The 55,476-nt window shown below is 69.9% G+C and carries 54 protein-coding genes (2 of these 54 only partly in view); 30 read left to right on the forward strand and 24 right to left on the reverse strand.

Annotated features, from left to right (window positions below; genetic code table 11):
- The 4 genes from ACFY3V_RS32380 to ACFY3V_RS32395 form a co-directional block, all read left to right on the forward strand.
- A protein-coding gene (locus tag ACFY3V_RS32380; RefSeq protein ID WP_389778761.1) for a response regulator crosses the window boundary here: on the forward strand, positions 1-179 show its end. Its footprint begins 487 nt before the window's first position; only the last 179 of its 666 coding nucleotides appear in the window; the start codon falls outside the window, past its left edge; the stop codon is at positions 177-179.
- Positions 180-369: 190 nt separating this feature from the next.
- A complete protein-coding gene (locus ACFY3V_RS32385; protein WP_362904133.1) occupies positions 370-1,122 on the forward strand; it encodes a DUF429 domain-containing protein in 753 nt (250 codons plus the stop codon).
- Between the two features lie 224 nt (positions 1,123-1,346).
- On the forward strand, positions 1,347-2,075 hold the full coding sequence (locus tag ACFY3V_RS32390) for a class I SAM-dependent methyltransferase (protein WP_389778762.1): 729 nt from the start codon (positions 1,347-1,349) through the stop codon (positions 2,073-2,075).
- A 244-nt stretch (positions 2,076-2,319) separates the two neighbouring features.
- On the forward strand, positions 2,320-2,841 hold the full coding sequence (locus tag ACFY3V_RS32395; protein ID WP_389778764.1) for a hypothetical protein: 522 nt from the start codon (positions 2,320-2,322) through the stop codon (positions 2,839-2,841).
- Positions 2,842-3,092: 251 nt separating this feature from the next.
- Here ACFY3V_RS32395 and ACFY3V_RS32400 read toward each other — a convergent pair whose 3' ends face one another.
- From ACFY3V_RS32400 to cpt, 5 genes are all read right to left on the reverse strand, one after another.
- Positions 3,093-3,869: a DUF899 family protein gene (locus ACFY3V_RS32400; protein ID WP_389778766.1), complete on the reverse strand. Its 777-nt coding sequence runs from the start codon at positions 3,867-3,869 to the stop codon at positions 3,093-3,095.
- A 257-nt stretch (positions 3,870-4,126) separates the two neighbouring features.
- Positions 4,127-4,984, reverse strand: coding sequence for an ABC transporter permease (locus ACFY3V_RS32405; protein WP_350945636.1), 858 nt, complete (start codon positions 4,982-4,984; stop codon positions 4,127-4,129).
- A 10-nt stretch (positions 4,985-4,994) separates the two neighbouring features.
- Entirely contained in the window at positions 4,995-5,825 is an 831-nt protein-coding gene (locus tag ACFY3V_RS32410) for an ABC transporter ATP-binding protein (protein WP_389778768.1), read from the reverse strand.
- Positions 5,826-5,910: 85 nt separating this feature from the next.
- Positions 5,911-6,972, reverse strand: a complete 1,062-nt coding sequence (locus ACFY3V_RS32415) for an ABC transporter substrate-binding protein (RefSeq protein ID WP_362904124.1) — start codon at positions 6,970-6,972, stop codon at positions 5,911-5,913.
- A 265-nt stretch (positions 6,973-7,237) separates the two neighbouring features.
- Complete coding sequence (cpt, locus tag ACFY3V_RS32420) at positions 7,238-7,771, reverse strand: chloramphenicol phosphotransferase CPT (protein ID WP_389778770.1); 534 nt, start codon at positions 7,769-7,771, stop codon at positions 7,238-7,240.
- Positions 7,772-7,951: 180 nt separating this feature from the next.
- Here cpt and ACFY3V_RS32425 point away from each other — a divergent pair, with 180 nt between their 5' ends.
- A complete protein-coding gene (locus ACFY3V_RS32425) occupies positions 7,952-8,953 on the forward strand; it encodes an ADP-ribosylglycohydrolase family protein (protein WP_389778772.1) in 1,002 nt (333 codons plus the stop codon).
- A gap of 68 nt (positions 8,954-9,021) precedes the next feature.
- Here ACFY3V_RS32425 and ACFY3V_RS32430 read toward each other — a convergent pair whose 3' ends face one another.
- Positions 9,022-9,960 (reverse strand): helix-turn-helix transcriptional regulator, encoded by a 939-nt coding sequence (locus ACFY3V_RS32430; RefSeq protein WP_389778774.1) that lies wholly within the window; start codon positions 9,958-9,960, stop codon positions 9,022-9,024.
- A gap of 62 nt (positions 9,961-10,022) precedes the next feature.
- Here ACFY3V_RS32430 and ACFY3V_RS32435 point away from each other — a divergent pair, with 62 nt between their 5' ends.
- From ACFY3V_RS32435 to ACFY3V_RS32455, 5 genes are all read left to right on the forward strand, one after another.
- Positions 10,023-11,168 (forward strand): epoxide hydrolase family protein, encoded by a 1,146-nt coding sequence (locus ACFY3V_RS32435; protein WP_362904116.1) that lies wholly within the window; start codon positions 10,023-10,025, stop codon positions 11,166-11,168.
- Between the two features lie 105 nt (positions 11,169-11,273).
- Positions 11,274-11,912: a class I SAM-dependent methyltransferase gene (locus tag ACFY3V_RS32440; RefSeq protein WP_350945629.1), complete on the forward strand. Its 639-nt coding sequence runs from the start codon at positions 11,274-11,276 to the stop codon at positions 11,910-11,912.
- 131 nt (positions 11,913-12,043) lie between these two features.
- Positions 12,044-12,409 carry a YciI family protein gene (locus ACFY3V_RS32445; RefSeq protein WP_362904112.1) on the forward strand — a complete coding sequence of 122 codons (366 nt, stop codon included), beginning with the start codon at positions 12,044-12,046 and terminating at the stop codon, positions 12,407-12,409.
- Positions 12,396-13,823 (forward strand): RNA polymerase sigma factor, encoded by a 1,428-nt coding sequence (locus ACFY3V_RS32450; RefSeq protein WP_389778777.1) that lies wholly within the window; start codon positions 12,396-12,398, stop codon positions 13,821-13,823. Before ACFY3V_RS32445 ends, ACFY3V_RS32450 begins: the two co-directional genes overlap by 14 nt.
- A 280-nt stretch (positions 13,824-14,103) precedes the next feature.
- The gene (locus ACFY3V_RS32455; protein ID WP_362904108.1) at positions 14,104-14,889 is read left to right on the forward strand and encodes a dihydrofolate reductase family protein; all 786 of its coding nucleotides are present in this window, start codon (positions 14,104-14,106) and stop codon (positions 14,887-14,889) included.
- A 68-nt stretch (positions 14,890-14,957) separates the two neighbouring features.
- On the opposite strand, the gene ACFY3V_RS32460 is transcribed toward ACFY3V_RS32455, so the two are convergent.
- Positions 14,958-15,347, reverse strand: a complete 390-nt coding sequence (locus ACFY3V_RS32460; protein WP_362904106.1) for an SgcJ/EcaC family oxidoreductase — start codon at positions 15,345-15,347, stop codon at positions 14,958-14,960.
- Positions 15,348-15,481: 134 nt separating this feature from the next.
- Here ACFY3V_RS32460 and ACFY3V_RS32465 point away from each other — a divergent pair, with 134 nt between their 5' ends.
- The 4 genes from ACFY3V_RS32465 to ACFY3V_RS32480 all read left to right on the forward strand — a co-directional run bounded on the left by ACFY3V_RS32465 (position 15,482) and on the right by ACFY3V_RS32480 (position 18,366).
- Positions 15,482-15,775, forward strand: a complete 294-nt coding sequence (locus ACFY3V_RS32465; RefSeq protein WP_389778780.1) for a winged helix-turn-helix transcriptional regulator — start codon at positions 15,482-15,484, stop codon at positions 15,773-15,775.
- 140 nt (positions 15,776-15,915) lie between these two features.
- A complete protein-coding gene (locus tag ACFY3V_RS32470) occupies positions 15,916-16,386 on the forward strand; it encodes a hypothetical protein (RefSeq protein ID WP_389778782.1) in 471 nt (156 codons plus the stop codon).
- 303 nt (positions 16,387-16,689) lie between these two features.
- Positions 16,690-17,577 carry an endonuclease/exonuclease/phosphatase family protein gene (locus tag ACFY3V_RS32475; protein ID WP_362904100.1) on the forward strand — a complete coding sequence of 296 codons (888 nt, stop codon included), beginning with the start codon at positions 16,690-16,692 and terminating at the stop codon, positions 17,575-17,577.
- A 60-nt stretch (positions 17,578-17,637) separates the two neighbouring features.
- Positions 17,638-18,366 carry an HAD hydrolase-like protein gene (locus ACFY3V_RS32480; protein WP_350945616.1) on the forward strand — a complete coding sequence of 243 codons (729 nt, stop codon included), beginning with the start codon at positions 17,638-17,640 and terminating at the stop codon, positions 18,364-18,366.
- Here ACFY3V_RS32480 and ACFY3V_RS32485 read toward each other — a convergent pair.
- Positions 18,355-19,239 (reverse strand): NAD-dependent protein deacetylase, encoded by an 885-nt coding sequence (locus ACFY3V_RS32485; protein WP_389778784.1) that lies wholly within the window; start codon positions 19,237-19,239, stop codon positions 18,355-18,357. The two genes, ACFY3V_RS32480 and ACFY3V_RS32485, sit on opposite strands and share 12 nt — an antisense overlap.
- A 191-nt stretch (positions 19,240-19,430) precedes the next feature.
- Here ACFY3V_RS32485 and ACFY3V_RS32490 point away from each other — a divergent pair, with 191 nt between their 5' ends.
- Positions 19,431-20,018, forward strand: a complete 588-nt coding sequence (locus ACFY3V_RS32490; protein WP_389778786.1) for a TetR/AcrR family transcriptional regulator — start codon at positions 19,431-19,433, stop codon at positions 20,016-20,018.
- Here ACFY3V_RS32490 and ACFY3V_RS32495 read toward each other — a convergent pair.
- Positions 19,982-20,479: a helix-turn-helix domain-containing protein gene (locus ACFY3V_RS32495; RefSeq protein WP_362904092.1), complete on the reverse strand. Its 498-nt coding sequence runs from the start codon at positions 20,477-20,479 to the stop codon at positions 19,982-19,984. The two genes, ACFY3V_RS32490 and ACFY3V_RS32495, sit on opposite strands and share 37 nt — an antisense overlap.
- 74 nt (positions 20,480-20,553) lie before the next feature.
- Here ACFY3V_RS32495 and ACFY3V_RS32500 point away from each other — a divergent pair, with 74 nt between their 5' ends.
- Both ACFY3V_RS32500 and ACFY3V_RS32505 read left to right on the forward strand, forming a co-directional pair.
- A complete protein-coding gene (locus ACFY3V_RS32500; protein WP_350945612.1) occupies positions 20,554-21,150 on the forward strand; it encodes a dihydrofolate reductase family protein in 597 nt (198 codons plus the stop codon).
- The gene (locus tag ACFY3V_RS32505) at positions 21,144-21,980 is read left to right on the forward strand and encodes an MBL fold metallo-hydrolase (protein ID WP_350945611.1); all 837 of its coding nucleotides are present in this window, start codon (positions 21,144-21,146) and stop codon (positions 21,978-21,980) included. The genes ACFY3V_RS32500 and ACFY3V_RS32505 overlap by 7 nt, the downstream gene beginning before the upstream one ends.
- A gap of 278 nt (positions 21,981-22,258) precedes the next feature.
- On the opposite strand, the gene ACFY3V_RS32510 is transcribed toward ACFY3V_RS32505, so the two are convergent.
- The 5 genes from ACFY3V_RS32510 to ACFY3V_RS32530 form a co-directional block, all read right to left on the reverse strand.
- Positions 22,259-23,119, reverse strand: coding sequence for an NAD(P)H-binding protein (locus ACFY3V_RS32510; RefSeq protein ID WP_389778789.1), 861 nt, complete (start codon positions 23,117-23,119; stop codon positions 22,259-22,261).
- 246 nt (positions 23,120-23,365) lie between these two features.
- Positions 23,366-24,403 (reverse strand): FAD-dependent monooxygenase, encoded by a 1,038-nt coding sequence (locus ACFY3V_RS32515; protein ID WP_389778791.1) that lies wholly within the window; start codon positions 24,401-24,403, stop codon positions 23,366-23,368.
- Between the two features lie 225 nt (positions 24,404-24,628).
- Positions 24,629-26,539, reverse strand: coding sequence for an ABC transporter ATP-binding protein (locus ACFY3V_RS32520; protein ID WP_362904084.1), 1,911 nt, complete (start codon positions 26,537-26,539; stop codon positions 24,629-24,631).
- Between the two features lie 107 nt (positions 26,540-26,646).
- Positions 26,647-28,380: an ABC transporter ATP-binding protein gene (locus tag ACFY3V_RS32525; protein ID WP_362904082.1), complete on the reverse strand. Its 1,734-nt coding sequence runs from the start codon at positions 28,378-28,380 to the stop codon at positions 26,647-26,649.
- A 420-nt stretch (positions 28,381-28,800) separates the two neighbouring features.
- A complete protein-coding gene (locus ACFY3V_RS32530; protein WP_362904080.1) occupies positions 28,801-29,409 on the reverse strand; it encodes a helix-turn-helix domain-containing protein in 609 nt (202 codons plus the stop codon).
- Positions 29,410-29,927: 518 nt separating this feature from the next.
- On the opposite strand from ACFY3V_RS32530, the gene glyA reads away from it, so the two are divergent.
- From glyA to ACFY3V_RS32545, 3 genes are all read left to right on the forward strand, one after another.
- Positions 29,928-31,265 (forward strand): aminotransferase class I/II-fold pyridoxal phosphate-dependent enzyme, encoded by a 1,338-nt coding sequence (gene glyA / locus ACFY3V_RS32535; RefSeq protein WP_362904078.1) that lies wholly within the window; start codon positions 29,928-29,930, stop codon positions 31,263-31,265.
- A 256-nt stretch (positions 31,266-31,521) separates the two neighbouring features.
- A complete protein-coding gene (locus ACFY3V_RS32540) occupies positions 31,522-31,878 on the forward strand; it encodes a DUF3140 domain-containing protein (RefSeq protein ID WP_350945604.1) in 357 nt (118 codons plus the stop codon).
- A 101-nt stretch (positions 31,879-31,979) separates the two neighbouring features.
- Positions 31,980-32,918, forward strand: coding sequence for an anti-sigma factor RsbA family regulatory protein (locus ACFY3V_RS32545; RefSeq protein ID WP_389778795.1), 939 nt, complete (start codon positions 31,980-31,982; stop codon positions 32,916-32,918).
- A gap of 212 nt (positions 32,919-33,130) precedes the next feature.
- Here ACFY3V_RS32545 and ACFY3V_RS32550 read toward each other — a convergent pair whose 3' ends face one another.
- Together ACFY3V_RS32550 and ACFY3V_RS32555 are read right to left on the reverse strand one after the other, a co-directional pair.
- Positions 33,131-33,601 carry a MarR family winged helix-turn-helix transcriptional regulator gene (locus ACFY3V_RS32550; RefSeq protein ID WP_389778797.1) on the reverse strand — a complete coding sequence of 157 codons (471 nt, stop codon included), beginning with the start codon at positions 33,599-33,601 and terminating at the stop codon, positions 33,131-33,133.
- A 119-nt stretch (positions 33,602-33,720) separates the two neighbouring features.
- Positions 33,721-34,176, reverse strand: coding sequence for a hypothetical protein (locus tag ACFY3V_RS32555; RefSeq protein WP_350945601.1), 456 nt, complete (start codon positions 34,174-34,176; stop codon positions 33,721-33,723).
- 712 nt (positions 34,177-34,888) lie between these two features.
- Here ACFY3V_RS32555 and ACFY3V_RS32560 point away from each other — a divergent pair.
- Positions 34,889-35,782, forward strand: coding sequence for an iron-containing redox enzyme family protein (locus ACFY3V_RS32560; protein WP_389778799.1), 894 nt, complete (start codon positions 34,889-34,891; stop codon positions 35,780-35,782).
- Positions 35,783-35,918: 136 nt separating this feature from the next.
- Here the strand turns inward: ACFY3V_RS32560 and ACFY3V_RS32565 are convergent, their stop codons facing one another.
- The 4 genes from ACFY3V_RS32565 to ACFY3V_RS32580 form a co-directional block, all read right to left on the reverse strand.
- Positions 35,919-36,509 (reverse strand): hemerythrin domain-containing protein, encoded by a 591-nt coding sequence (locus ACFY3V_RS32565; RefSeq protein ID WP_362904070.1) that lies wholly within the window; start codon positions 36,507-36,509, stop codon positions 35,919-35,921.
- Positions 36,510-36,644: 135 nt separating this feature from the next.
- Positions 36,645-37,079: a hypothetical protein gene (locus ACFY3V_RS32570; RefSeq protein ID WP_389778802.1), complete on the reverse strand. Its 435-nt coding sequence runs from the start codon at positions 37,077-37,079 to the stop codon at positions 36,645-36,647.
- Between the two features lie 166 nt (positions 37,080-37,245).
- Complete coding sequence (locus tag ACFY3V_RS32575; protein ID WP_362904066.1) at positions 37,246-37,824, reverse strand: sigma-70 family RNA polymerase sigma factor; 579 nt, start codon at positions 37,822-37,824, stop codon at positions 37,246-37,248.
- Positions 37,825-37,890: 66 nt separating this feature from the next.
- Complete coding sequence (locus ACFY3V_RS32580; protein WP_389778804.1) at positions 37,891-39,333, reverse strand: S8 family serine peptidase; 1,443 nt, start codon at positions 39,331-39,333, stop codon at positions 37,891-37,893.
- A 232-nt stretch (positions 39,334-39,565) separates the two neighbouring features.
- On the opposite strand from ACFY3V_RS32580, the gene ACFY3V_RS32585 reads away from it, so the two are divergent.
- Positions 39,566-42,193, forward strand: coding sequence for a CHAT domain-containing tetratricopeptide repeat protein (locus ACFY3V_RS32585; protein ID WP_362904062.1), 2,628 nt, complete (start codon positions 39,566-39,568; stop codon positions 42,191-42,193).
- A gap of 136 nt (positions 42,194-42,329) precedes the next feature.
- Here ACFY3V_RS32585 and ACFY3V_RS32590 read toward each other — a convergent pair whose 3' ends face one another.
- A complete protein-coding gene (locus tag ACFY3V_RS32590) occupies positions 42,330-44,498 on the reverse strand; it encodes a LuxR C-terminal-related transcriptional regulator (protein WP_389778807.1) in 2,169 nt (722 codons plus the stop codon).
- A gap of 163 nt (positions 44,499-44,661) precedes the next feature.
- Between ACFY3V_RS32590 and ACFY3V_RS32595 the strand changes: the two genes are divergently transcribed.
- Positions 44,662-45,720, forward strand: coding sequence for a M12 family metallopeptidase (locus ACFY3V_RS32595; RefSeq protein WP_389778809.1), 1,059 nt, complete (start codon positions 44,662-44,664; stop codon positions 45,718-45,720).
- Positions 45,721-45,822: 102 nt separating this feature from the next.
- Here ACFY3V_RS32595 and ACFY3V_RS32600 read toward each other — a convergent pair whose 3' ends face one another.
- Positions 45,823-46,698: an SRPBCC domain-containing protein gene (locus ACFY3V_RS32600; protein ID WP_362904056.1), complete on the reverse strand. Its 876-nt coding sequence runs from the start codon at positions 46,696-46,698 to the stop codon at positions 45,823-45,825.
- Positions 46,691-47,248, reverse strand: a complete 558-nt coding sequence (locus tag ACFY3V_RS32605) for an ArsR/SmtB family transcription factor (protein ID WP_389778812.1) — start codon at positions 47,246-47,248, stop codon at positions 46,691-46,693. The genes ACFY3V_RS32600 and ACFY3V_RS32605 overlap by 8 nt, the downstream gene beginning before the upstream one ends.
- Before the next feature lie 837 nt (positions 47,249-48,085).
- Here ACFY3V_RS32605 and ACFY3V_RS32610 point away from each other — a divergent pair.
- From ACFY3V_RS32610 to ACFY3V_RS32630, 5 genes are all read left to right on the forward strand, one after another.
- Positions 48,086-49,285, forward strand: a complete 1,200-nt coding sequence (locus ACFY3V_RS32610; RefSeq protein ID WP_389778814.1) for an esterase-like activity of phytase family protein — start codon at positions 48,086-48,088, stop codon at positions 49,283-49,285.
- Between the two features lie 542 nt (positions 49,286-49,827).
- Positions 49,828-50,454, forward strand: a complete 627-nt coding sequence (locus ACFY3V_RS32615; protein ID WP_362924847.1) for a GPP34 family phosphoprotein — start codon at positions 49,828-49,830, stop codon at positions 50,452-50,454.
- Between the two features lie 33 nt (positions 50,455-50,487).
- Positions 50,488-51,960, forward strand: coding sequence for an APC family permease (locus ACFY3V_RS32620; protein WP_350945584.1), 1,473 nt, complete (start codon positions 50,488-50,490; stop codon positions 51,958-51,960).
- Positions 51,957-52,550, forward strand: a complete 594-nt coding sequence (locus ACFY3V_RS32625) for a GNAT family N-acetyltransferase (RefSeq protein WP_362904048.1) — start codon at positions 51,957-51,959, stop codon at positions 52,548-52,550. The genes ACFY3V_RS32620 and ACFY3V_RS32625 overlap by 4 nt, the downstream gene beginning before the upstream one ends.
- A 102-nt stretch (positions 52,551-52,652) precedes the next feature.
- Positions 52,653-53,024 carry an STAS domain-containing protein gene (locus ACFY3V_RS32630; protein WP_389778817.1) on the forward strand — a complete coding sequence of 124 codons (372 nt, stop codon included), beginning with the start codon at positions 52,653-52,655 and terminating at the stop codon, positions 53,022-53,024.
- Positions 53,025-53,176: 152 nt separating this feature from the next.
- Here the strand turns inward: ACFY3V_RS32630 and ACFY3V_RS32635 are convergent, their stop codons facing one another.
- The gene (locus tag ACFY3V_RS32635; RefSeq protein ID WP_389778819.1) at positions 53,177-54,214 is read right to left on the reverse strand and encodes a transglycosylase SLT domain-containing protein; all 1,038 of its coding nucleotides are present in this window, start codon (positions 54,212-54,214) and stop codon (positions 53,177-53,179) included.
- Positions 54,215-54,427: 213 nt separating this feature from the next.
- On the opposite strand from ACFY3V_RS32635, the gene ACFY3V_RS32640 reads away from it, so the two are divergent.
- On the forward strand, positions 54,428-54,649 hold the full coding sequence (locus ACFY3V_RS32640) for a hypothetical protein (protein ID WP_389778821.1): 222 nt from the start codon (positions 54,428-54,430) through the stop codon (positions 54,647-54,649).
- A 376-nt stretch (positions 54,650-55,025) separates the two neighbouring features.
- Positions 55,026-55,476, forward strand: partial view of a bile acid:sodium symporter family protein gene (locus tag ACFY3V_RS32645; protein ID WP_362904040.1) — the 5' portion only. The gene runs 428 nt beyond the window's last position; the window shows 451 of its 879 coding nt (coding positions 1-451); the start codon lies at positions 55,026-55,028; its stop codon lies off the right edge, out of view.

The following is a 55,476-nucleotide window of genomic DNA, read 5'->3' on the forward strand; positions in this document are numbered from 1 at the left end:
TGCTGACGCTCGTCGCCCGCGGTCTGACCAATCCCCAGATCGCCGCCCACCTGCGCCTCAGCATCTCCACCGTCAAGACCCACGTGCGCAGCCTGCTGTCGAAGCTGGATGTGCACGACCGTGCCCAGCTCGTCATCATCGCCTACGAGAGCGGCCTCGTCAGTGCCACCAAGGCGTGATGCCCTTGGCAGGAGGAGGAATTGCCGGCAGGTCCATGCCGTCCAGCGCGGTCCGCGCATCACCGTCCGGGTCGGCGGCCGTATCTCGCGTAACACGATCGCGGCGCTGTCCAGGTCCTTGAGCGTGCGCAGCCGCTTTCCGTAGAAGTACCGCCTGTCCGCTGAGCAGCCGGTGTTTTATCGTGAACCGATGCTCACGGTTGGTGTTGACCTGGCGACGGAAGCGAAAGAGACGGCGGTGGCCTGGCTTGATTGGTCTGCCGACGGGGCCCGTGTCCGCAGGCTTGAGACTGTGGCCGACGATGATCTGATCGTCGAAGCGATCAAAGGCGCGGACAAGGCCGGTATCGACTGTCCGCTCGGCTGGCCGGACAAGTTCGTTGATTTCATCACGGCTCACCGCACGGGACATGTCGCCGTGCCCGAGGGCAGCACGGACGTCGCCTGGCGCAGGCAGTTCACCATGCGGGTCACCGACTACGAGGTGAAGGAAGTCCTCGACTTCTATCCTCTGAGTGTTTCCGCGAATCTCATCGGCAGCACGGCCCTGCGTTGCGCGGCCCTGCTCGCCGAGCTTGCCCGGCAGGGGCAGCCGGTCGACCGTAGCGGCACCGGTGTCGTGGCGGAGGTCTACCCCGCGGCCTCGCTCAGATGCTGGGGCCTGCCCCACGGCCGCTATAAAAGCCCGGCGAACCGTGGCGGACTCGCGGGGTTGGTCGATGAACTCCAGGAAGCGGCGCCATGGCTGGACCTGGGGGAACACGAACAGATCTGCCGGACGTCCGACCACGCGACGGACGCCGTCATCGCCGCGCTCACCGCCCGCGCCGCGGCTCAGGGTCTCGCGACCGTTCCGGCACAGGACCAAGCTCACTCGGCGCGCTCCGAGGGATGGATCGCGCTCCCCACCGGACCTCTGAGTGAGCTGTGCCCGGCCGGCTGAGGAGAACGTGTAGCCGGGCACCCTGGTCGTCCTGAACGAGGCGCCCACCCCCGATGTCGTCTCACCTCCTCGGGATCGGGATCGGGATCGGGGACGGCAGGGCGAGCCGGGTGGATCCGCGTGTCCTGGACGATCCGGCCGGGTTGTTCGCGGGACAGCCGCGAGTCGCCGGGCGGTTCGTTAAATCCGTGGCCGGGACGCTTGAACGTGGATACGGTCGCCGGGTGCCTGATGCGATTTTCGCGCACCCTCGTCTCGCACCCGTCTATGACGCCTTCGACGGCGACCGCGACGACCTGGCCGCTTACCTCGACCTCGCCGACGAGTTGGGGGCGGACCGCGTACTCGACGTCGGCTGCGGGACGGGATCCCTCGCGGTCCTGCTCGCCGCAACCGGCCGTACCGTCGTGGGGGTCGATCCGGCGGAGGCGTCGCTTGAGGTCGCGAAGTCGAAGGACGCGACCGCAACGGTCACCTGGGTTCATGGAGATGTCAGGACGGTGCCGCCGTTCGGCGCCGATCTCGCGGTGATGACGGGAAACGTGGCGCAGGTCTTCCTCACCGACGACGACTGGGCGGAGACTCTGCGGGGCGTCCACGCCGTTCTTCGTCGAGGCGGATATCTCGTGTTCGAGACCAGGAGACCCGAGTATCGGGCCTGGGAGGAGTGGGCCGCCGACGATGATCACCTGATCCTCGACATCCCCGGGAAAGGACAGGTGGAGCGGCGCCGTGAGGTCACCGAAGTAAGCCTGCCGTTCGTCTCCTTCCGCTACACCTACAGGTTTCCGGTGGACGGTGCGACGGTCGTCTCCGACTCGACCCTGCGGTTTCGCAGCCGCGAGGAGGTCGAATCGAGCCTGGTCGCTCATGGCTACCGGGTGCTCGATGTGCGAGAGGCCCCTGACCGCCCGGGGCGCGAGTTCGTGTTCATCGCCCAGTCCACGACCTGAGAACACGGGACGGTCCAGGCTGAGGCTCGAAGGCGGCCCACTGCGGGAGTCGTTTCCCAACGCCAACGACGAACAGGGCATCAGCTCGCGGAACGCACTCTCAGGATGATGCGGCTGCCCGCACCATCAAGCCTCGACCGCGAGCAGGTACGTCGAAACGCGTACGCGCGTCGGGCTTTCAGGTCGACGACGGGGCGAGGGGCGGACTCGTAGCGTGACCGGGTCCGAGCTTCCCATCCGTTAGGTGAGCCTGCTGATGCGACATCAACTTTCTCTTGTCGTCCTTACCGCGTACGTCTGGATCGCCATGGTGGCGTTCGGGGGTATCGCGGTAGAGACGATCGTCATCTACCCCAACGTGTTCCACGACGTGCCGGCCTCCCTGGCCGAGTCGGTGGAGTTCTTCGTGGTGAGCGGTCCCGCCGACTTCTTCCCGCCGATGGGCGCGGTGACCGTGATCGCCTCCGTGGCGACCCTGATCCTGGTGTGGCCCATCCGGGACACGCGGTTGTGGGCCGGCGGCAGCCTGCTGTCACTGCTGCTGGGCGAGTTCCTGTTCTCGGTCCTGTACTTCTGGCCGCGCAACGACATCATGTTCGAGCAGGGCGCCGCCGTTCATTCCGTGGAGGTGCTGCGCCAGACCGCGTTCGAGTTCGAGACCGGTCACTGGGGGCGGCTCGGGATGAGCGCGGTGACGGCCACGCTGGCCTTCGCCGGCCTGTGGCGACTGCTCCGCGCCGGCGCCCTCGCGCGAGATGACGTGTGAGGCGGCTCCTCGGCCTGCCCGCGGCGGTGATCCGAGGGCCGGCGCCGCTGGGCGTGCCGCGCGTGGTCGCGCACGACAGCCTGCGCGACGACCCCGGGGTCCTCGAGTGATCGCCGGTCGCGGCCCGTGCCGCGTGCGGCAAGGAGGCAGTGGAAGGGTTGCTTGATCTGGGCGGCGGCGCTCGCGGTGGATCGGCTCAGGTCGCTCCTGGCGCGGCGAGCAGTGGATTCTCTCCCCTGACGGATGCCCGTTCAGTGGCAGTGCGGTTGGTGATGATCACCGGATGAGGCGCCGAGGTCGTCGTCGTATCCGGCCTTGATCCGTGACCACTGGGCGGTCGGGCGGCCGTCCAGCAGAAACTGGTCGCCTCGGGTGTCCCAACGCTGAGGCCAGCCCTCCGGCGAGTCCTCCCAGAACTCCTGCCGACCGTAGACGGTCAGATCCAGCAGTCCGTACGACGGTGCCATCAGTTCGTTGCCGCGGCCGGTGGTCCAGTAGGTCTCGTAGACCTTGTCGTCGTCGCGGAGATAGGTGACCAGGATGCCGAAGTGCCGGTCCGCGACCAACCGGTCCACGGCGTCCTGCGGCACCGAATACCAGGGAATCGTCCAGCCCATGAAGTCGCGGTAGCGCGAGCTCTCCTCGTACGGTCCCTGGCAGAAGGTCGCGTAGCCGACGTCCCGCGAGTGCAGGTAGGACAACTCGTTGATGTGGGACGTGGAGAAGGTGCAGCCCATGCACTGCTTCGCAGCGGGCTCACCGGTGTGCCACATCTGGAAGTAGGCGATCAATTGGGACCGGCCGCCGAAGATGTCGATCAACGGCACCGGGCCGTCGGCTCCGATCAGCGGAGTCCGCGGATCGACTTCGACCATCGGCAGCCGACGGCGTTCGGCGGCCAGTGCGTCTCCGGCCCTGGTGTGGGCCTTCTCCTTGGCCCGGAGTTCGTCGATCTGTTTCTGCCAGGTCCGCCGATCGGCGATCGGCGGCCGTGGAAGGGGGCGTCCGGCTGCTGGTGTCTCTGTCATGTGAACCTGTTTAGCCCGGTTGGAGAGGGCGGAACAACACCTTCGACCGATCGTCGTCAAATTCTGATCTTGGGAATGGCCGCCGGTTTCGCCCGTGACGTCGATGGTCTTCCGGTGGCGCCGACGACGCCGTCCGGGCGCGTGGGTGGTTCGTCGGTACGGTCCGCCACGGCTGCGGGACGCCGTCGTGGTCCGGCAGCGGCGACCGGTCGAACGCGGGTGACCGTGTCGCCGCTGTCGCCGCTGCCGCCGCGCTCTCAGCCGACGCCCTGGTCGAGGCCCCAGCGACGCCGCAGGGCGTTGTCCGCCGCGCCGAAGCACATGTCCACCACGATGCCGATGACCAGAATCACGATCATCGTGGCGAGGAGGCCGGGGGCGTCGGAGAGTTCCCTGGCGTTGTCGAGCTGCTCGCCGATCGACGCCTGATGGGCGATGATCACGAGCAGCTCGCCGGCCATCAGGGAGCGCCACGCGAACGCCCAGCCCTGCTTGAGTCCCGACAGGAACGACGGCAGTGACGCGGGCAGGATGACGTGCCGGTAGAGCGCGAGGCGCCGCAGGCCGAGGATGTGCCCGGCGCGGAGCAGGATCGGCGGGGTGTAGTCCACGCCGGCGATCAGCCCGTTCGCGATCGACGGTGCCGCCCCGAGGACGACCACGAACAGGATCGCGCTCTCGCTGAGCTTGAAGAACAGGATCGCGAGCGGGAACCACGCGATGGAGGGCATGGTCTGCAGGCCGGTGATGAGGGAGCCGAGCGCGGCCCGCAGCGGCTTGACCCGTGACACGGCCGCGCCGACCACGAGCCCGACCAGCACCGCGACCGCGAACCCGGTGACCGCGCGGCGCATCGTCACGGCCACGGCCTGGTAGAACTCGGCCTCACCGAGGCGGTTCCACAGATCCGCCAGGACGGTAAAGGGACCGGGCAGGACGTACTCCGGGCGCCAGCCGCTGAGCACGACCAGTTCCCAGACGGCGAGGACGAGGGCGATCGCCGAGAGCATCGGCCAGGTTCTGGCCCAGATCCTGGAGGCGAGGCTCTGTCGTTCCCGGTGGGACAGTTCCAGCGCGTCCAGGCCGGCGATGTGCTGGGAGAGATCAGCAGTCATTGGTCACCCGCTACTTCTCGGTCCCGGTGCCGGCGGGCCGCTGCGCCGCCGGCTGGGCGTGGCGCAACACCTCCTGGCGCAACCGGTCGGTGATGGTGGAGGCGAGTTCGGCCACTTCGGCGGAGTCGGTACGGCGGGGCCGCGGCAGCGTCACGGGGAAGTCCTCGATCACCGTGCCGGGCCTGCTGCTCAGCAGGACGACCCGGTCGCCGAGCCGTACGGCCTCGCGCACGTTGTGGGTGACGAACAGGACGGCCAGCTCGCGCTCCCGCCAGATCCGCTCCAGCTCGTCGTGGAGCAGGTCGCGGGTCATGGCGTCGAGGGCGCCGAAGGGCTCGTCCATGAGGAGTACGTCGGCCTCCTGGGCGAGGGCCCTGGCGAGCGCGACCCGCTGGCGCATGCCGCCGGAGAGCTCGTGCGGGCGCTTGTGGCCGAAGTCGGCGAGGTGGACGATCTCCAGGAGTTCCTTCGCCCGCGCCTGACGCTCCTTCTTCGTGGTCTTGCCCGAACTCGTCACCCGGAGCGCCAGCTCGATGTTCCCCGAGACCGTGAGCCAGGGGAACAGGGCGGGCTCCTGGAACATCATCGCGATTCGGGCCTCCCTGGTGTCGATCTCCCCGGCGGTGGGACGGTCGAGACCCGCGACGAGATTGAGCAGTGTGCTCTTGCCGCAGCCGGACGCTCCCAGCAGGCAGACGAACTCGCCCCTGTCCACCGAGAGCGTCACCTGGTCCAGGGCCAGGAGCTCTCTGCCGTACACCTTGGAAACCGCGTCCAGCCGGACCGCGGGCTCGTGCCCGTCGGTCCGGCCGGGGCGCAGCTCCTGGATCGGAGCTGTCACTTCGCCTCCCTGACCAGCGGCTCGCCGGATGGTGACCGGGGGTGCCGCCTCGACTCTTCTGTTCTGTGGTGCTCGCTCTGGCCGGTCACTTGTCGCTCACGGCAGGCTGGTTCTTGGTCTTCAGGACCTCGTTGAGGATCGTGAGGTCGTAGATGCCGTTCAGGTCCACCGGGTCGAGCAGGCCGACCTTCTGGGCGTGGTCGGCGCTGCCGACGAGGGAGGACGCGATCGGGTCGTTGGTGAAGGTGATGTTGCCGAAGGCGCTGTCCAGGACCTCCTGGGCGATCGGCTTGCCGCTCAGCTCCTTCAGCTCCGCGTTGATCGACTCCTTGGCGCCCGCCGGGTCGGACTTGATGAACTCGTTGGCCTCGACGTGCGCCTCGACGAGCTTCTTCACCAGGTCGGGGTGCTCCTTGAGGAACTGCTGCCGCACGATCAGGTGCGTGATCACGAACTGCTTGTTCGGCCAGAGTTCGGTCTCGTCGAGGAGGATCTTGCCCTTGCTCTCCTGGACCAGACGGCTCGCGAAGGGCTCGGGCACCCAGGCGCCGTCGATGTCGCCGGTGGCGAAGGTCTGCAGGGTCTGGGCGTTCTCCTGGGGGAGGATGGAGACCTCGCCGCCGCCCTTGGTGTCGGTCTTGATCCCCTTCTCCTGGAGCCAGTAGCGCAGCGCGACGTCCTGGGTGTTGCCGAGCTGAGGTGTGGCGATCTTCTTGCCCTTGAGGTCTTCGACGCCGTTGATCTCGGGCTTGACCACGAGGAACACGCCGCCGGACGCCGCGCCCGCGACGATCTTGATCGCCTCGCCCTTGGACTTCGACCAGGCGTTGATGGCCGGGTTCGGCCCGATGTAGGTGGCGTCGATGGCGTCGGAGAAGATCGCCTCGGTCGCGGCCGGGCCGGCGTTGAAGGTCGAGATCTTCAGCGTCGCGTCGTTGCCGAGCGCCTTGGCGAACAGCCCCTTCTGCACCCCGACCAGGGCCGTGGAGTGCGTGATGTTGGGGAAGAAGCCGAGGCGGACCTCTGTCTTCGCCGTGGCACTGTCACTGCCGGAGGACCCCCCGCCTCCTCCGCAGGCCGCCGCGAGGGCTGTCACCGTGACCGCAGCCAGTGCCACTGCCGTCCCCCGGAGCCTGCGAGCCTTCATGGATTACTCCTTAATTCCTACTTAATAAGTCGGTTAAGTGCATAACATTGCAAACGAGCCCTCCTGTCAAGCGTTGTGATCGCACGGGCACGAGCCGTTACCGGTTTGTGTTCCTGGACGCCTCGGCGTCGTTCCGTATGTCCGCTTATTGGGTTCTATGTCGCATTAGGGCGTCGATGTGTCTGGCGGGGAGGTCTCGACGGGACGATGATCCTGGTCAAATTCTGATCTTGGAGATGGTCGCCGTACGGGGCCGGTTCGTCGATCAGCCGACCCGGGCGGCGATGATCCGCGCGCACGCCAGGGACTCGGTATGCGTGGTGTCCACCTCCACGTCATAGATCACGCCGTCGTGAACCACCTCCGCCTGCGACGCGGCCATCCCCTGGACCCGATCACCGCGTGCGATCTCACGGCCCGCGGCGACCGCACCCTCACACCTCACACCGACCCACAGCACGTCCATCTCGCCCAGAAGCCTCTGCCACCGCTGCTGGGTGGCGGCTCCACCGAGGAAGACGTCATCGACGATGACCCTGGCGCCGGCGTGGGCCATGGCCACGACGCCCCGCATCCAGGCCGTCTGCAGCTCCATGAAGTCCGCCCCGACGCTCACCCCGCCGTCCGCGGTGATCTCGAGCCCTTCGGTCGACGCCCGCATCCTCGCGGGTATCGCGTCGATGAACGAATCAACGCCGAAGGCCGGCCACGGATCCGGAAGAACGGCCTGCAGGCACCGTACGATCCCGGACTTCCCCGAGCTGGAACCACCGTTGATGATGATCATCTGAGTCGCCACCCGGCCACAGTAGAGCCTCTCCCGCACGACACGAAGCGAATTTCGCGGCCCCTCGGAGGCTCGGAACGCGGTCGAAGATCGTGGTGAGTGCCGCAGCCTTCGACGGATGCGCCGCCGCTCCCGTCGAAGTCGGAGGATTCGAGGCTCGGTGCCGGAGATGTCTTTCTGTAGGCTGCCGCGATGAACCGTACACACCGTGCCATCGGTGCCGTCGTGGGCTCGGCGGTGGGCGACGCGCTGGGCGCTCCCTTCGAATTCGGTCCCGCCGGGGCGTTCTCCGCCCGGTTTCCCGTTCCAGACGGCGTTCCAGGCAGTGCTCCCGGCGACGTTCCAGACGGCGTTCCCGGCAACACTCCCGGCGACGTTCCCGGCAGGGAGAACGAGATGTGCGGGGGCGGCGGCTGGGACGTCGGGGAGGCGACCGACGACACGCAGATGGCCCTGCACCTGGCCGAGTCGCTGCTGGAGCGCGAAGGGCTGGACCTGCCGGATGTCTTCGCCAGGTTTCAGCGCTGGGAGGGCTCCAAGCCCAAGGACATCGGGCTGCAGACCGAGGATGTCCTGACCAACGGCATGCCCTGGGACCGCGCGGCCGCGACCCACTTCCAGATCAACCACCGCGCCGCGGGAAACGGCTCGCTGATGCGGGCCACCACCTCGGCGGTCTACTTCGCCCGGCACGGGCAGGCCGCCACCATGGACGCCGCCCGCCGCATCGCCGCGCTCACCCACGGCGACCCCGCGGCGTGGGAGGGAACGGCCATCTTCCACGATCTGCTGCGTGTGGCGCTGGAGGGCGGCGACCCCGTCGCCGCGCTGCCGGACAGCCTCGCCCTCGTCGATCCCGACCAGCGCGAGCGATACTCCGTCGTTCTCGCGTCACACTGGCACCCCGACGACGCCACCGAGCCCAACGGCGCCGTCTGGCCCTGCCTCGGCTCGGCGCTCTGGGCGCTGCGTACCACCTCCGGCTACGCGGACGCGGTACGCGCCGCGATCGACCTGGGCGGTGACACCGACACCGTCGCCGCGGTCACCGGCGGCCTCGCGGGTGCCGTCTACGGAGCCGACGCGATCCCCGTACGCTGGACCGAACCCCTGCACGTCCCGCTGCCCGGGGCCGGTGAGCGGGTGCTGCGCCTGCCCGAGCTGGTCGATCTCGCACAGCGTCTGGTGAGATGAGGTCACGGCTTCGGGGAGCAGGCGCGTCGCCGCTGTCCGGGACGTTCTCCTGACGGGCGGAATCCTCGTCACGGGAGGGCGGTCGCGTTGGCGAAGCGGTGGGACAGTTCGCGGAGATGCCGGGCGAGTTCCGGGGGAGATTCGACCTCGAAGTCGACGCCGAGCATGCCTACGGTGAACGCGACGAGATCGAACGAGTCCGTGGCGATTTCCAGCAGGCAGGTGTGGTCGTCGACGGGGGTCACGATTCCACTGACGCGCCCGGCGATGTCCGCCGCGGAGGCGTGCATTCGCAGCCGGGCGCGGAGTGGCCACATCTCGAAGCCCATCTTTCTGCACAGGTAGGTCGTGACGTCGCCGTCGGGTGGTTCTCGGTGGGTGAACCGAGGGCCGTTGGGCGTTCGCAGCGAGATCCGGTCGACCCGGAAGGTGCGCCAGTCGGCCCGTTCGACGTCCCAGCCGACCAGATACCACTTCCGTCCCCAGCAGACGAGGCGATGTGGCTCGACGCCGCGGCGGGACTCGACCCCGTGATGGCTGACGTAGTCGAAACGCAGCCCCTCGGAAGCGTGGATCGCGGCCGAGATCGCGGTGAGCACCGCCGCCTTCACCGGCGGGCCGCTCTCGGGAGACATCGCGACCACCGCGCTTCTCAGCGCGATGACCTGGTGTCGCAACCGGGACGGCAGCATCTGCTCGATCTTGGTCAGGGCACGCAGCGAAGCCTCTTCGACCTCTGCCACGCTGTGCAGGCCGACCGTGACCGCGACCGCCTCCTCGTCGTCCAGCAACAGCGGGGGTAGCGAGGAACCGGCTCCGAGCCGGTAACCGCCGACCGGGCCCATCGAGGCGCGAATCGAGTAGCCCAGCTCACGAAGCCTGTCGACATCGCGCCGTACCGTCCTGGTGGTGACTCCCAGCCGCTCGGCGAGTTCCGTACCGGACCAGTCGCGGTGCGTCTGCAGCAACGACAGTAGTCGCAGCAGTCGAGCGGGTGTTTCCAACATTCCTCCACTATCGCCCCTGTATAGGAACGGAGCTGTCCTACACGGGGCACAGGGTGGACGGCATGAGCACAGAAACGCCCTTCCGTATCGACATTCCGCAGACCGAACTCGACGACCTGCGAGACCGCCTCGCCCGTACCCGCTGGCCGGACGAACTTCCCGGCGTCGGCTGGTCCTACGGCGTGAACAAGGACTACCTCGTCGAACTGGTCGAGCACTGGCGTACCGGCTACGACTGGCGGGAGCACGAGGCCCGCCTCAACAAGGTCCCGCAGTTCACCACGACGATCGACGGGCAGAACATCCATTTCCTGCACGTACGCTCGCCCGAGCCCGACGCCACTCCGCTGATCATCACCCACGGGTGGCCGAGCACGGTGTACGACTTCCTGGACCTCATCGGGCCGTTGACCGACCCGCGGTCACACGGCGGGGACCCGGCGGACGCCTTCCACGTCGTCATCCCGTCGCTGCCGGGCTTCGCGTTCTCCGGGCCGACGCGGGAGACCGGCTGGGGGGTCACCCGCGTCGCGCGGGCCTGGGCCGAGCTGATGCGACGCCTGGGATACCGGCGCTACGGCGCCCAGGGCGGCGACTGGGGCAGCGTCGTCTCCCCGGAGATCGGCCGGGTGGACTCCGAGCGTGTCATCGGCATCCACGTGAACGCGCTGGCCAACGCCGCGACCCCGGCCGATCCCGGCATGCTGGACACGCTCTCGGAGGCGGAGAGGGAGCAGGCCGAGCAGAACGAGATGTGGTGGTACGGCCGCTCCGGCTACGCCACGCAGATGGGTACTCGGCCGCAGACCCTGGCGTACGCGCTCAACGACTCCCCGGCGGGTCAGCTCGCCTGGAACCTGGAGTGGTTCGTGGACTGGGACCCCGCCGGAACCGAGCAGACCTCCGTCGACCGTGACACCATCCTGACCAATGTCACGATCTTCTGGCTGACCGCGACCGCCGGATCAGCGGCCCGGCTCTACCTGGAAGCCGGGGAGACGTGGGGCCGGTCTCCCGAGCGTTCACCGGTCCCGACGGGTGTGGCGAACTTTCCCGGCGATCGGGCGATCCGCGGGCTGGCGGAGCGGTCGAACACGATCACCCACTGGTCCCATCACCCCCGAGGTGGCCACTTCGCCTCGCTGCAGGCCCCGGACCTGCTGATCTCCGACATTCGGCACTTCTTCCGGATCGTACGACCGCGGTAACCGAGCGCGACGGCGGAACGGCGCGGACCGGTCACTCCCCCACGGGGACACCGTCTGCTCCCGCTCTCACCCGGTGAGACGGTGACGAGCGGGAAGAAGAACAGCATGGCTGCCACGAGTGTCGACCATCCGCTCTTCGCCCGCTGTTATGCCCGCATCAGCCGGGTCGTGGAGAAGCGAGGGCTGGCCGGACATCGCCAGGCGCTGCTGGAGGGCCTGTCCGGTCAGGTGATCGAGGTGGGTGCGGGAAACGGGCTGAACTTCGCCCACTACCCGTCCACCGTCACGCGCGTGCTCGCGATCGAGCCGGAGCCGCGGCTGCGTCACCTGGCCCGTGCCGCGGCTGTACGGGCACCGGTCCCTGTCGAGGTCCGCGAGGGCCTGGCCGAGCACCTTCCGGCCGCCGATGGCACTTTCGACGCCGCGGTGGCCTCACTGGTGCTGTGCTCGCTGCCCGACCCGCACGCGGCGCTGAGCCAGATGCGCCGGGTGCTGGCTCCGGGTGGGCAGCTGCGGTTCCTGGAGCACGTACGCGCCGACTCGGCAGGGATGAGGTGGGTGCAGGACCTGCTGGACGCCACCGTCTGGCCGCGCCTGGCCGGTGGCTGTCACACCGGTCGCGACAGCGCGCTGGTGATCCAGCAGGCCGGGTTCACCATCACCGCTCTGGAGCGCTTCTTGCTGCCCGCGGTGCGTACACCGATGTCCTTCCTCATCCGGGGAACGGCCTACCCGACCGCATGAGTGCCTGGTAATCCGACGACGGGCGGCACATCGAGTCGGAGGCCGGGCATTTTCCCGGACCACGGAGTGGCTTCCCCAAGGATCGTCGTGCTGTCACGATACGGTCCGCTATCAACAAGGAGGACGGCACGATGAAGTATCTGATGCTGATCTACGGCAACGAGGAGATCTGGAACGCTCTCGCGCCGGAGGACATGGCGAGTCTGATCGCCAAGGTCGACGGGTTCAACGAGACGCTGCGTGAGTCGGGGGAGCTCCTTGAGTCCGAAGGGCTGATGCCCAGGCCGCGGTCGGTTCGGTGGGTGGGTGGTGACGCGGTCGTCACCGACGGCCCGTACGTCGAGGCGAAGGAGTTCGTCGGCTCCTACTTCGTGGTCGAGGTGGACGACGAGGAGCGGGCGATGGAGATCGCGCGGGCCTATCCGGGGACGTTGTACGGCGGTGGCCTGGAAGTGTGGCCGCTGATGGGACGTGACTGGGCGAGTGGCGAGGTCTGACGAGCCTTTCGAGCCGGTCAAGCCGGATGAGCCGGTTCAGCCGATCGAAGCGGACGAGGCGGTCGAAGCGGTCAAGCCGGCTGGGCTGATCGAGCCGGTTGAAGCGGACGAGGCGGCTGAGTCGGTTGGGGCGGCTGAGCTGGACGACTCGGTCGAGCCGGTCGACTCGGTTGAGTCGGTCGACTCGGTTGAGTCGGTCGAGGAGCTGCTGAGGTCGTCGGCGTCCCGGGTGCTCGGTTCGCTGGTGCGTCGGTACGGGGACTTCGACCGTTGCGAGGACGCCGTGCAGGAGGCGCTGATCACCGCGGCGGACGCCTGGTCGCGTGACGGTGTCCCGGCCCGCCCGCTGGGCTGGCTCAACAAGGTCGCGGCGAATCGGTACATCGACCGGGTCCGGGCCGACAGCGCCCGGGAGCGCCGGGAGAAAGCCGCTCTCGACGCCACGCCGCGCGACGCGCTGGTCGCGCCGCCGCCGGACGCCGAGGTGGTCCGTGACGACCTGCTGGAGCTGCTGTTCCTGTGCTGTCACCCGGCGCTGACCGTCTCGTCGCAGCTGGCGCTCACGCTGCGGGCGGTCGCCGGGCTGACCACCGGCGAGATAGCGGCGGCCTTCCTGGTGCCGGAGAAGACGATGGGGCAGCGCGTCTCGCGGGCCAAGCAGCGCCTGCGGGAGGCCGGGGCGCGGTTCGAGCTGCCCCCGGATCCCGAGCACGGGCCTCGGCTGCGGGTCGTGCTGCACGTGCTGTACCTGATGTTCAACGAGGGCTACAGCGCCAGCTCCGGCTCGGACCTGCGCCGGCCCGACCTCACCGGACAGGCCGTCCACCTGGTACGGCGGCTGTACGCGCGGCTGCCCGACTCCGGCGAGGTCGCGGGCCTGCTGGCGTTGATGCTGCTCACCGAGGCGCGCGGCGCGGCGCGTACGGGCCCAGACGGGGTGCTCGTGCCGCTGGAGGAGCAGGACCGGTCCCGCTGGGACGCCGAGGCGATCGCGGAGGGGACCGAGATCCTCACCCGTACGCTCGCGACCCGCCGGCTCGGCCCGTACCAGGTCCAGGCCGCGATCGCGGCGATACACGACGAGGCGCCGTCGGCCGAGGCGACGGACTGGAAGCAGATCCTGGAGCTGTACGAGATCCTGGAGCGCCTGCAGCCCAACCCCGTCACCACCCTCAACCGGGCGGTCGCGCTGGGGATGGCACGCGGACCGCGTGCCGGGCTGGCGCTGCTGGACGAGCTGGAATCCGGGATGCTCGCCGGTCATCACCGGCTGCTCGCCGTCCGCGCCTACCTGCTCGACCGGGCGGGGGAGACCGCCGCCGCGTCCTCGGCGTATCGGGAGGCCGCGCGTCTGGCCGGTAGTCGTCCTGAACAGCGGTTCCTCCTGCTGCGTGCCGCCCGCTGCGCGCGCTGAGCCGACCGGACGCGAGGTCGTGTCGTCCGTTGTGAGAGTCGGACCGGACGCGAGATCGCGTCGTCCGGTGGCGTGAACCGGTGACCGGCCTGAGTAGCGATCGCGCCGCCCGCCGCGCGAGCCGGGCCGACCGGCCGCGAGATCGCGTCGTCCGCTGTGAGAGCCGAGCCGAGGCCGCGCAAAAAATATTCGCGCGGGCAGGTAGAAATCCGGTTCGCGGCTCCGATCCTCCACCGAGCGGGCCCCGGAAGGGGGGCCGCCGGAACAGGAGCGAAGCGATATGACAAAGGTGACGGCACAGATGTCGGTGTCCCTCGACGGCTACTACGCCGGTCCGCGACACACCGGCGAGCGGTCGGGCTGGTTGCAGTCTGAGGAAGCCGCGGGCTTCTTCCGGGTCACCCGGTGGGTGATCGACGCCATGGCCTGGCGTGAGCGGCAGGGCTTCGCGGGCGGTGAGAAGGACGTCAACTCCGACATCATCGCCGAGTCGTTCGAGGCCGCGGGGGCCTACGTCATGGGACGGAACATGGCGGACGGAGGCGAGGTGCCCTGGGGCGACGAGCCGCCGTTCCGCGCGCCGGTGTTCGTCGTGACCCACCGCCCCCGCGAGACCCTGGTGCGTCAGGGCGGGACGAGCTTCACGTACGTGACCGACGGCGTCGCCAGTGCCGTGGAGCAGGCACGCGCCGTCGCGGGGGGTAAGAACGTGGCGATCGCCGGAGGCGGCACCCTGCTGCGCCAGGTGTTCCAGGCCGGTCTGCTGGACGAACTGGAGCTGCACATCGTCCCGGTGGTGCTCGGCAGGGGGATGAGCCTGTTCGGCGCCGACATCGGCGCGGGCCTGGGCGCGGGTCCGGGGGCCGACCTGGACGCGGGGCTGGGCGCGGGCGCGAGGCCGGGTGCCGACCTCGGCCTCGGCCTCGCGGATAAGGAGGCGATCGAGCTCATTCCCACCAGGGTGATCCACACCCCCGAGACCACGCACATCCGCTACACGGTCAACGGGCGGTCCGCCCTCGTTCTCGACGACCGAGGCAGCGGGAGTTCAGATCTCCTGAGCTGAGACGGACTCTTCGCCGGCTTCCCTTGGCGCGGTGGATCCCTCGGTCGCTCCGGCGACCGAGGAGACCCTCACCCCTTCTCCGCCGCGCCGAAGGGGTTGTCGATGGCGTACCTCCAGTACCCGTCCTGTCCCCGTCGGGCGACGTCGGTGGCGGTGCCCTGGAGGTGCACGGGCCGGCCCCCGCGGTCCGTGCCGTCGATCACCCAGTCGACGATCAGCAGGGCGAGGTCGCCCGTGGTGTGGACGTGTCGCGGACGGACGGTGATCGGCAGTCCCAGATCCATGAAACGGCCGTTGGCGGCGTTGATCTGCTCTCCGGTCAGCGGCGCGCCGGATTCCGAGACGAACACGGCGTCGCTCTCGTAGATCTCCGCCACCGCCTCGGCGTCACCGGCGTTGAACCGCTCGGCGAAGACGGTGGGCACATCCTCCGGACGTTCGGCAAGCTGTCGCATCATCGCTCCGTTTCGGTAGAAACAACTCGGACGCGGCAACGCTAGGAGGCGCCTTCGTGGCTCACCAAACGGTTGGTTGTTCGGGCCTGCCCGACCATCCCCATGCGAACGTCACAGAACCCACCCCGTCATGTCCGGTGGAGATCACCCTGGCGGCCCTGCACGGACGCTGGACGACCCTGATCATCCGTGAACTGCTGCGGGGCGACCGTACGTTCAGCGAGCTTCGCCAGGCACTGCCCGCGCTGTCGGACAAGGTGCTGTCCGACCGGCTCGCGCACCTGGCCGAGGCCGGTGTGCTGGATCGCCACCGCCGCCCCAACTGGCCGCCCCGGGTGCGCTACAGCCTCACCTCCCGCGGGCGCGATCTCGGCCCCGTCCTCCAGGCACTGTGGGACTGGGGTTCGCCGCACCGGCCGTCGGACACATGAATCACTCGGCGGGCACCCGTCTCCGGTGGCGGGTGCGTGTCACCGTGAACCGCCGCCACGGTGCCGGACGTTCGCAGCGGTTTGTGTCGGTCGCCGTCGCTACAGTCGCCGCACCGTTGACCTTCCGCCGAGGAGACCGCATGACCGAGCCCGATGTGACACCCGATGTGATGATGGCCAGGATCGGCCATGCCGCCGATCTGGGCAGGAGGGGTGAGCGGAAGGCCGCTCGGAGGCTGTTCTCCGAGTTGTGGGAGGAGATCGGGGTGACGGGCGATCCTCTGCACCGGTGCGCTCTCGCTCACTGGATGGCCGATGTGCAGGACGAGGTGAAGGAGGAGTTGCTCTGGGACCTGCGCGCCCTGGAGGCGGCCGACCTGGTCACCGACGAGCGGGCCCGGCAGGTGGGCGTCGCCGGTTCCGTGAGCGGCTTCTACCCATCCCTGCACCTCAACCTGGGTGACGCCTACCGCAGGCTCGGCGACCTCGATCGGGCACGCGACCACCTCGAACGCGGACGCGCCGCCGTCGGCGCACTTGATGACGACGGGTACGGACAGATGATCAGGCAGGGCCTGGACCGGCTCGCCGGACGCCTCACAGCCGACTAGATGTCCGTTTTGCGATAGGAGGCCCGGCCGGGTCGCGATGATCGTACGGTCGGACGTATGAGCATCGAAGATCGAAAGATCGGCGGCGGGGAGGACGGGGAGAAGCACACCCGCCGGGCCGGGCTCCGGGCGTGGGGACGGAGACGAACGCGGGGGCGGGACGCGCCGGACGGAGCATCCGGGGAGCCCTCGGGTTCCTGGGGTTCCTCGGGGTCTTCAAGGTCCTCAGAGTCTTCGGGGTCCTCGGGGCTTTCAGGGTCCTCGGGAACGCGGTCGCGGGGACGGGTTCTCGCGTCGGTCGCCGTGCTGGTGGCGGTGCTGCTCGCGTTCCCCGCCGTCGTGCCCAACGGCGTGGGCAATCTCGGCAGCCTGCTGGAGACCTTCCTGCCGTGGGCGGGCCTGGCCGTTCCCGCGCTGCTCTGTCTGGCGCTGCTGCGCCGCTCGGTCCTCGCGACGGTGTCCCTGGTGCTGCCCGCGGCGGTGTGGGGCGTGGTCTTCGGCGGGCGGGTGCTGCCCGCCGACCGGGAGGCGGCGGGTGACCTGACCGTGCTCCAGCACAACGTGGGCGAGGAGAATCCCGACCACGAGGGGACGGCGCTCGCCCTGGCGGGGGCCGGGGCCGACCTCATCGCTCTGGAGGAGTTGACGCCTGTCGTCCGGCCCTTCTACGAGGACGTTCTCGCCTCCGGCCACCCTCACCGTGCGGTCGTGGGCACCGTCGGCCTGTGGTCCAGGTTCCCGCTGGCGGACGCGCGGCCGGTGGACATCAGGCCCGCGGACGTCGGACCCGACTGGAACCGCGGGATGCGGGTCACCGCGCGGACGCCACAGGGGGACGTGGCCGTGTACGTCGCGCATCTTCCCTCGATCCGTATCCGGCCGTCGGACGGTTTCGGGTCCGGCCGCAGGGACGAGAGCGCCGCCGCGCTGGGTGCGGCCGTCGCCTCGGAGACGCTGGACAGGGTCGTTCTGCTGGGCGACCTCAACGGCACCCTCGACGACCGTGGCCTGGCCCCGCTCACCTCGCGGCTGGTCTCGGCGCGGAGGGGGTTCGGTTTCAGCTGGCCCGCGGCCCTCCCCCTCGCCGGGATCGACCACGTCATGACCCGTACGGCGGTCCCCGTCGCCGCCTGGACCCTGCCCGCCACCGGCAGCGACCACCTGCCGCTCCTGGCCCGCGTCGACCTCTGACACCCGGCCGCGGAGCCCTTCCGAAAGGCCGGGGGATCCGGGCTTCGTTATGCTCGGGCGGTGAGCTCCCCGAGAACGCTCGTACTGTGGGACATCGACCACACGCTGATCGACGCCGGCGGTGTCACCGCCGACACCTACGACCACGCGCTGCACGCCACCACCGGCCGCAGGATGGAACACCCGGTGAGCGTGGCGGGGCGGACCGAGCGGGCGATCATCTCCGAGATCCTCCAGGCGCACGGCGTCGAGGTGTCGGACGAGCTCCTCGACTCCTTCTACGTCGCCCTCGCCGAGGCGTTCGTCGTGCGCGAGGCCGTCATGCGGGAGCGTGGCCGGGCCCTGTCGGGGGCACGCGAGGTGCTCGCGGCGCTGGCGGAACGCGAGGACGTGGTGCAGTCGGTGCTCACCGGCAACACCGAGGCGGTCTCGATCGGCAAGCTCACCGTCTTCGGACTGGACGGTTTCGTGGACTTCGAGGTGGGCGCGTACGGCACCGACCACGAGGACCGCGCCGCGCTGGTGGCCGGCGCGCAGCGACGCGCCGCCGACAAGTACGGTGACTCCTTCACCGTGCGCAACACCGTGCTGATCGGTGACACGCCGAACGACGTCCGCGCGGGTCATGAGGGTGGAGCGAGGGTGATCGCGGTCGCCACCGGCTTCAACGACGTGAACGTCCTGAGCGAGGCGGGGCCTGAGCTGGTGCTGGAGGACCTCGCCGACACCGACGCCGTCGTACGGGCCGTGCTGGGCGTGTCGGACCGGACGGGCGGATCAGCGGGGTGAGCCGGTGGGCACCGTCTGGGTGTCGATCTCGGCCTCGACGAGGCGGACCAGCTCGGGAAGGACCGTGCCCAAAGGGCCGTCGACGGTGAGTGCCGCGTAGCCGTCGCCCCTGGTCGGGCCCTGATTGACGATCGCGACGGAGATGCCGAGCTTTGCGGCGTGCAGCACGAACCGGCGGCCCGACATCACCGTGAGGGACGACCCGAGGACCAGGAGCAGCCGTGCCTCCTCCACGAGGGCGAAGCACGCGCGAACTCGCTCCGCCGGAACGGTCTCCCCGAAGAAGACGACGTCGGGCTTGAGCATCCCTCCGTCGCACGCCCGGCATCCGACCACCTGGAAACCGTCGATCTCCTCGTCGGGCAGTTCGACGTCGCCGTCCGGGTTGATCGCGGTGGGCAGGGCGCCGAAGCGCGGGTTCGCCTCGGTCAGGCGGTGGTCCAGCTCCTCGCGGGGGCTGGAGTGGCCGCATTCCAGGCAGACCACCTCCCGCAGGTTGCCGTGCAGTTCGATGACGGACCGGGCGCCGCCCGCCTGGTGCAGGCCGTCGACGTTCTGCGTCACGATGCCGGAGACCAGGCCCCGCCGCTGGAGGGACGCGACCGCGCGGTGGCCGTTGTTCGGAGCGGCCCGGGTCATCGCCCGCCACCCGAGGTAGCTGCGGGCCCAGTAGCGCCGCCTGGCCACCGGGTCGCCGGTGAACGTCTGGTAGGTCATGGGGGTGTGCCGGTTCAGGGTCCCGCCAGGTCCCCGGTAGTCGGGGATCCCCGACTCCGTCGAGATGCCGGCCCCGCTCAGCACCAGGACGCCGCCCCCGGTCAGCAGTCTCGCCAGTGTGCTCGTACCCTCGCTCACCCCTCCATGCTGCCCCATCCGTACGGGTGGAGCGGCCTCGGGGCCCGCCCGCGGGCCTGGCCGGAAGTTCCGCCGTGTCCGGTCATGCCCGCCGCGTCTTCCCGGGTGATCTCGTCCAGGCGGCCGGCGAGGGCGGGACCGCCTCAAGCTCGCTGCGTCTCAAGGTCGCCGGCAGAAGTCACCACGGGTGTGGTGGTAATGTCGGCGAGATGAATCGGGAGCGGCGAGACCGTCTGCGGGACGCGGCCATCGAGGTGCTCGCGGAGAGCGGGGGGCGCGGCCTCACCCACCGGGCCGTCGACGCCGCCGCGGCCACCCCGCCGGGCACCGCGAAAAACTACTTCCCGACCAGAGACTCCATGCTGCGGGCGATCGCCGAGCGCTGCGTCGAGCTGTACCACCAGGTGCCGGGAGGGGAGCCTGTCGATCGGGACGGGCTGGTGGCCATGTTCCGCGGGCTTCTGGAGAACGTCGCGGGTCCCGGCCGTTCTCGCCTGCTCGCCTACCTGGAACTCCAGGCGGAGGCGGCGCGCAGGCCGTGGCTGGCGACCATACTCGACGCGATCGCGGCCACCGACTTCACCGACTTCGAGCGGGCCCAGCGCGCCGCCGGGTTGCCCGTCACCCCGCGTCGCGCCGCCGCCGTCACGCTGGCCCTGCACGCCGCCGTCCCGCACCTGCTGGCGGACGGTCACGACACCCTGGCCGCCGCCGGGTTGAACGATCTCGATCGGTTCGTCCGCGATCTCCTGGACACGGTCTACGGACGGGAGTCGGAGCCGCCGGAGGCGACGTAGGCGGCGTTGAGTCGCTCGAACGCGCCCGGGCCTTCGTGCGGCTTCGGCGGGGCGTCGAGGTGGCGGACGCGGAGCTCGTCCATGAGTTCCTCGACGAACGCCGGCCCCTCGTCGCGCATGAGCTGCTGGCGGCTGCGTAGCTCGGCGCTGCCGGAGGTCCAGTCGAGGCCCCAGTTGCCGAGGGCGTAGATGATCGGCAGGGTCTGGATGCCGGATTCGGTGAGGCTGAAGCGCGCGCGCTGCCCGCGGCCCGCGGCGCCGCGGGTGAGGATCCCCGCGTCGATGAGCCGCTTGAGACGGTCGGCGAGGATGTTCGAGGCGATGCCCTCGATCGACCCGGTGAGCAGCGCGCGGAAGTATCGGCGGTCGCCGAAGATGATGTCGCGCAGCACGAGCAACGACCAGCGATCTCCGAGCAACTCGACGCCTGCGTTGATCGGACAGCCGGACCGTGGTTCCACGACTCCTCCTTGACGGTTGTTTCGTTGCCAATATAGTAGTTGCAAAATGCAAGCACTATGGGAAGGAGGAGCTGATGGGTCGCTTCCTCTATTGGATGAACGTGTCCCTCGACCTGCGGATCGAGCAGGTTCCCGGGGACAACGGCGCCGGCGAGTGGCTGCGCATCGGCGAGGAGCTGCACCGCGAGTTCAACGCGCGGGCGCGGGAGCTCGCGGTGATGGTCCAGGGCCGGGTCATGTACGAGACGATGGAGGAGTTCTGGCCGCGGGCGCGCGAGGACGCGTCGCTGCCGGACTTCCTGCGTGAATACGGCGAGATCTGGACGGCGGCCCCCAAGGTGCTCGTCTCCCGTACCCGCCACAGCGCCGATCACGACACCCGGATCATCGGTGGGGACGACGCGATCGAGCAGCTCGCCGCCCTCCGTGACCAGACCGACGGCACCATCGGTGTGGGCGGCGCGGCGCTCGCCACGCAGCTGCTCCGGGCGGGGCTGCTCGACGAGTTGCTGCTCTTCACCCATCCGGCGATCCTCGGCTTCGGCAGGCCGCTGTTCGACGACTACGACCTGCCGATCGATCTCGACCTGCTGGAGCAGCGATCGTTCGACCAGGGCGTCACGATGCATCACTACGCCATCCGGGACGCGAAGGAGACGGGCTCGTGCTGAAGCAGGTCGCGGAGGGGGTGTGGGTCCACGAGAGCGAGTTCGTGCAGACCAACACCGTTGTGGTGCGGGGCAGGGCCGGTGTGCTGCTCGTCGACCCCGGCGTGACCGGCTCCGAGCTCGACTGCCTCGCGAACGACCTTCGCGAGGCGGGCCGGCCCGTGGTGGCGGGGTTTTCCACGCATCCGGACTGGGACCACCTGCTCTGGCACGCCGGGCTCGGCGAGGCGCCCCGTTACGGCACGGCGCGCTGCGCGGCCACGATCCGGGAGCAGCTGTCGGAGGCGGGTGCGAAGGACCGCATCGCCGACCACCTGCTCGAGACGGAGATCGCCGGGCAGGTGCCGATGGACCTGCTCGGCCTCATCACCGGACTGCCCGCGGAAACCACGCGGATCCCCTGGGACGGCCCCGAGATCCGGATCATCGAGCACCGGGCGCACGCCCCGGGCCACGCGGCGCTGCTGATCGAGGAACGCGGGGTTCTCGTCGCCGGCGACATGCTGTCCGACGTCCTGGTCCCGATGCTCGACATGGAGGGCACCGCCGACCCGATCGAGGAATACCTCACCGCGCTGGACCTGATCGAGGGCGTGGCGGACGGCGTAGACGTCGTCGTCCCCGGCCACGGGTCCGTCGGCGGATCCGACCAGGTGCGGGCGCGGATCGACCTGGATCGGGCGTACGTACTCGCGCTGCGGGACGGCCACGTCTCCACCGACCCACGGGTCGGCCCGTCGGCGAAGCCCGGCTGGGAGTGGGTGAGCGACGTGCACGAAGGACAACTCCAACGCCTCGCCCGACGAGGCGAGCGCGAAGGAACGCCCCGCTAGCGACCGGTGTGCGGCACGACGCCAAGGTGGCGAACTTCGCGTCAGTCGCGCACGTCGCGACCGCAAACACGATCGGGGCGAGCTCCAACTGCTGCTGTATCCGTATTCGCACCGGACGCGAGCGGACGGCACCCCGGACGCGTGAACAGCGCCGGATGCCGTCTGCAGGTCACCGCCACCGGGGATCTCGACATTCGCGGAACACGTCGTTCTCTTCGTCGGCTCACCTCTTTCTCGGTGTTGCCGGGAATCGACGACGAATAGCCGGCCGAGGCGCGTCAGCGGAAGTCGTCGGCGTGGTCGGCGGCCCACTGCCGGAACGGGGTGCCCGGCCTCCCGGTGAGTTCCTCCACGGTGGAGGTGACCGACTCGGGGAACATCGCCATCTGCGCGTGCCCGTCGATCAGTCCCTTCGCCGCCGCGGGCGGCCAGCCCCGGCCGACCAGCTCGCGCAGCGCCTCCTCGGGCGGGAGTTCCTCCCAGCGGACCGCCCGGCCGACGGCCTCGCCGATGGCGGTCACCTGCTCGATCTGGGTGAGGGTCTCGGGGCCGCTCAGCACGTACCTCGCTCCGGCGTGGCCCGTGCCGGTGAGAACGCTCACCCCGGCGGCGGCGATGTCCCGCTCGTGGATGAGTGCCCTGGTGGCCCCTCCGTGCACCCAGCGGACGGTGCCGGTGTCGCGGATCTGCGAGGCCCACATCAGGGTGTTGGCGGCGAACCCGCCGGGCCGCAGGAACGTCCACTCGGGCCCGGACCGCTCGATCAGCCGCTCGATGCGGGCATGGGAGCCGAGGATCGAGTTCGGGTCCGGCTCGGGCGTGCCCGGTGCGGGGTCGGGGACACCGCGTGCGGAGAGGTAGACGACGTGGCGGGCGTGCTTGGCGATCTTCTCGATGGTCGAGGGTGCCGCGTGGTCGGCCGAGAGGGTGGGCCAGACGAGGAACACCGACTCGACCCCGTCCAGGGCGTCGTCCAGCGTGGCGGGGTCGGCCAGATCACCGCGTACGACCTCGGCGCCCTTCGGGAGGGCGGCGGAGGTGGGGTCACGGGTGAGCGCGCGTACGGGGAGGCCCGCGTCGAGGAGCTGGGAGACGGTCTGCCCGCCGACCTTGCCGGTCGCTCCGGTGACCAGAATCATGCGGATCTCCTTCGTGGGTGAGGATGTCCCGACCAGCTTGCGACCTCATCTTTGGTTGAGGTCAAGCGGTAGGGGGTGCATGAGCGCGTTGCCGCTCTGGCCGAGGTCGGGCGGGGGAAGGCGTGTGAGGGTGTCGCGTCTTCGGCTGCGGTCAGCGGAAAGTCCTGGCCGTGGTCGGGCGGAAAGTTCTGGTCGTGGTCGGGTGGAAAGACGTGGCCGTGGCCGGGCGGGAGGTCTTGGCCGTGGTCAGGCGGGGAGGAGGCGCAGGAGGGCGTTGCGCGGTCCCGTCAGGGGGTGGTTCGAGAAGCGGGCCATATGCCGCGACATCGTCACGAGACGCTGAGCGGGCTTTCTGCGCCTGGCGTCGTACGCGCGCAACGCGGTCTCGACGTCGTCCGCGGTGCGGAGGCAGTCGGTGAGAGCCACGGCGTCCAGCAGGGCCTGGCACGCGCCCTGCCCGAGGGCCGGTGACATGGCGTGCGCCGCGTCGCCGACCAGGGCGACGTTGCCCGTCACGAAGGATCTCAGGTGCGAGGACAGCTCGTGGATCTCGTGCCGCAGAACGGTCTTCTCGTCGGCTTCGGCGAGGATCCTCGGGATCGGGTCGTGCCAGCCGGTGAAGCGGGCACGCAACTCGTCAAGGGTCTCCCGGTGGCCCTCTGGTGTCGCCACGGCGGCGTACCAGTTGGTGGACCCGGGTTCCTGGGGAGTGATGCCGAACACCTGGCCGGGCCCCCAGGTCTCACCGCGTAGGTCCGGCTCGAACCCCACGACGCCCCGCCAGGCCACGATCCCGGTGTAGCGCGGCCGGACGGCGGTGCCGAAATACGCCGTGCGGACCGTGCTGCGCAACCCGTCGGCCCCCACCACCAGGTCGTACTCTCCGCGTAGCGCCTCCGGATCGGTGATCTCCGTGCCGGTCGTGATCGAGGCGTCTCCCACGGCGTCGAGCAGCATGTCCATCAGGGAGATCCTGGACAGCATCAGGACCGGCGCGCCGCCCTTGCGCTCGATGCGCTCCAGCGGGAGGTCGGCGATCCTGCGGCCGCCCGGCGTGCGGATCTGGGCCCGCCGGTAGGGGACCGTACGGCGACGGAGCTCCTCGTCCAGTCCCAGCCGCGCGAGCGCGGCCTGCGCGTCGGGCCGCACCCCGAGGGCCGTGCCCTGGGAGTTGATCTTCGGCCAGCGTTCGAGCACGTGCACCTCCCACCCGATGCCGCGCAGCCCGATGGCGGTCGTCAGGCCGCTGATCCCGGCCCCCACGATGGCGGCTCTTCCCCTCATGCCCCGCTCCCCTCTAACCACCACAGCAGTGGTGCCACGTCTGTGGTACCACCGCTGTGGTGAATCAGGCAAGTGGGGGCGAGCGGAGTGAGGCGTCGGGATCGACCGCGGCCGGTTCCCGGTTCACCGGCCGCGGTCGGTCTCTCGTCGTGATCACCGCTTTCCCGCTGTGATCATCCGCTCCTCGTGGTCATCGCTCCGGTCGCGGTCGACCTCTCGTCGCGATCATCCTCTTGTCGTGGCCACCGCCTCCCCGGCGGGCTCGTCGCCTTCGAGGACCACGGCACCGCTGAACTGCGCCGAGTACAGGCGGTGGTAGGCGCCCCGCGCGGCGAGCAGCTCGTCGTGGGTGCCCTGCTCGACGATGCGGCCCGCGTCCATCACCAGGATGAGGTCCGCGTCGCGGATGGTGGACAGCCGGTGGGCGATGACGAAGCTGGTGCGGTCCGAACGGAGCGCGGCCATCGCGTGCTGCACCAGGACCTCGGTGCGGGTGTCGACCGAGCTGGTGGCCTCGTCCAGGATGAGCAGCGACGGGTCGGCGAGGAAGGCGCGGGCGATGGTGATCAGCTGCTTCTCCCCGGCGCTGACGTTGCCCCCCTCGTCGTCGATCACGGTGTCGTAGCCGTCGGGCAGGGAACGGACGAACCGGTCGACGAACGTGGCCCGTGCGGCGGCCTGGATCTGCTCCTCGGTGGCGAGCGGATTGCCGTAGGCGATGTTCTCGCGGATGGTCCCGCCGAACAGCCAGGCGTCCTGGAGCACCATGCCGACGTGCGAGCGCAGGTCGTCGCGGCGCATCGCGGTGACGTCCACGCCGTCGAGGGTGATCCGTCCGGAGTTCAACTCGTAGAAGCGCATGACGAGGTTGACCAGGGTGGTCTTGCCCGCGCCGGTCGGACCGACGATCGCGACCGTGTGCCCGGGGTCGGCCACCAGGGACAGATCCTCGATGAGCGGCTGCTCGGGGTCGTAGCTGAAGGACACGTGCTCGAACTCGACGCGGCCCCGCCTGACGGTGGGAGGCACCGGGGCTGCGGGATCCGGTGCCTGCTCCTCGGCGTCGAGCAGCTCGAAGACCCGCTCGGCCGAGGCGACCCCCGACTGCATCAGGTTCGCCATCGAGGCCACCTGGGTCAGCGGCTGGGTGAACTGCCGCGAGTACTGGATGAACGCCTGCACGTCACCCAGGCTCATCGACCCGGTGGCGACCCGCAGGCCGCCGACGACGGCGATGGCGACGTAGTTGAGGTTCCCGATGAACATCGTCATCGGCATGATGATCCCCGACACGAACTGGGCGCCGAAGCCGGCCTTGAACAGCTCCTCGTTCCGCTGCCTGAACACCTCCTCGACCTCGGGACGGCGTCCGAACACCTTCACCAGCTCGTGACCGGTGAACGCCTCCTCGATGTGGGCGTTCAGACTGCCGGTGTGGGCCCACTGCGCGACGAAGTGCTTCTGCGAGCGCTTCGCGATCAGCGCGGTGACGAACATCGTCAGCGGGATGGTGATCAGGGCGATCAGCGCGAGCAGCGGCGAGATCACGAACATCATCGTCAGCACGCCGATCACGGTCAGCAGTGAGACCAGTAGCTGGCTCATCGTCTGCTGCAGGCTCTGGGAGACGTTGTCGATGTCGTTGGTGACCCGGCTGAGCAGCTCGCCGCGCGGCTGGCCGTCGAAGAACCGCAGCGGGAGCCGGTTCAGCTTCTCCTCGACCTCCTCGCGCAGCCGGAACACGGTGCGCTGCACCACGTCGTTGAGCAGGTAACCCTGGAGCCAGCCGAAGGCCGACGCGGCGAGATAGACCCCCAGGACCCACAGCAGGACCGTGCCCAGCGCGCCGAAGTCGATGCCCCGGCCGGGTACGAAGTCCATTCCCGAGAGCAGGCCGGCGAAGTTGTCGTTGCCCGCGGCGCGGGCGGCGGCGATCGCCTGTTCAGGGGTCGTCCCGGCGGGCAGCTGCCTGCCGATCACCCCGGTGAAGATCAGGTCGGTCGCGTGGCCGAGGATCTTCGGTCCGAGGACGTTCAGCACCACGCTGGTCACGGCGAGGGCGATCACGACCAGCAGCTTCGGGCGGTCGGGGGCCAGGCGCCGTAAGAGCCGGCGCGCCGACGGCCCGAAGGTCATCGATTTCTCCGCGGGCATCCCGGCGGCCCCCCCGAAGGGGCCGCGCCCGAAGCCTCCGACGGGCATCGGGGGACGCGGTCGCGTGGTCGTCATGGGCCGGTCGCTGCTCATGCTGCGGCCTCCGAGGCCAGTTGGGATTCGACGATCTCCAGGTACGTGGGGCAGGACTCGATCAGCTCGTCATGAGTCCCCAGGCCGACGACGACACCGTCGTCCAGCACGATGATCTGGTCGGCGTCGGCGATGGTGGAGATCCGCTGGCCGACGATGACGACGGTGGCATCGGCGGTGTGCGGGCGCAGGGCCGCGCGCAGCCGCGCGTCGGTGGCGAGGTCGAGAGCCGAGAACGAGTCGTCGAACAGATAGATCTCGGGCTTGCTGACCAGCGCCCTCGCGATGGCGAGCCGCTGCCGCTGCCCGCCCGACACGTTCGTGCCGCCCTGCGCGATGGGTGCCTCCAGGCCCTCCGGCATCGCCTCGACGAAGTCACGGGCCTGGGCGACCTCCAGCGCCTCCCACAGCTCCGCGTCGCTCGCGTCCGGGTCGCCGTAGCGCAGGTTGCTCGCGACGGTGCCGCTGAACAGGTACGGCTTCTGCGGCACCAGGCCGATGCGCGTCCAGAGCATCTGGGGGTCCAGGTCGCGGATGTCGACGCCGTCGACCGACACCGTGCCGGAGGTGGCGTCGAACAGCCGGGGGATCAGCGAGATCAGCGTCGTCTTGCCGGAGCCCGTACTGCCGATGACGGCGGTGGTCTGTCCCGCGCTCGCGCGGAAGGAGACGCCGGACAGCACCGGTGCCGCCGCGCCCGGATATCGGAACTCGACGTCACGCATCTCCAGCTCGGCGCGCCCGCTCACCTGCCGTACGGGGTCGTCGGGCGGTGTCACCGACGAGTCGGTGTCGAGCACCTCGACGATGCGCTCGGCGCAGACCGCGGCGCGCGGGATCATCATCGAGATGAAGGTGGCCATCATCATCGACATGAGAATCTGCATCAGGTACATGAGGAACGCGGTGAGGGCGCCGACCTGCATCTCCCCGCTGTCCACCCGCGCGGCGCCGAACCAGAGGACCGCGATGCTGGAGATGTTGAGGATCAGCATGATGGTGGGGAAGATGAGCGCGGTCAGCCGCCCGACGCGCAGCGACGTCTCGGTCAGCGCGGTGTTGGCGTCGGCGAACCTGCGGGTCTCCTCGCGCTCACGAACGAAGGCGCGCACCACGCGGATGCCGGTGAGCTGCTCGCGCAGCACCCGGTTGACCTGGTCGATGCGATCCTGCATCGCGCGGAACTGGGGGACCATGCGGACGCTGATCAGGCCGATCGACACCAGCATCGCGGGGACGCAGACCAGCATGAGCCAGGACAGGCCGAGGTCCTGACGCAGGGCCATGACGATGCCGCCGACGCCCATGATCGGCGCGGCGATCAGCATCGTGCAGGTCATCACGACGAGCATCTGGACCTGCTGCACGTCGTTGGTACCGCGGGTGATCAGCGAGGGGGCTCCGAACTTGGAGACCTCCCTCGCCGAGAACCCCCCCACCCGGTGGAAGACGGCCGCGCGCACGTCACGCCCGAATCCCGTGGCCGTGAGGGAGCCGTAGTAGACCGCCGCGATCGAGCAGGCGATCTGCACGAGGGAGACGAGCAGCATCCAGCCCCCGGCGGACAGGATGTAGCCGGTGTCGCCGGTGGCGACGCCCCGGTCGATGATGTCGGCGTTCAGGCTGGGCAGGTACAGCAAGGCGATGGTGCCGACGAGTTGCAGCACCACCACGGCTGTCAGCGCCCACGAGTAGGGGCGCAGGTATGTGCGGAGCAGCCGGGTCAGCATGAGGGCTCCTCGCGTGGGGTGGCCGGGCGAGGAGCGTCGTGCCGGGGATCCGGCCGTCGTCGGCCGGTCGCGCTCGTCGCCCCGGTAACCGGGATCATGAGGGATCTCCTTCAGGGGAATGGTGGGAATCAGCCTGCGAGGTGAAGCTCGGTTGAGGTCAAGCCGAGGAGGATGTCGAGGCAGGAGGAAAGGGTCGAGGTAGGACGGAAGGACGGGAGGTCGCGTTCCCGGCTCGTCGGGGCCGCCAGGGCCGGTACCGCCGAGGTCGGGGCGGTTGGGGGCGGGTGCCGGGAGCGTCGGAGTGCCGGGGGCGCCGTGGGCAGGGTCGGGGAAGCGGCTCCGGTGGGTGGGCGGGAGGTCGGGAAGAGGTTCGGGAGGGGGCGGGAGGTCAGGGAAGCGGTTCCGGGGGAAGGCGGGAGGTCAGGGAAGCGGTTCTGGGGGAGCGGCTGTGAGGCGTACTCCGTCGAGCAGCATGGAGACGACCTCCGAGGCGGCCAGCGGATCGCTCTCGACGAGCCGGGGATGGGTGCACGCGATGACCAGCAACTGCAGTCGGCGGGCGGCCTCGCCCGGTTCGCAGCGCAGCCGTTCCCTGGCGGGTTCGATCAGGCCGGTGAGCGCCTCCCTGATCAGGGCGCTCTCCTCGGAGAGATCTCGGTGTTCGTGACCGGCCTCGATGGCCTTCATCCCTATCGCGTCCACCAGGCGGAAGATTCGCGCGGTGCGCCGCTGCAGGATCTCGACCGCCTCGACGAGCCGAACGTCCAGGGGGGCCGTACGGTCGATCGTCTTCAGCTCGCCCAGTAGCGAGGAGGAGTCGAAGGCGCTCGCGATCGCCACGCTCACGAGCTCGTCCTTGGTGGCGAAGACCCGGAAGATCGTTCCCTCCGCCACCCCCGCCGCCTGCGCGATCCGCCGGGTGCTCACGTCCGGCCCCTCGGCGAGCACGAGCGACAGGGTGGAGGCGATGAGAGCCGCGCGCCGCTCGTCGGGGGGGAGGGGGGTGGCACGCTGGGAGGTCGATGTCACGTCGGCATCCTAGCGAATGAATGAGTGAGTCGCTCACTCATTTAAAGCGGTCCGGCTGTGAGGCCCCGGCACGACTCGCTCCAGGTGGTCCGGCCGTGAGGTGTCGGCTTGTGCGTTCGGGGTGGCGGGGCTTCGGTGTGGCTCGTTCGAGGTGGTCCGGCTGTGAGGTGTCGGCGTGTGCTCGTTCGGGGTGGTGGGGTTTCGGCGTGGCTCGTTCGGGGTGGCGGGGTGTCGGTGCGACGTGCGGAAGGTGCGGTGGGGGCTTCGGTGCGGTGCGGACGCCGGGGCCTGTGGGGGTGCCGGTTCGGGGATGCGGAAGGTGTGAAGTGGGGCCCGTGTGAAAGAAGTGATCTTTTCTGCAGAAGTTGGCCGTATTTTTCCGGCAAATGTAGGAAAAAGCAGCTAGAAAGCCCGTCTTTCACCCGATGCGCTGGTCGTCGCCTGCGTTCTAACGTCGTCTGGCAGACATCCTGACATCCCCGCGACAGCCGTCTGCCTGTCGGCCAGGAGAACACCCGATGCCCCGTGCCCTCGCCCACCGCCCGTGGGTGCCCGCCACCACCGAGGATCGCGTCCAGTCCGTCCTGAAGGCCGTGACGGACCAGACGGCGTCCTCGGTCCAGAGTGAGATCGAGCGGCTGGTGGCCGAGAACCACCGCATCCACGACGTGGAGTCGATCAACCTCAACCCGGCGACGAACATCATGAACCCGAGGGCCGAGGCCCTGCTCTCGGCCAACCTCGGGTCGCGGGCGTCGCTGGGGTACCCGGGCGACAAGTACGAGATGGGCCTGGAGGCGATCGAACAGATCGAGATCGTCGCCGCCGAGCTGGCCGCGGAGGTCTTCGGCGCGGGCTACGCCGAGGTGCGCGTCGGCTCCGGAGCACTCGCGAACCTCTACACGTTCATGGCCGTCTGCGAACCCGGCGACACGATCATCGCCCCGCCGGCGAGCATCGGCGGTCACGTCACCCACCACCAGCCCGGCGCGGCCGGCCTGTACGGGCTGAAGACCGTTCCCGCCCCCGTCACGTCCGACGGCTACACGGTGGACGTCGACGCCCTGCGCGAGCTCGCCGTACGGGTACGGCCGAAGCTGATCACCATCGGCGGCAGCCTCAACCTGTTCCACCACCCCGTGGCGCGCATCCGCGAGATCGCCGACTCGGTCGGTGCCCGCGTGCTCTTCGACGCCGCCCACCTGTGCGGGATGATCGCGGGAAAGACCTGGCCGCAGCCGCTCGAAGAGGGCGCCCACCTGATCACCATGAGCACGTACAAGAGCCTGGGCGGTCCCGCGGGCGGGCTCATCGTGACCGACGACGCCGAGCTGGCCCAGCGGCTCGACGCGATCGCCTACCCCGGGCTCACCGCGAACTTCGACGCGGGAAAGACCGCGGCGCTCGCCATGACGATGCTCGACTGGAAGGCCGCGGGCCCCGCCTACGCGCAGGCGATGGTCGCGACCGCGCGAAGGCTCGCCGACGAACTGATCGCCCTCGGGGTCCCGGTCTTCGCCGCCGAGCGCGGGTGCACCCGTTCCCACCAGTTCGCCGTCCTCGCCCACCGCTACGGCGGTGGTCAGCGGGCCGCCCGGCGGCTGCGCGAGGCGAACCTCCTCGCCTGCGGCATCGGCCTGCCGTTGGAAGCGGTCGAGGGGGACGTGAACGGCCTGCGCATCGGTACGCCGGAGATCGTCAGGCTCGGGATGACCGAGGCGGACATGCCGGAGCTGGCGTCGTTCATCGCCCGGGGCCTGGACGAGAACGTCGACCCGGGAACCGTGGCGCCGGAGGTCACCCAGTGGCGGAGCCGCTTCTCGGGAGTGCGCTTCACGGTGGACGACCCCGCCTGAGGAGGGCTTGACCGGCCGTCCGGGGCCTTTCCGTAACGGCCGGGAACACCGCCGTCCGGGAGGCTCGGCTCACTTGATCATCAAGGCTCTTTTCCCGCCCGTACCCCGGCCCGCGTGTTAACGGGACGGAAGCCGGGGTAGGGCGGGCCGTGCGCCCGTCACCGCGCGCCTCCCCCCGTGGGAGGTCCGATCCGCGCCGGTGGCCGGTTCGTGTCCGGGGCGTGGCCTTACCGGCCCGGCATGAGAGGAGAGCACGGTGGCCGAAGAGTCGGATCTGATCCTCGACCTGGTGTGGCAGGAGTTCCACGAGGTCGTGAACATGACATCGGAGGAGCTGAGGGCCTTCCTGCTCGCGTCGGCCTCGGCCTCACAGGACGCGGCCGCCGTGAGCCCCGAGGCGGCCATGCCGCCGCTCGGGCGCCAGGTGCTCCAGGTTCTCGGCAAGCGGAAGGCTGACCTGACCACCGACGACATCGAGACGATGCGCAAGGCCGTCGACCGCGTCGAGGACACGCTGGCCGAGGGTACGGTCGACGAGGACGACGACGACCGGCGACGGGCGCTGCTGGAGGTGGGCCACAACCCGCTCAGACCGTCACGACTGGGAGGCTGACGCATCGGCAGGAAGCCGGAGGCTGGCAGGGCGGGAGGAAGCCGGAGGCTGACAAAGCAACAGGAAGCCTCCGAACCCTCCTTGATCGAAATGGAGACGCCGTGAACGCGCCGACGACCGCAAGGGTGGAGCTGTTCGCCCATCCGGCACTCTTCTACCGGGGCTTCCGGCAGTATCTGGACGGTACGGTGCCCTTCGTCCGCGAGGGCGTCGAGGCCGGAGAGCCGGTCGCGGTCGCCGTGCCGGGACAGAACCTGAAACTCATCCGGGCGGAGCTGGGCGAGGCGGCCGACGAGGTGCACTTCCTCGACATGGAGGAGGTCGGCCGTAACCCCGGGCGCATCATCCCCGCCGTCCTCTGGGCCTTCGCCGACCTCCACCCGGGCCGCCGGGTCCGCATCGTCGGCGAACCGGTCTGGCCGGACCGGCCGCGGACGGAGCACGACGCGTGCCTGTTGCACGAGGCGCTGATCAACCTCGCCTTCTCGGGGCGGGACGCCGTCATCCTGTGCCCGTACGACCTGGACGGGCTGGACGCCGAGATCATCGAGCTCGCCGAGGCGGCCCATCCCGTTCTCGTGGACGGCTCGGGACCGCGTACCAGCACCGGTTACGCGCCGGAACGCGTCATCCGCAAGTGCGGCGGGCCGTTGCCGGAACCGGAGGACGCCGACGTTCTCCCCTTCGGCGGCGAGGACCTGTGGCGGGTGCGCGCCTTCGCCGTCCGGTACGCCGAGCGGGCGGGCCTGTCGGGGGTGCGCCTGGAGGATCTGCGGCTGATCGCCAGTGAGCTGGCCGCCAACAGCATCGAACACGGGGGCGGCTCCGGGATCCTGCGGATCTGGACGGAAGACCGCCGGATCGTCCTCGACGTCAGCGACGCGGGCCACATCGTCGACCCCCTCGCGGGACGCCGCCCGGCCGACTCCCGGCAGCGGGGCTCGCGGGGACTGCTCGTGACCAACCTCCTCGGAGACCTGGTCCGCGTGCACACAGGGGAGGGCGGGACCACCGTCCGCGTCTGTTTCGACACCCCCTGAGCCGTCTGTTTCGACAACCCGTGAGCCGGTGTCCGCGCCTGTTCCGACGTCCCCTGAATCGGCATCCGCGCCCGTTATGGCATGCCTTGAACCGATGTCCGCGCGTATCCGGCATCTCGAAACCGCCGTCCGCGAGCAGTCGCCTCCCTGGAACCGGCCGGAACCGGCCTCGCGCGGTCCCGCTGCCCGTCGCCCGTCGCTCCCGTGAACGTTCAGTGGCCGCCGAACCAGCCGGGGACGTCGAGGCGGAAGACCTCCTCCGGGGTCACGGCGCGCAGGTCGGACTCCAGGGCACGCAGCCGATCCTCGCCGAGAGTCCTCGCCCAGCTCGCGCGCAGGTCCTCGAAGATGCGCGCCGACCGGACGAGGCTGTCGACGCCCCGCTCTGTGAGCCGTACGATCTTGCGGCGGGCGTCGCCGGGGTCGGAGCCGCGCTCGACGTAACCCAGTTGCTCCAGGGTGTCGACCGTCTTGCCCGCCGCCTGCTTGGAGACGCCGAGCCGTCGGCCGAGTTCCACCGCGGTGGTGCCCTCGGGGCCGATCGCCTGCAGAACGAAGCCGTGCATCGGCCGCATGTCGGGATGCCCCTGGCGGGCGAGCTCCGCGTGGAGTTCGTCGATGAGCACCCGGAAGCCGAGAAAGAGCCGGAGCGGGAGCTCGAAGCCCGGAGGGTCGGCCGCCACGTTCGCCTCCTGGCCTCGACGTTTCGACAATGGTGTTGTCGAGCTTAGGGACTGCCGCCGTACCTTGTCATCCTCGGCTCATCCGCAGCGCGCTCACCTGCGGTGCGGCGGGAGGGCTTTCACGGTGCGCGTCCGTCGGGGCGGCGCCGGTCCTGGAGCCACTTGTCGGTCTGGCGGGTCGCGTTGGGCGCGCTGGGAGTGCCGGGAGAGCGTCGGGTGGCACGGGTCTCGGTCACGGTGAAGTCGGACACCACGTGCCGGTTGTGCATCAGGAAGCCGACGACGCCCGCGATCGCCTGCACGCTGTCGCTCGCGCGGGCACGTCCCGTCAGGAGGTAGACCAGCGGGGTGGACGGCTGGTCGAGGGCGAAATGACGATCGTGATGATGCGCGTCCTGGAGCGTTTTGATCGGGAGCGGCCGTGAGGTGGTGAACCACGCGGCGACCTCCCAGAAGGGGTGCGAGGTGTCGGGATCGATGGACTCCTCGTAGCAGGTCGTGCAACCCCGGCGAGCGTCCTGCCCGTGGGGGCACGCCCAGGCGGCGAGGTCATGCGGCATGCTGCGCTCGGACATGAGCCGACCGTACCTTCCCGTACCGAGAGACCGACGCTTCCACCGTTCCCACGCGCCGGAACACCATGTTCTCACCGGCGTTTTCACCGGTTCTCGGTGAGGATCATCACTTCTTCTCCGCCGCCGGAAACGGCCGAAGACGCCGCACCGTCCTCAGGGCAGGGCTTCGCACCCGGAGACGCGCGAGGAGGCCCTCGCCGTGGGGCACCGCCCTCACGGGCAGGGCTTCGCACGCAACATCGTGGAACATCCCGGCCGCCTCCGCCGACCGGTACGGAACCGGTGGCTCCACCGGTCGCCGCCCGCTCGATCCGCTGCTCGTCCTCGGTGGACCTCCTGGCGGCAGGAGTACCTCAGGGCTACGGAATAGCTGAGTATTTCGCTGTTTCCGCAGCTCATCGAGGGGAAAGAATGATCTTGGCGGCGTTTCGCCGGTTCCGGGTCGGGCAGCGGATCGCTCTGGGTATCGAACGGGGGACGCATGGCGCGTGAGTTCGACGCGTCCGCTCACTACGGGCGGCGCATCGCCGACGTCCACGACGACGGCATCGCGGTGAAGGATCAACTCCCCGGCAGGGCTCCGGCGCTGCCCGCCGTGCGGGGCCCGATCACCTCCATGCTCTTCGAGAGGCTGGTACGACCACCACACCGCTTCGGCCTCCTCTCGCTCCCACTCCTGTCGTTCCCCGCCCGGTTCGCGGGCCCCGTCCTCATGGACGAGGACGTGCAACTGGCGCTCTTCGTCTGTTACGAGCTGCACTACCGGGGCTTCGCGGGGGTGGACGACCGGTGGGAGTGGAGCCCTTCCCTCCTGGAGGTGCGGGAGATCCTGGAGGCGCGGTTAGAGGAAGGACTGGCGCGGGCGATACCGTACCCACCCGCCTCGCGGCCCGAGCAGACCCGCCAGGCCCTCGCCGAACTCGTGGGCACGGCCGTCGACGGGCCCGACCTCGCGGGGTTCCTCCAGGGGCAGGCCGACCTGGAGCAGTTCCGCGAGTTCGTCGCGCACCGGTCGATCCACCACCTCAGGGAGGCCGACCCGCACACTTGGGCGATCCCCGGGCTGGACGGCCGCCCCAAGGCGGCGCTGCCGGCGATCCAGGCGGACGAGTACGGCGGGGGGAGCGCGAGGCGGACGCGCTCGGAGCTGTTTCGGGTCACCATGCGCGGCCTGGGCCTGGACGACTCCTACGGCGCCTACCTCGACCGGGTCCCGGCGATCACGCTGGCGATCTCCAACACCACGTCACTGTTCGGTCTGCACCGACGTCATCTCGGGGCGCTGCTCGGTCACCTGGCGGCGTTCGAGACGATCTCCTCGATCTCCAACCGTCGTTACTCCACGGGACTGGGCAGGCTGGGCGGCGACGAGGCCGCGAGGCGTTTCTACGACGAGCACGCACGCGCCGACGCCGTCCACGAGCAGGCCGCCGCGCACGACATGTGCGGCGAGTTCGTGACGCGGCACCCCACCCGGGTCGGTGACGTCCTGTACGGAGCGGCCTGCGCCCTCACCCTGGACCGGCTCTTCGCCGAGCACGTCATGAGCCGCTGGCGTCGCGGCGCCTCGTCGCTGCGAGAGGCCGGCGCGGCGGCGAAGTTGTGAGCGCTCCTGTCGCGAGAGGTGGGTGTGGCGCCGAGGTCGTGACCACTCCCGCCGTGAGAGGCGGGTGCCGCGCCGAGGACGTGAGCGCTCCTGTCGCGAAAGGCGGGCGCGGCACCGAGGTCGTGACCGCCCCTGCTCAGCCGCCCGAGCCGCGCATGGCCTGGCGGATCACGTCGCGGGTCCGGTCCACGATCGCGAGAGGCGGCCCGAACAGCAGGTTCATCATCATCGACTCCGTACCGGGGTGCGGATGGGTCGGTGCCAGAGCCTCGGCCGCCTTCACCCCGGCCGCCATGGCCCGGCGCTCGGCCACGCTCGTGCGGGCGCGCAGCTGGGCGAACTCGTGGCTCTCCTCGGCGTGGGCGTGGGCGAGCACCGCCGCACGCAACACCTGGAGACGCGCGGAGAACTCGGGGTGCCCGGGACCCAGCTCCTCCAGGTCGACGAGTAACTGCTTCGCCTCCCTCTCCTCCGCGAGACGCTCGTCGACCACCTCGCCCCCGTCCTTGATCTTGAGACGCGCGTAGGGGTGCACGATCTCCTCTTCGGCGGTCTCGTGCACGGCGAGCATCCGTACGAGACGCCGGAAGGCATCGGCCCGCCGCGCCCCGGTGGGGGCCTCCTCGACCTCGTCGAACAGATTTCTGATCATCGCGTGCTGGCGCACCAGCAGGTCCACGACATCGTTCTCGCTCATCAGCTCGGGCATGGTCCGGCGGTCGTTCATGGGTCCCCCTTCGACTACCAGGTCGATTACCCGCACCCGGGCACCGAAACCCGGGGGACCGGCACCGCGAAGGCGGCGGCACGCGCAGGCGTACGCGGGGAACCTCGCCTCGCCACCCGGCGGGGTGAGCCGCCGTCAGACGGTGATCCACTCGGTGACGACCGTCGCGTCGCCGAGACGGCAGCGGAGGCTGAACGGCCCGGCGGGAACGTCGTTGTAGATGAACCTGCCCAGGTCGTCGGCCGTCAGCGTGACCGGACGACCTCCGAGGACCTCGACCTCAAGGGGACGCGGCGGCATCAGCTGGCCCACCACCCGGCCGCCGGCGGCGGTCACGGTGATCTCCAGGTCGACGGTGAGCCCCACGCCCTGGAAGGTGAGCATGCGCGGCTGCCGCTCCCCCCGCACCCGCGAGGATCCGCTCAGGGAGTCGAAGACCAGCTCGGCTAGCTCGGCGTCGAGCGTGCGCAGCGTGTACGCCTCGACCGCGATCTGCAGGAGCTGTGAGGGAACGGGGTCGAACAGCTCGATGGCTCGGCGCAGCTCCGCCTCCAGCTCGTCGTCACTCATCGGAAACCCCGTCCGCCCGGGAGGTCCACCCGGAAACCTCGCCTGCCGAGGAGGTCCACTCGGAAGGCACACCTGACAAGGTCCGCTCGGAAGGCACGCCCGAAGAGATTCCCCCGGAAAGCACACCTGAGGAGGTCCACGCGGACATCCCGTCCGCTCGGGAGGTTCACTGGAAACCCCTCCTGCCCAGAAGGACGCGCAGCCGTCGCAGGCAGCGCTGCCTGATCGGCCCGACGCTCCCGACGGCGATGCCGAGCGTCGCCGACACCTCCTGGTAGCTGAACGGCGGAGAGGCCGTGAGCAGCCGCAGCAACCGCTGGCAGCTCTCACCGAGCTCCTGGAAGGCCTGCCAGGCCGCCCGTGCCCGCTCCCGCTCCCGGGCGGCGTCCTCGGAGTCGATCAGCGCCTGCTCCGGCGTACGGTCGTCGGCGACGCGATCGAACATCTCCCGGTCGTCGCTCGGGGAGACCCGCCGGGCGGCCCTGATCACCTTGACGCACTCGTTGCGCGCCGTGCTGGCCAGCCACGCGCCGACCTTGTCCGGTTCGCGGATCCGGGTGAGATTCTGGGCGAGCCGGAACCAGGTCGTCTGGTAGACCTCCTGCGCGTCCGCGTCCCTCAGCCCGTGAGCGCGCACGACGGACCACACGAGCGGGCTGAGGCCCTCCACCAGGGATTTCCACGCGGCGGCGTCGTCTGAGTCCACCGCGGCGCGGAAGAGGATGCCGATCGAGTCTCGATCCACGGTGACGTCCCCTTGCTTTCTGGACTGTCATCGTACGTCGCAGGACCGATCCGCCCGCACTGGTTTTCAGGGCGTGGCCGGGACACTTTGTACGCTCCGTGGCGTCCAGGTGGCGGGGATGAGGGCCGGGGTGGTGATGCCGGACAGCCTGCCGACGGGGATTTCCTGCAGAAGCCTTCCCGCGGCCTCCCGGGAGCCGACCCCCGGGTTCCGCGCCATGTAATTGGCGATCATTGCGACCACGAGGGGAGCGGAGAAGGAGGTGCCGCTCCACTCCGCCAGGCCGTCGAACTCGACGCGCTCGCGGATGGCGTTCGGCGACGACGCCATCTTCTCGGTGAGCTCGCCCCGGTGCGGGGGGAACTGGCAGGTGCAGTCGTACAGGTGGCCGTACCTGCAGGCGGGGAAGGTGGAGTGCTGGTAGTCGTACGCCGCGGGAGTGGGGTCCACCGCGGTGAAGGCGCTCACCAGACGCTCACCGGGCGCGTACGTCGTCACCCACGGCCCGTGGTTGCTGAAGCAGGCGCGGGCCGTGCCGTCCTTCCTCAGGGCGCCCACCGACACGACGGCACCCGCGTAGTCGGGGTGGTCGGCGTAGGCGGCGGGCCAGAACCTCACTTCGTTGCCGTTGTTGCCCGCGGCCGCCACGAGCAGCGTCTCGGGGTGACCCATCAGCGCGTCCATGAAGCGTTCGAGCCCGAGGAGCGCTTCCGCCCCGGTGCTCGGCGTCCCCGCCGACAGGTTGACGATGTCGGGCCACCTCTCCTCGGGCAGCATCCCCCCGAGCAGCTTGTCACCCAGCTCCTTCTCGCTGATCGCGCCCGCGTTGACGAGCGTCGCGTGCACCGTGACGTCGGTGTTGGGTGCGACGGCGCTGACCAGCCCGGCGATGAAGGTGCCGTGCCCGACGTACTGCTTGAGGATGCCCTCGTCGTCGAGCTCGATCTCCTTGCCCTCGCCCACGACGCGGTGCATCCACGGGTGCGAGCGGTAGTTCTCCACCAGCCCGGTGTCGACCACCAGGACCGACACCGGCGCGCCCCCCTCGCCGGCGAGTTCGGCCACCGCCGGGTTGGGCGACTCGCACCGGGAGATCGGCACCGGCTCGTCGCCGGGGCAGCAGTTCACCGCGATGGAGACGATGTGGTTCCTGGACACCATGGGGCGCCTGTTCTCGCGCTCCAGGTCCTCGACGGCCCTCAGCGCGTCCGACACGTCCCGGTCGGCGAAGCGCTCACTCCTGTCGGGCTCCCCGACCCGGATCCTGAGCACGCCGCCGGGACTCTCCTCCCGCTCCACCCGCACGCCCGCGTCCCGGTCGCCGCGATCCCTGGCGAACGCTCTCCTCACCGTCGAGGCGACCTCGTCGGCGTCCTCCACGCGGGCGAGGACGTAGCCCTTCTCGTAGAGGAACATGGGCTGTGACCCCTCGAAACCCGCCGCGAGCACCACCTCTCCCATGGCGTCCTGGATCTGGTCGAACTGTTCCTGGAACCTGTCTGGTGCCATACTCGCCATCCTGTTTCGCAGATGTCCTGACGTCGCCATGGGTTAAGAGCCACCGGATGCCTCACTGATACACCTTCCGAGCGATCGGCTCGATACGAACCGGGGGAGTCACCCGGCACGGACGAGCGAATTGCCCGGTAAGGAGAGGGGAGTCCGGAGCTGGACGGGGGGTGTTCTCGGGGAGGGCTCCGCGGCATGGACGCCCTGAACACACCACGTCTAACATCGATCCGTGACCGGGGGAAGCTCGCGGATCCCGCGGCCCGCGGGAGACCCTCTCGATCTGCTGCCCCTGGTGTTCGCCCGCCCGGCGGACGCGCTGGCCGGAGCGCGGGCCGTGCTCTCCGACTCCCCCTCCCCGCACGACGCCTCCGTCGCCCACCAGGTGATCGGCATCTGGCAACGCGACTTCGGCGACCTCACGGCGGCGATCGGCCACCTGAGGAAGGCCCGCGCCCTCGCCGCCAGGTCGGGCTCCGCCAACCGCGAGGCGGACGTGCTCGCCACCCTGGGAGCCGCCCTCATCCACGCGGGCCGCACCCGGCAGGGGCTGGCGGCGCTGGAGACGGCCGTCGAGAGGGGCAGCGGGATCACCGGCGCCCGCGTGCTTTTTCGCCGGGGCTACGTCTGGTGGGTGCTCGGCGGGCACCGCGAGGCGCTCGACGACCTGCGCAGGGCCATTCCCGCCCTGCGCAGGGCACAGGACACGATCTGGACCGCGCGGGCGCTCACGCTCAGGGCGACCGTCCACCTCGCGATGGGATCCGTCGAGCGGGCCGAGGCCGACTTCGTCGCCGCCGAGCGGTTGTGGGAGACCACCGACCAGGAGCACGACAAGGCCGACGCGGTGGAGAGCCGGGGGCTGGCGGCGTTCAGGTCCGGCGACCTGCCGGCGGCGCTGCGTCTCTTCGACGAGGCCGCGCGCCGCTACGAGGCCCTCGGCACGCCGATGTTCGTCCTGCACATCCGCCGGTGCGGGGTGCTGCTGGCGGCGGGGCTCGCCCGCGAGGCGCTGGAGGAGGCCGACACCGCCACCGAAGAGCTGAACCGGATGGGAGGCCAGACGACCCGCAGCGCCGAACTCCTCCTCATCGCCGCGCGGGCCGCGATCGCGGCGGGCGAGCCGCACGCGGCGATCGCCCGCGCGAGCGCGGCCATCCGGCTGTTCTCCAGCCAGCGCCGCGACTGGTGGCAGGCCCACGCCAGGCTCGTGCTCGTCCAGGCCAGGTTCGCGGCGGGAAAGGTCTCCGGCCGCTCGGTGCGCGACGCCGCCGAGGTCGCCCTGCGGCTGGCGGAGCTGCGTTCCCCCGAGGCGGTCCAGGCCTCGCTGCTCGCCGGACGCACCGCCCTCGCCCTCGGCTGGGAGGCCGACGCCGAACGGCACCTCGCCGCCGCCGCCAGGACCAGGGCGCGCGGCCCCGCCTTCGCCCGGGTGGACGGCTGGGTGGCCCAGGCGCTCAGAGCCGCCGCGGCGGGACGTACGCGCGGCGTGCTGGACGCCTGCCGCCGAGGGCTCGACCTGCTGGACGAGCACAGGATGACCCTGGGCGCCTCGGAACTGCGGGCGCGGGCGACCGCGCAGGGGGCGGAGCTGGCCGTACTCGCGCAGCGGGCGACCCTCGCGCGGGGCGGCCCCCGCCGCTTCCTCGACTGGAGCGAACGCTGGCGCGCCACCGTGCTCGCGGTCCCGCCCACCCGTCCCCCCGACGATCCCGAGCTGCTGCGCGACGTGACGGCCTTCCGGGAGATCAGCAGCCGGATCGACACGGCGAGGCCGGGCGGCGTGCCGGCCCCCGCGCTGGAACGCGAACAGCGGAGGCTGGAAAAGGAGATCCGCGCCCGGACGCTCCGCACCCGCAGCGCGGGCGGCTTCGACGGGCACCGCTTCGACGCGGGCCCGCTGCTCGACGGGCTCGGCGACGGATGGCTGATCGAGATCGTCGCCGTCGACGGCGAGCTGCACGTCCTGCTCTGCGGCAGGGGCCGGGTGCGCAGGTTCGCCGCGGGGCGGCTCGCCGACGCGGCGATCGACGCCGACCACGCCCGCGCCGGTCTCAGACGGATCGCGTACGGGGGCTCGGAGGACAGGCTGCCCGTCCTCGAAGCGGGCGGACGCCGCCTCCAGGAGTCGCTGCTCGGCCCCGCCGTACGCCACCTCGGGGACGGCCCCGTGGTCGTCGTCCCGCCGGGCAGGCTGCACGGCGTCCCCTGGGCGCTGCTGCCGGCGCTGGGCGAGCGGGTGCTGAGCGTCTCGCCCTCCGCGAACGCCTGGCTCCGCGCCCGGCGGATCGAACCGTCGCCGTCCAGGGAGCGGGTCGTGCTGGTGAGGGGGCCGGGGCTCGCGACGGGCGGCGCCGAGGTCCCGCTGCTGGCCGCGCGCTACGGAGAGGCGACCGTGCTGGAGGAGGGCACCGCGCTCGCCCCCGCCGTACTCGCGGCGCTCGACGGCAGCAGGCTCGCCCACATCGCCGCGCACGGCACCTTCCGCTCCGACAGCCCGATGTTCTCCTCCCTGAGGATGGACGACGGCCCGCTCACCGTGCACGACTTCGAACGGCTGCACAGCGCCCCGTACCGGATCGTCCTGTCCAGCTGCGACTCCGGCAGGCTGCAGCCGGTCGGCGCGAACGAGCTGCTCGGCCTCGCCACGGCGCTGCTGCCGCTGGGCACGGCCGGGATCGTGGCGAGCTCGGTGCCCGTCGACGACGAGGCCGTGGTTCCGCTGATGCTCGCCCTGCACGAAGGGCTGCGGCGCGGCCTGAGCATGGCCGAGGCCCTGCGCGACGCGCGGCTCGCGATGCCCGGCGACGCGCTCAACCGGGCGACCGGCTGGTCCTTCTCCGCCATCGGCGCGGCCTGAAGGCCCCGGCCGGGCGGGCTCCGGACCCTCACCCGACAGGCGCGTCTCGGCGTCCGGTCGCCCGGTCGGGCTTTCACCGGACGGGTACGTCTCGGCGCCCGGTCGGCCGGGTCGCCCGGCGTGCTCGGTCTTCGCGTCAGCCAACGGTGAAGAGCCTTCCCAGGTCGGCGCGGTCGCTGCTGCCGAGCCGCGCGTAGGCGTCGCACAGGTGGTTGGCCACCGTACGGATCGACACGGTGAGCTGCTCGGCGATCTGCCGGTTGGTCAGACCCGCCGCGGCGAGGCTCACGATCTGCCGCTGGCGTGCGGTCAGCTTCGGCAGCGCGAGGTTGACCAGGGCGGAGCTGCGCGCCCCCTGGCACGTTCCCGCCAGTGCGGCGGCCCGGTTCCTGGAGGACTGTGAGGCGCGCCGGTCGTCGTGGACGAGGGCCGCGTGCGCGAACGCCTCCGCCGCGTACAGTGCCAGGCCGAGATCGGCGAGACCCCGCGCCACCTTGTCCAGCGCCTCCCCGTCGCGCCCGGCGAGCGCGCGGGCGTGCCGGGCCAGCAGGGGGGCGAGGTCTCCATCGGCGCGGTCGGCGAGGTCTGCGAGCCGGTCGACGACCAGTTCGGGCGTGCCGAGTCGAGCCACGTCGTGCAGGGCGAACATGTCGTCTTCGAGTGGGTCGTCCCCGGCGGCGCGCAGCGCGGACCGCAGGGCACCGTCGAGGTCTCCCTCGGCGGCGAGCGTCCAGGTCCGTGCCCGCTCGGTGGCGAGCCACATACGTGTCCGCACGTCTCCGCCGATGCCCGTCCGCGCGTCTTCACCCATGCGCGTCCGCAGGTCTTCGCTCGTGCGCGTCCGCGCGTCTTCGCTTGTGCGCCTCCGCGCGTCTCCTCTGGGGGCCGGACCGCGCGACAGGGCCTGCCGCGCCGTCGTCAGGTCGCCGATGTAGGCGGAGGCGTGTGCGAGTTCGGCCAGGCAGGCGCGGTGGTGGGGGGAGCGGCGCAGCCCTTCGCGGCTCCAGGCGATGGCCTCGCGGGTCTCCCCGCGCAGCCGGGCGACGCGGGCCCGCCGCGCGCAGAACTCCGGCATCGCGGGCTCGTCCCAGCCGGTGTCGTCCTCGGCCATCCGCTCGCCGGCGCCCCGGGGGATCCCCGTGAGCCTTCCCGAGTACGCGCGTACGGCGAGTTCCTCGCACTCGGCCTCCAGCGTCGTGGCCGGGGTGGGGAGGAGCCGTCGCGTGCCGGACGGGTCGCCCGCCCCGCGGCGTTCCGCGGCGGCTCGGAGCACCGGGCCGTGCAGCGGGTGGACGAGCCGTATCGAGAGCCGGTCGTCCATGGTGACCAGCCCTCTCGCCCGTAGGCGTTCGAGGACGCCGCAGGTCACTCCGGCGCCGGGTGTGACGAGTTTCAGCGGCCTGCCCGATGCGATGAGCTCAAGCACCTCCCGTTCGTCCCCGCCGACGTCGCGGATGGTCTCCTCCACCAACTCCCTGGCGCGCGCCGTCATCGGAGGAACTCCGCGCCAGGTCCACGTGCCAGACACGTGGCTCAGATCCCCTCCAGCGTGGACGGCGACGACCAGCTCGCGTAGAAGTCGCAGGTCGCCACGGCTCGCCCGGTGCAGGCGCCTGACGGTGAGGGCGTCCACGTAGCCGCCCACCGCACGGGAGAGCAGTTCCCCGCACTCGCTCTCCGTCAGGGGGGCGAGTGTCATGCGCGGCAGGAGGCCCTCCTCCCAGAGCCGGGAGACGTCCCGCGGTACGGGTTCCCCCTCCCTGACCGTGACGAGCAGGCGGGTACGCCCTTTGAGCGCGAGGCGGAGAACGAGCGCGGCCGAGGATTCGTCGAGGAGGTGGGCGTCGTCCACGACGAGCACACGCACCCCGTCCAGCGCCTCGACGGGGTCCGGCGGGCAGAGAAGTCCCGCGAGACGCGGGGAGGGTTTCGTGAGGTGCGGCGCCGCCCTATGAGAGGCGGAGAACTCCGTGAGACGCGAGGGGTGGGAAAGGAGGGACGCGAAGGCGGCGAGCGGGGTGTTCCGGGTGTCGTGCGTTCCGGTGATCCGTACGTGGAGAGGAGCGCGAACGGAGGCGTGGGCGTGAACAGGAGGGTGGACGGGGGCGGCCACAGTGTCGCTCACGGGGTTGCTTATGGGGGCGGTCACAGCCTCGGGGACGGCCTCGGCGGTGAGACGGCTCCTGCCGCTCCCCGCCGCGCCGGTCACGACGACGCCCCGGCGGCCGGCCGCCAGGTTTCGCCGTACGAGATCGAGTTCCTCAGTCCTGGCCGTGAACGGCCAGGGGGACCGTGGGTTTCTCACAGCTGTATGAGCCGGGTTCCCCGTCCGTGATACACGTCGAATTGAGTACCCCCTACTCATGCGCGTCAGGGGTTCCGTCTTCAGTCTCGTGGCATGTGGACACGGTTTCCTTGATCTCCTCCTCACGTCCGGGGGCCGGGGCCTCCACGCCACGGGAACGCCGATGAGGGCGGGCGCCGGCGAGCGCGTCCGGCACTGCTCGCTTCCCGCGTACCCTGCCCCCGCGCCGCCGGAAGGGCTCCACGGGAGGCGACGCGCGGCCCTGCTCTCGGGGCGGCGGGTGTGGCTGAACGGTACGGTCCTGCACTACTGCTTCCTGGACGGGAGACACGACGGCGGGCGTTCCGGCGGCGAGCAGCGTGACGCCGTGCGCCGAGGTTTCCAGGAGTGGAAGGACCTCGGCATCGGGCTGGAGTTCGCCGAGGTCGCCGAACGTAGCGAGGCGGAGCTGCGGATCGGGTTCCGGTGGGACGCCGGATCGTGGTCGGCGGTGGGACGCGAGGCGCTCCGCGTCGGCACCGCCTCCCGCACGACGAACTTCGGCTGGGACCTCACCGGGGCGTCGGGCCGGGGCACCGTGCTGCACCAGATCGGCCACGTCATCGGCATGGTCCACGAGCACCAGAGCCCGTACTCGGGCATCCTGTGGGACGAGGAGGCCGTCTACGAGGACTTCGCGGGACCGCCGAACCTCTGGCCCAGGTCGCGGACGTTCCACAACGTCATCCGCAGGCTCGACGAGAGCGAGGCGAACGGCCCGGTGTGGGATCCGCTGTCCGTGATGGGATACCGGTTCGGCCCGGGGCTCATCCTGGAGCCGCCGTGCTACCGGGCGGGGGTCGCGCCACCGGGCACCGTCTCCGCACTCGACGCCGCGTTCGCCCGCCGCTGGTATCCGCCCCCGGGCGCCGAGCCGCCGCCCGAACTGCCGCCGTTCCGCTCCGCCCCGCTCGGCGCCGGGGCGGGAGAACAGCGCGACTTCACGATCGTCCCCCGCGCGACCCGTGACTACGCCGTCGGTGTCTTCGGCGAGTGCGACACGGTGCTGGTGCTGTTCGAGGAGGTCGGCGGTGACCTGCGCTACCTGGCGGGTGACGATGACGGAGGCCGTCCGCGCAACGCGTCCCTGCGCGTCCACCTGCGCAGGGACCGCCGCTACGTCCTTCGCGTCCGCATCCACTCCTGCTGGGGCCCCGGCCAGGCGGCCGTCATGTGCTGGTGAGCGCCAGGCGAGGAGAGAGCGGAAGCCGCGCGTGCGCGGTCAGCCGTGCTCCATGACACCCTGCCCCCGTGGACCGGTGCCGCAGGAGTCGTGCGCGCGCGGTCAGCCGCTCACCGGCGCCGCTTCCGGGGATTCGGCGCTCGGGGCGAGCCAGATCGAGCGCCAGTCGCTCAGCTCGTGGAAGCGGCGCAGCTCGGCGAGGCCGCTGAGCCAGCCCATCCACCCGGCGTACGGGGGTTTCCTCTCGTTGAAGCTGCTCTGCATGAAGGTGAGGCGCGTCGCGCCGCCCGAGCCCTCCAGCTCCCAGGTGACAAGACCGAGACCCGGCCACTCCAGGGTGAGATTGCGGCCCGGCTCCAGCTCGACGATCTTCGCGGGCTGTCCGTCGGCCTCGAAGCCGCCCATCGCGAACCGCCCGCCGACGTACGGCTCGATGTCGATCCTGTAGCCGAACCACGTGCTGAACTTCTCCGAGTCGACGAGCGAGTCGAACACCGCCTCCGGCGAGTCGTCGACGACGAGCCGCTCCCGCATGACCGGGGAGGTGAAGTCGGTCTTCGGCGTGAGGTCGCGACCCTCCAGGTGGTCGACCAGGTTCGCGATCGACAGGCACCAGAACGTCTGCAGCATCCCCAGGACGCCGCTTTCCGCCAGCGCGGTCTCCCAGTCGAAGTGGGTCTGCGTCAGCGACACGACGGTCGACTCCGCGCTCTCCTCCTCCAGGGTGATCTCGACGGTCGTCTCCTCGCCGCCGAGCAGCCAGGAGAAGCGCAGCGTGTGGTCGTCGACGTGCAGCGGGCGCTGGTGGGGCGCGTCTCCTTCCGGGGTGTGACGCCCCCAGAACTCGTACCGGTGCGGCAGCTCGACCTCGGCGTGCTCGGCCAGCCAGACGCGCAGCTCGCCCGGGTCGGTCAGGGCGTGGTGGACTTCCTTGAGCGGTGCGGCCACCCGCGCGCTCAGCTTCATCGGATCACTCACGGGGTTCTCCCTTGGGGTAGCAGGCGACGGCGAGCTTGAAGGCGTCCCCCTCGGCGCCGCCGTAACGGGTGAAAAGGTCTTGCAGTGTCGTCTGGAGCTCGTTCAGGAACTCCTGACGCCGCTCGGGAAGCACGCGGATCTCGCCGGACACGCCGACGGACGGCAGCTCGGGCGCGGTCCTGTCGAGCGCGCCGATGTCGGCCTGGACCTCCTCCATGAGGTCCAGCAGGTAGCCCAGACCCAGCTCGTTCCCGGTCGGGCGCAGGCCGATCCGGCCGACGAGCCGGGGCGAGAGCCAGTAGGAGCGGGCGCTCGCCTGGTAGACGCCCTCGTGGATGCCGCGCACCCTGCGCTCGGTCACCTGGGTCACCAGACCCGCCTCGACCAGGCGTTTGACGTGGTAGTAGACCCGCTGCGGGGTCTGGTCGAGCAGTGCCGCGACCTCGGTGCACGAGCGCGGCTCGGCGAGCTGCCGCAGCACCTCGATGCGCTGCGGCTTGAGCAGGGCCTCGGCCTGCTCGATCTGTTCCAGGTACAGGACGTCTCTCATGACACAACAAATTTTGTACGTAAAAACAGTTTTTGGCAATAGCTCGCGAGACGTCTTCCGTGAACCGGTGCCGCATCCTCCGCGAACCGGTGCCGTCCTCGCGTGCCGGGTCGCCGAACGGGTCGGCTCGTCCTCGGTGAGCGCGGGACCGTACGGCGCGTCCACCGGCCGATCATCCATCCATCCGCCGGTGGCCAAAGGCCGGCCTCACCCGAAGCACCTCTGTCCTCTCAGGGCAGAGGGTCGAGCTTTTCGGTCCGGCGCTCGCCCAACCCCCGCCCTTCGCCCGGGACCAGGGCGGAAACGCCGACGGAGGAGATCAGCCCTCGGTGCGGTGCGTTCTTTCGCGCGTTGTCGTTATCGGTGGATAAACCCCGGAGTTGGATTTCGTGCACCACCACCCTCTCTCCGTGCCGTGACAGGGCGATCGCCATCCAATTCGGTGTGATTCACGCACCGAGAAGGGCGGAGAAATGGTGTACGCAGCTACCGTACGGGCGCCTTCCGCTCGGTGGACGCCGCCTCGGTCGCGGGGACCGCGGACGCCGGACACCCCGTGAGCGTGCGTGTTCGGGGCGCGAGCGGCCCGTACGTGCGTGTTCGGGATGCGAGCGGCCCGTAGGACGATGTCGCGGACGCCCGGGTCCGCACACTTTGAAATGCCTCGCCCGATCGCCGACTTGGTGACCGAAAATGCATGACAAATGGTTTGTTCTGCCCTGTCATTAAGCGGCCATTGGGCATTGAATCGTTGATTCTCGTGGAAATTTTCCGCCAACCGCGATCTCATATTCCAGCCAGTTCTTTCGGGATCATTTCTGGGAAGAGGAGAGTCATATGGCCAATTCGCGAAGAATCACGGCACTCGCGGCCGCGCTCGCGACGGCGGTCAGCCTCGGGGCCGTCGGCGCGCAGGCGTCGGCGGCGGTCGCGCACCCCTCGACAGTGGCCGCACAGCCCGCTGCGGAGGTCGCCGCTCCGCCGCAGGGGCTCCGGATCACCCGCTTCCTCGGCGAGCAGCGCCTGCCGCACAAGATGCGCTTCCGTGGAACCACCGTCGGCGGCCTTTCCGGTCTCGACCGTGACCCGCGCACCGGCACCTGGTACTTCGTCTCCGACGACCGGGGGCGCTACAACCCGGCGCGCTTCTACACCGGCCGTCTTGACATCCACCCGGTCACCGGAGCGTTCACCCGGGTGAACCTCACCGGGGTCACCACCCTGCGGCGCCCCGGCGGGAGCCCTTACCCGGCCGCCGGCCGGCCCAGGTCCGCAGATCCCGAGGCGATCCGTTACGACCGGTGGAGCCGCAAGCTGCTGTGGGCCAACGAGGGCGACCGGCCCGACGCGGAGAATCCCAACATCCCGGTGACCGATATGTCCGTCCGCTGGAGCGGCGCCGACGGCCGCTACCTCGGGGAGCTGGCGATTCCCCGCAACCTGAAGATGACCTCCACCGAGAACGGCCCCCGGCGCGACCTCGGGTTCGAGGGGCTCACCTTCACCGAGCGGGGCATCGCGGCCATCACGGAGGGGCCGAGGTACGAGGACGGCCCGCTGCCGACCGTCGACAAGGGCGCCACGGCCCGCATCACCGTGTGGGGCCGCGACGGCCGGCCGCGCGGCCAGTACGCCTACCCGATCGACAAGCTCCCGGCGGCACCGGTCCCGGCGAACGGCAAGTCGGACAGCGGGGTCTCGGAGATCCTGGCGATCGACGAGAACCGCTACCTCGCCCTTGAGCGCTCCTGGATCGAGGGTGTCAACTACAAGGCCAAGCTGTACGAGATCGACCTGCGCGGTGCCACGAACGTGCTGACCCGCGACAGCCTGGTCGGCGGACAGCCGTACCGCCCCGTTTCGAAGCGTCTCGTCTCCGACCTCAGCACGGTGCGGCCGCCGGTGCAGAACCTGGAGAGCCTCGCCTGGGGGCCGCGCCTGCGCAACGGCGAGTGCACGCTGGTGATCGGTTCCGACGACAACTTCGACAGCAACGAGGTCACCAAGTTCCTCGCCTTCGCGGCCCGGGGTTGCTGAAAGCGCCACCTTGAAGCCGCCCGGAAAGTGCGGCACTGAAACGGTTCAGCCCGTCGATACCACGTGCGAACGGTGGTGTCGGCGGGCTGAACGCGTGAAACGGCGAGGTGGCCGCGCACGGTTTCGGACTCGGCGCGGATGCGTACGCCGCCCGATACCACTGCCGTGTGGGTGGTGGAAGCCGGGACGGCATTACGCCGGTCCCAAACTTCGAAAAACGCCCGCATCAAACCCCGTGATGATTCGCGGGGATTCATCGAGATTTACAAGATCGCGCTTTTTTGAGCCTGCTGAGCAGGGCATTCTCCGGCTTCGGGGCCTCGGAGCCATCTGCCTCCCTGTCGCCGTCTCCGGTGACCAAAAATATGTAAATTCTTGGATTCGTCCGTTCTTTCGATACACCCCTTGGTGTAGCTGGGGGTTGTTGGTCATATGTCCGTTTCTTTAGTTTTTGCCGATCCGATCCGTGTCGGGTGCCAGAACCTTGTTCACGTAATGACAAATTTAACGATTTACCTATACGATCGCCGTTCGTGGTTGGAGTGGATCTTTCAGGAACCCGATTGGGCAACGACCTGTTCTTTGTCATGCATGACAACGCGACCGGCCGGATGCGGCTTCATGCCCGCCTGACCGATTTAGGACTGGCCGCAGCCATTCTGGGAGAACTGATGCTCGCCGGACGGATAACCGTGGGACTGGTGGCGGGACAGGTACAACTCGTCGTCCTCGACGAGGCGCCGCCCGGAGACCGGGTCGCCGGGACCGCCCTGGAGCACATCGTCGCCGAACCCTCGCATCGCTTCCGTACCTGGTTGCACTTCCTCGCCCGTACGGCACTCGCCGACGTGGCGGCCCGGATGGTCGACGACGGCCTGCTGCGCCCGCCCGGCAGACGCCCGTCGCGGAAGCGGGTGCCGGTCGACGTGAACGTCGCGGGATGGCCGGCGGGACGCGTCAACCTCGCGATCCAGCGCCGCGAGCCACTCAACGTCCAGGACAGTGTCCTGCTGGGACTGCTCGTCGCGACCGGCGGCAACCGGCTCGTCCTGTGGGAGCAGAACCCCGGCTACCTCTCCGACGCGATCGCCGCCCTCCCGGCGCCGCTCCAGGAACTGATCGCCCAGACCGAGGCTGCCGTAGGTGACGCCGTCATCAGCCGCCGCTGAACCCCCACCCCCCTCACCGCAAGGAATCCCCCCATGTCCGTGACAGAACGCAGGGTGAGCGCCGTTTCCGAGGCGCTCGCCCAGGACCGCCTCGGCGTACCCTCCGTGGTGTTCTTCGTCATCTCGGCGGCGGCGCCGCTGACCGTCATCGGCGGCTCGGTGACCGCCGCCTACGCCGCGACCGGCGTGATCGGCGTCCCGCTCGCCTTCATCCTGCTCGGAGCCATCCTGGGCCTGTTCGCCGTCGGGTACGTGACGATGGCCCGATACGTCGTCAACGCCGGGGCGTTCTACGCGTACACCGCGAAAGGACTCGGCCGGCCGCTGGGAGTGGCGACCGCCTGGGTCGCGCTGCTCGCCTACAACGCGCTCCAGGTCGGCCTCTACGGCATGATCGGCGCGGCGGGCGAACCGCTGATCGCCGACTGGTTCGGCAGCTCCCCGCCCTGGTGGGTCATCGGGCTGGTCGCCTGGGTGCTGACCGGGGTGCTCGGGCTGATGCGGGTCGACGTGAACGGAAAGGTGCTCTCGGTCCTGCTGCTGACGGAGATCGCCATCGTCGTGCTGTTCGACATCGCCGACCTGATCAACCCGGCGGCCTCCGGCTACAGCCTCGACGTCTTCAACCCGGCGAACCTCTTCGTCCCCGGCATCGGAGCGGTCGTCGCGATCTGCATCGCCTCCTTCGCGGGCTTCGAGTCGTCGGTGGTGTTCTCCGAGGAGACCAAGGACCCGAGGCGCACGGTGCCGATCGCGACCTACATCGCGCTCGCCGTCATCTCCGGCCTCTACGCCCTGTCGTCGTGGGCGATGACCGTGCCGGTCGGCTCGGACAAGATCGTCGAGGCCACCCGCGAGCAGAGTTCGAACCTCCTGTTCAACCTGGCCGGGCAGCACCTCGGGGCGACCATCGCCACCCTCGGCGGCCTCCTGTTCGTGACGAGCCTCTTCGCCGCGCTGATCGCCTTCCACAACACGATCTCCCGCTACATCTTCGCCCTCGGCAGGGAGCGGGTCCTGCCCGCGGCCTTCGGCCGCACCTCCCCGCGGACCGGTGCCCCGGTCAACGGCTCGGTGGCGCAGAGCATCATCGGACTGGCCACGATCGTCATCTACGCGTTCTTCGGCCTGGACCCGGTCATCCAGCTGTTCTTCACCGTCGGATCGTTCGGCGGCCTGGGACTGCTCATGATGCTGGCGGCCACCTCGGTCTCGGTATTCGCCTACTTCGCCAGGAATCCCGCCCCGGAGAACGCCTGGCGGACCCGGATCGCCCCGGTCATCTCCTCCGTCCTGCTGTTCGTCGTCATCGTGCTCGTCATGCTCAACTTCGACACCGTGCTCGGCGTGGCCCCCGACTCCCCGCTCCGCTGGATCATGCCCGCCATCTACTTCGTCGCCGCGGGATTCGGCGTCATGTGGGGGCTCGCCCTGCGGTCCAGCAAGCCGAACGTGTACGCCAACATCGGGCTCGGCGCCCAGGCGGCCGTGAAGGGCAACGAATGACCGAGATCATTCGCGTCCCGAACACGCCGGGAGCCGCGGAGACCATCGGCGCGATCATCGCCACCTCCTTCCACGAGCAGGAGATCTCCGCCTGGATGATCCCGTCGGACGACGACCGCCGCCGGGTGATGCCCCCCTTCTTCGCCATGACCAGCGAGAGCGCCCTCGCCCACGGCGAGGTCCTCGCGACGGCCGACATGTCCGCCGTCGCCGTGTGGTTCCACAAGGGGGTCGAGCCGCTCCCGGAGATCCCCGACCGGGCCGCCCGGGTCGAGTCGTTCGCCGGTCCCCACGCCGAGCGCATCGAACTGATGGGGGAGGAGATGGACAAACGCCACCCCCACGACCCGCACCACTATCTGGCGTTCCTCGCCGTGCTCCCCGGGCACCAGAGGCGGAAGACCGGGACCCGGCTGCTCGAGGAGTACCACCGAGGGCTCGACGAGGAGGGGACACCGGCGTACCTGGAGGCGAGCAGCCTCGACAGCCGCAGGCTCTATCTGCGCCACGGCTACCAGGACCTCGGCGACCCGATCCTCATGCCCGGCGGCCCGCCGATGTATCCGATGTGGCGCCCGCCGAACCCCTGACCGTGGGACCCCCGCGGGTTTGAAACCGTGGTGGAGGGTATCGCCGCTGTTGATCGGGGTATCGCGGGGGTCCACCAACGGTACGGGGTCAGGGAGGGCTGAGTGGATCACCACGGTCAGGCACTGTGGGTACGGGCGACCCATCGGGGGCACTGCAGCGTGCTGGAGGTCGGCGGGCACCTGGACTTCATCACCGCGTCTACGCTCGCCCAACACGTCGGCGAGGTCTGGGCGATGAGCGACGGCCCCCGCCTCGTGCTGGAGCTGTCGCAGCTGGCCTTCTACGACTCCACCGCCCTGGGGGTGCTGGCTCAGACCCGGCAGCGCGTCCAGGACACCGCCACCGGCCGGCTCGTCCTGGTGGGCCTCCCCGACGGGCTGGCGCACCTGCTGCTGCGTACCGGCCTGCTGTCCCACTTCGAGGTGCGCGACGACATCGAACAGGCCGTCGCCGACCTGCTCCCCCCGGAGTGATTCACTCTTCGCTCCGCCGGGGCTCGAAGATCCGCACCGGTACGCGGCGCGGGGCACGGTCCGTGAAGGACAGGGGTCTCCACGGACGGTCACCGTGAAGACCCGCGTCCCGCACGGGCATATGGCGCGGGGTGCGCGGCGCGGGGGCGAGGTCAGGGGCCGGTGAGGCGGCGATCTCCACGGGTGGTCACCACGAACACCTGCCAGTTGTAGTAGGCGTAGTAGTTTCTGATGTCCTGCTTGATCTGGCGCGCGTGCAGCAGCACCGCGTTGACGTACGCCTGGGAGTGGTTGTAGGCGTACAGCGCGCGCCGGTAGTCGCGCGGTGCCCCCGACGCGCGAAGATAGTTCGCCGCGGCGAGCAGGGAGTCGCGGGTGTCCTGGATGTCACCGCCCATCCCGTAGGCGTCCCACGTTCTCGGCATGAACTGCATGGGGCCCTTGGCGCCCGTGTGGCTCGGTGACCGTACGCGGCCGAACTTGGTCTCGACGAACATCACCGCCGCCAGCACCTCCCACTCCACGCCGAACCGCTTCTCGGCGTACCGGAAGTGACCGAGCAGGAAGTCGGCGGGCTTGGGCGGCTGGACACGGAACTTCACCGCCCCGCTGATGGGCCGGACGAGGGAGCGCAGATCCCGGCCGGCCGTCACGTTGTCCTTCGCCTGCCCGGCCAGGGCCTTCGGCAGCTTGGCGTAGGTGCGGGCGGCGACCTGCGGGTTGAGGACGAGGTAGCGGTAGATCCGCTGCTGGTGCAGGGCGAGCAGCACCACCGGCTCGGGGGGTTCTCCCTTGCCGGGATCGCCGTCGCGCCGCCAGGCGTCGATGGCGCGCCGGAGCTCCGCGGTGGTCGTGGTCAGGGAACGGGCCAGTCGCGCCGGGTCGGTGGGGATCGCCGCCTTCGGGGAGGGCGGAGTGGGCACCTGACCCGCGGGCGGCGTCTGCTGCGAGGACTCCTCCGCCGGTGACGCCGTCTCCTGGCCGGGAGCGGCCGGTGGGGCGGTGCTCCCCGAGGGGGCGCCCTGGGAGGCGGTGTTCGGGGAGGTCCCCTGGGAGGTGGAGCCCTGTGCGGCGGCATCCTGTGAGGCAGCGCTCTGCGAGGTGGCGCAGCCGGAGATCGCGAGGACCAGACCGACGAGAGAGGCGACCACCGGCTTCCCACGCGACCGGCCCGCGTGCTGATCGTTCATCGGCCCCAACGTACCCGAGCGACGACCTCCCGTCCTACCGGTGCGGCCCGCGACGTTCGGCGGACGCGGCCATCACGTCACGATCACCTTTCTGACCTGCGCCGAAGGACTTTGGTCCTGATCCGGTAAGCCGAACAGCCCTATTTTCACGAACTGTGTCCGAATAATCCTGATATGTGAGGGAAGCAGCACATATGGCTTGTTGGGGGAGACATGGGGCCGGTGCTGGGAGGAATCTTGTTCGGATCAGTCTTAGCGATCATGACGTTGGTCGGCGTCGTCGCGGCAACCGTGATTGAAGATCGACTTTTGCCACCCGGACCGATCGAGCTGATCAAGCCGTCCGAGCCATCCGAGTCACCGGAGTCGCCCGAGCCGATCAAGCCGACCGAGCGGTCCGACGCTCCGGCTACTCCGGACAACACCGACCGGTAAGGCGACGAACCGCGCGTCTCGTCAGGTCGTTCCGCACGGCACCTCGACCCTTCCCCGTCTCGCCGAAGCAGGATGAAGCGAGAACCGGCCCGCGAAATCGAACGATCACTACTTGAACACGCATCCGGTTAGATCTGGGTTCTTTCCTGGCGTTATCCCGAGATGTGAGTGATCATTGGACCCACCCCGCACCGTGCCCCCTGTCCGTACCGTCTCCGCGGGAGTGGGCGCGGTCACCTTCCCCGATCTTCCGTGACATCGCGGACGCCGCGCAGGCGTCGCCCGCGATGACCGGATCCCGCCACGCCGACTCCGCCCCGCCCCGAGGAGACGTCCCAGGAAATCCGAGGAAAAAGAGGAAAGAGGACCACCCCCCATGGCCCTTGCCGGTGTCTTCCTGCCCATCGCCCTCGCGATCATCATGTTCGGTCTCGGTCTGAGCCTCACGATCGCCGACTTCCGCCGTGTCGCCGCCTATCCCAAGGCCACCGTGGTCGCGCTCGTCTGCCAGGTCCTGCTGCTGCCGGTGATCTGCTTCGGCCTGGTGCTCGCCTTCGACCTGCCGCCCGCGCTCGCCGTGGGCATGATGCTTCTGGCCGCCTCTCCCGGCGGGACCACGGCGAATCTCTACAGTCACCTGTTCGGCGGCGACGTCGCGCTCAACGTCACGCTCACCGCGATCAACTCCGTGCTCGCCGTCGTCACGCTGCCGCTGGTCACCAACCTGTCGCTGAACTACTTCGCCGCCGACTCCGCCGCGCTGGGCCTGCAGTTCGACAAGACCGTCCAGGTGGTCGCGATCGTGCTCGTCCCCGTCGCGATCGGCA

The sequence above is a fragment of the Streptosporangium sp. NPDC000095 genome (assembly GCF_042899335.1).
Classification (GTDB): domain Bacteria; phylum Actinomycetota; class Actinomycetes; order Streptosporangiales; family Streptosporangiaceae; genus Streptosporangium.

What these genes read in the sequence shown, in the direction of transcription:
- ACFY3V_RS32635 (WP_389778819.1), bottom strand. Translation starts at nt 54,214, where the DNA reads ATGAACGATCAGCACGCGGGCCGGTCGCGTGGGAAGCCGGTGGTCGCC.
- ACFY3V_RS32425 (WP_389778772.1), top strand. Translation starts at nt 7,952, where the DNA reads ATGAACCGTACACACCGTGCCATCGGTGCCGTCGTGGGCTCGGCGGTG.
- ACFY3V_RS32490 (WP_389778786.1), top strand. Translation starts at nt 19,431, where the DNA reads ATGAATCGGGAGCGGCGAGACCGTCTGCGGGACGCGGCCATCGAGGTG.
- ACFY3V_RS32385 (WP_362904133.1), top strand. Translation starts at nt 370, where the DNA reads ATGCTCACGGTTGGTGTTGACCTGGCGACGGAAGCGAAAGAGACGGCG.
- ACFY3V_RS32555 (WP_350945601.1), bottom strand. Translation starts at nt 34,176, where the DNA reads ATGTCCGAGCGCAGCATGCCGCATGACCTCGCCGCCTGGGCGTGCCCC.
- ACFY3V_RS32525 (WP_362904082.1), bottom strand. Translation starts at nt 28,380, where the DNA reads ATGCTGACCCGGCTGCTCCGCACATACCTGCGCCCCTACTCGTGGGCG.
- ACFY3V_RS32400 (WP_389778766.1), bottom strand. Translation starts at nt 3,869, where the DNA reads ATGACAGAGACACCAGCAGCCGGACGCCCCCTTCCACGGCCGCCGATC.
- ACFY3V_RS32515 (WP_389778791.1), bottom strand. Translation starts at nt 24,403, where the DNA reads ATGAGGGGAAGAGCCGCCATCGTGGGGGCCGGGATCAGCGGCCTGACG.
- ACFY3V_RS32565 (WP_362904070.1), bottom strand. Translation starts at nt 36,509, where the DNA reads ATGAACGACCGCCGGACCATGCCCGAGCTGATGAGCGAGAACGATGTC.
- ACFY3V_RS32500 (WP_350945612.1), top strand. Translation starts at nt 20,554, where the DNA reads ATGGGTCGCTTCCTCTATTGGATGAACGTGTCCCTCGACCTGCGGATC.
- ACFY3V_RS32580 (WP_389778804.1), bottom strand. Translation starts at nt 39,333, where the DNA reads ATGGCACCAGACAGGTTCCAGGAACAGTTCGACCAGATCCAGGACGCC.
- ACFY3V_RS32605 (WP_389778812.1), bottom strand. Translation starts at nt 47,248, where the DNA reads ATGAGAGACGTCCTGTACCTGGAACAGATCGAGCAGGCCGAGGCCCTG.
- ACFY3V_RS32415 (WP_362904124.1), bottom strand. Translation starts at nt 6,972, where the DNA reads ATGAAGGCTCGCAGGCTCCGGGGGACGGCAGTGGCACTGGCTGCGGTC.
- ACFY3V_RS32435 (WP_362904116.1), top strand. Translation starts at nt 10,023, where the DNA reads ATGAGCACAGAAACGCCCTTCCGTATCGACATTCCGCAGACCGAACTC.
- ACFY3V_RS32510 (WP_389778789.1), bottom strand. Translation starts at nt 23,119, where the DNA reads ATGATTCTGGTCACCGGAGCGACCGGCAAGGTCGGCGGGCAGACCGTC.
- ACFY3V_RS32470 (WP_389778782.1), top strand. Translation starts at nt 15,916, where the DNA reads ATGACCGAGCCCGATGTGACACCCGATGTGATGATGGCCAGGATCGGC.
- ACFY3V_RS32405 (WP_350945636.1), bottom strand. Translation starts at nt 4,984, where the DNA reads ATGACTGCTGATCTCTCCCAGCACATCGCCGGCCTGGACGCGCTGGAA.
- ACFY3V_RS32455 (WP_362904108.1), top strand. Translation starts at nt 14,104, where the DNA reads ATGACAAAGGTGACGGCACAGATGTCGGTGTCCCTCGACGGCTACTAC.
- ACFY3V_RS32460 (WP_362904106.1), bottom strand. Translation starts at nt 15,347, where the DNA reads ATGATGCGACAGCTTGCCGAACGTCCGGAGGATGTGCCCACCGTCTTC.
- ACFY3V_RS32440 (WP_350945629.1), top strand. Translation starts at nt 11,274, where the DNA reads ATGGCTGCCACGAGTGTCGACCATCCGCTCTTCGCCCGCTGTTATGCC.
- ACFY3V_RS32625 (WP_362904048.1), top strand. Translation starts at nt 51,957, where the DNA reads ATGACCGAGATCATTCGCGTCCCGAACACGCCGGGAGCCGCGGAGACC.
- ACFY3V_RS32570 (WP_389778802.1), bottom strand. Translation starts at nt 37,079, where the DNA reads ATGAGTGACGACGAGCTGGAGGCGGAGCTGCGCCGAGCCATCGAGCTG.
- ACFY3V_RS32595 (WP_389778809.1), top strand. Translation starts at nt 44,662, where the DNA reads ATGAGGGCGGGCGCCGGCGAGCGCGTCCGGCACTGCTCGCTTCCCGCG.
- ACFY3V_RS32485 (WP_389778784.1), bottom strand. Translation starts at nt 19,239, where the DNA reads ATGGGGCAGCATGGAGGGGTGAGCGAGGGTACGAGCACACTGGCGAGA.
- ACFY3V_RS32430 (WP_389778774.1), bottom strand. Translation starts at nt 9,960, where the DNA reads ATGTTGGAAACACCCGCTCGACTGCTGCGACTACTGTCGTTGCTGCAG.
- ACFY3V_RS32445 (WP_362904112.1), top strand. Translation starts at nt 12,044, where the DNA reads ATGAAGTATCTGATGCTGATCTACGGCAACGAGGAGATCTGGAACGCT.
- ACFY3V_RS32520 (WP_362904084.1), bottom strand. Translation starts at nt 26,539, where the DNA reads ATGACCTTCGGGCCGTCGGCGCGCCGGCTCTTACGGCGCCTGGCCCCC.
- ACFY3V_RS32620 (WP_350945584.1), top strand. Translation starts at nt 50,488, where the DNA reads ATGTCCGTGACAGAACGCAGGGTGAGCGCCGTTTCCGAGGCGCTCGCC.
- ACFY3V_RS32640 (WP_389778821.1), top strand. Translation starts at nt 54,428, where the DNA reads ATGGGGCCGGTGCTGGGAGGAATCTTGTTCGGATCAGTCTTAGCGATC.
- glyA (WP_362904078.1), top strand. Translation starts at nt 29,928, where the DNA reads ATGCCCCGTGCCCTCGCCCACCGCCCGTGGGTGCCCGCCACCACCGAG.
- ACFY3V_RS32560 (WP_389778799.1), top strand. Translation starts at nt 34,889, where the DNA reads ATGGACGAGGACGTGCAACTGGCGCTCTTCGTCTGTTACGAGCTGCAC.
- ACFY3V_RS32610 (WP_389778814.1), top strand. Translation starts at nt 48,086, where the DNA reads ATGGCCAATTCGCGAAGAATCACGGCACTCGCGGCCGCGCTCGCGACG.